At 64.6% G+C, this 57,671-nt stretch carries 47 protein-coding genes (2 of these 47 only partly in view); 11 read left to right on the forward strand and 36 right to left on the reverse strand.

Going from position 1 to position 57,671, the window contains the following annotated elements; translation table 11 throughout:
* The 8 genes from H6718_25625 to H6718_25660 all read right to left on the reverse strand — a co-directional run.
* Nucleotides 1-1,052, reverse strand: partial view of an acyl-CoA carboxylase subunit beta gene (locus tag H6718_25625; GenBank protein ID MCB9588817.1) — the 5' portion only. 502 nt of this gene lie to the left of the window's left edge; the window shows 1,052 of its 1,554 coding nt (coding positions 1-1,052); the start codon lies at nucleotides 1,050-1,052; the stop codon falls past the left edge of the window.
* Between the two features lie 58 nt (nucleotides 1,053-1,110).
* A complete protein-coding gene (locus H6718_25630; GenBank protein ID MCB9588818.1) occupies nucleotides 1,111-1,896 on the reverse strand; it encodes an enoyl-CoA hydratase/isomerase family protein in 786 nt (261 codons plus the stop codon).
* 12 nt (nucleotides 1,897-1,908) lie between these two features.
* The gene (locus H6718_25635) at nucleotides 1,909-2,793 is read right to left on the reverse strand and encodes a 3-keto-5-aminohexanoate cleavage protein (protein ID MCB9588819.1); all 885 of its coding nucleotides are present in this window, start codon (nucleotides 2,791-2,793) and stop codon (nucleotides 1,909-1,911) included.
* Nucleotides 2,786-3,283, reverse strand: coding sequence for a MarR family transcriptional regulator (locus tag H6718_25640; protein ID MCB9588820.1), 498 nt, complete (start codon nucleotides 3,281-3,283; stop codon nucleotides 2,786-2,788). The genes H6718_25635 and H6718_25640 overlap by 8 nt, the downstream gene beginning before the upstream one ends.
* 275 nt (nucleotides 3,284-3,558) lie before the next feature.
* Nucleotides 3,559-4,767: a tetratricopeptide repeat protein gene (locus tag H6718_25645; protein ID MCB9588821.1), complete on the reverse strand. Its 1,209-nt coding sequence runs from the start codon at nucleotides 4,765-4,767 to the stop codon at nucleotides 3,559-3,561.
* Complete coding sequence (locus H6718_25650; protein ID MCB9588822.1) at nucleotides 4,768-5,277, reverse strand: hypothetical protein; 510 nt, start codon at nucleotides 5,275-5,277, stop codon at nucleotides 4,768-4,770.
* Between the two features lie 16 nt (nucleotides 5,278-5,293).
* Nucleotides 5,294-6,877, reverse strand: a complete 1,584-nt coding sequence (locus tag H6718_25655) for a SpoVR family protein (protein ID MCB9588823.1) — start codon at nucleotides 6,875-6,877, stop codon at nucleotides 5,294-5,296.
* Nucleotides 6,877-7,980, reverse strand: coding sequence for a DUF444 family protein (locus H6718_25660; protein MCB9588824.1), 1,104 nt, complete (start codon nucleotides 7,978-7,980; stop codon nucleotides 6,877-6,879). The genes H6718_25655 and H6718_25660 overlap by 1 nt, the downstream gene beginning before the upstream one ends.
* 396 nt (nucleotides 7,981-8,376) lie before the next feature.
* On the opposite strand from H6718_25660, the gene H6718_25665 reads away from it, so the two are divergent.
* Nucleotides 8,377-8,697, forward strand: coding sequence for a four helix bundle protein (locus H6718_25665; GenBank protein ID MCB9588825.1), 321 nt, complete (start codon nucleotides 8,377-8,379; stop codon nucleotides 8,695-8,697).
* An 85-nt stretch (nucleotides 8,698-8,782) separates the two neighbouring features.
* Here H6718_25665 and H6718_25670 read toward each other — a convergent pair whose 3' ends face one another.
* The 13 genes from H6718_25670 to H6718_25730 form a co-directional block, all read right to left on the reverse strand.
* Nucleotides 8,783-9,358: a YkgJ family cysteine cluster protein gene (locus H6718_25670; GenBank protein MCB9588826.1), complete on the reverse strand. Its 576-nt coding sequence runs from the start codon at nucleotides 9,356-9,358 to the stop codon at nucleotides 8,783-8,785.
* Nucleotides 9,359-9,382: 24 nt separating this feature from the next.
* Nucleotides 9,383-10,381 (reverse strand): porphobilinogen synthase, encoded by a 999-nt coding sequence (gene hemB, locus H6718_25675; protein ID MCB9588827.1) that lies wholly within the window; start codon nucleotides 10,379-10,381, stop codon nucleotides 9,383-9,385.
* Between the two features lie 36 nt (nucleotides 10,382-10,417).
* Nucleotides 10,418-13,423, reverse strand: a complete 3,006-nt coding sequence (glnE, locus tag H6718_25680) for a bifunctional [glutamate--ammonia ligase]-adenylyl-L-tyrosine phosphorylase/[glutamate--ammonia-ligase] adenylyltransferase (GenBank protein MCB9588828.1) — start codon at nucleotides 13,421-13,423, stop codon at nucleotides 10,418-10,420.
* An 82-nt stretch (nucleotides 13,424-13,505) separates the two neighbouring features.
* Nucleotides 13,506-13,841 (reverse strand): hypothetical protein, encoded by a 336-nt coding sequence (locus H6718_25685; protein MCB9588829.1) that lies wholly within the window; start codon nucleotides 13,839-13,841, stop codon nucleotides 13,506-13,508.
* 228 nt (nucleotides 13,842-14,069) lie between these two features.
* Complete coding sequence (locus H6718_25690) at nucleotides 14,070-14,429, reverse strand: hypothetical protein (GenBank protein ID MCB9588830.1); 360 nt, start codon at nucleotides 14,427-14,429, stop codon at nucleotides 14,070-14,072.
* Nucleotides 14,426-14,896 (reverse strand): hypothetical protein, encoded by a 471-nt coding sequence (locus H6718_25695; GenBank protein MCB9588831.1) that lies wholly within the window; start codon nucleotides 14,894-14,896, stop codon nucleotides 14,426-14,428. Before H6718_25695 ends, H6718_25690 begins: the two co-directional genes overlap by 4 nt.
* Complete coding sequence (locus H6718_25700) at nucleotides 14,893-16,065, reverse strand: SpoIIE family protein phosphatase (GenBank protein ID MCB9588832.1); 1,173 nt, start codon at nucleotides 16,063-16,065, stop codon at nucleotides 14,893-14,895. The genes H6718_25695 and H6718_25700 overlap by 4 nt, the downstream gene beginning before the upstream one ends.
* 87 nt (nucleotides 16,066-16,152) lie before the next feature.
* Nucleotides 16,153-17,151, reverse strand: a complete 999-nt coding sequence (locus tag H6718_25705; protein ID MCB9588833.1) for a hypothetical protein — start codon at nucleotides 17,149-17,151, stop codon at nucleotides 16,153-16,155.
* 205 nt (nucleotides 17,152-17,356) lie between these two features.
* A complete protein-coding gene (locus H6718_25710) occupies nucleotides 17,357-17,986 on the reverse strand; it encodes a metallophosphoesterase family protein (GenBank protein ID MCB9588834.1) in 630 nt (209 codons plus the stop codon).
* Between the two features lie 74 nt (nucleotides 17,987-18,060).
* Nucleotides 18,061-20,523 (reverse strand): hypothetical protein, encoded by a 2,463-nt coding sequence (locus H6718_25715; GenBank protein ID MCB9588835.1) that lies wholly within the window; start codon nucleotides 20,521-20,523, stop codon nucleotides 18,061-18,063.
* A gap of 224 nt (nucleotides 20,524-20,747) precedes the next feature.
* Entirely contained in the window at nucleotides 20,748-21,896 is a 1,149-nt protein-coding gene (locus H6718_25720) for a hypothetical protein (GenBank protein MCB9588836.1), read from the reverse strand.
* A gap of 9 nt (nucleotides 21,897-21,905) precedes the next feature.
* Nucleotides 21,906-23,216: a DUF1552 domain-containing protein gene (locus H6718_25725; GenBank protein ID MCB9588837.1), complete on the reverse strand. Its 1,311-nt coding sequence runs from the start codon at nucleotides 23,214-23,216 to the stop codon at nucleotides 21,906-21,908.
* Nucleotides 23,213-25,285: a DUF1592 domain-containing protein gene (locus H6718_25730; GenBank protein MCB9588838.1), complete on the reverse strand. Its 2,073-nt coding sequence runs from the start codon at nucleotides 25,283-25,285 to the stop codon at nucleotides 23,213-23,215. The genes H6718_25725 and H6718_25730 overlap by 4 nt, the downstream gene beginning before the upstream one ends.
* Before the next feature lie 402 nt (nucleotides 25,286-25,687).
* On the opposite strand from H6718_25730, the gene gloB reads away from it, so the two are divergent.
* Nucleotides 25,688-26,554, forward strand: coding sequence for a hydroxyacylglutathione hydrolase (gene gloB / locus H6718_25735; GenBank protein ID MCB9588839.1), 867 nt, complete (start codon nucleotides 25,688-25,690; stop codon nucleotides 26,552-26,554).
* A gap of 104 nt (nucleotides 26,555-26,658) precedes the next feature.
* Nucleotides 26,659-27,195 (forward strand): transcriptional repressor, encoded by a 537-nt coding sequence (locus H6718_25740; protein ID MCB9588840.1) that lies wholly within the window; start codon nucleotides 26,659-26,661, stop codon nucleotides 27,193-27,195.
* Nucleotides 27,196-27,197: 2 nt separating this feature from the next.
* Here H6718_25740 and H6718_25745 read toward each other — a convergent pair whose 3' ends face one another.
* The 6 genes from H6718_25745 to H6718_25770 all read right to left on the reverse strand — a co-directional run bounded on the left by H6718_25745 (nucleotide 27,198) and on the right by H6718_25770 (nucleotide 31,808).
* A complete protein-coding gene (locus H6718_25745) occupies nucleotides 27,198-28,028 on the reverse strand; it encodes a tryptophan synthase subunit alpha (GenBank protein MCB9588841.1) in 831 nt (276 codons plus the stop codon).
* The gene (gene trpB, locus H6718_25750; protein MCB9588842.1) at nucleotides 28,025-29,284 is read right to left on the reverse strand and encodes a tryptophan synthase subunit beta; all 1,260 of its coding nucleotides are present in this window, start codon (nucleotides 29,282-29,284) and stop codon (nucleotides 28,025-28,027) included. Before trpB ends, H6718_25745 begins: the two co-directional genes overlap by 4 nt.
* 80 nt (nucleotides 29,285-29,364) lie before the next feature.
* Nucleotides 29,365-29,826: a hypothetical protein gene (locus tag H6718_25755; protein MCB9588843.1), complete on the reverse strand. Its 462-nt coding sequence runs from the start codon at nucleotides 29,824-29,826 to the stop codon at nucleotides 29,365-29,367.
* On the reverse strand, nucleotides 29,823-30,530 hold the full coding sequence (locus H6718_25760) for a phosphoribosylanthranilate isomerase (GenBank protein MCB9588844.1): 708 nt from the start codon (nucleotides 30,528-30,530) through the stop codon (nucleotides 29,823-29,825). Before H6718_25760 ends, H6718_25755 begins: the two co-directional genes overlap by 4 nt.
* 4 nt (nucleotides 30,531-30,534) lie before the next feature.
* Entirely contained in the window at nucleotides 30,535-30,912 is a 378-nt protein-coding gene (locus H6718_25765) for a response regulator (GenBank protein MCB9588845.1), read from the reverse strand.
* A gap of 8 nt (nucleotides 30,913-30,920) precedes the next feature.
* Nucleotides 30,921-31,808, reverse strand: a complete 888-nt coding sequence (locus tag H6718_25770; protein MCB9588846.1) for a GAF domain-containing protein — start codon at nucleotides 31,806-31,808, stop codon at nucleotides 30,921-30,923.
* Between the two features lie 326 nt (nucleotides 31,809-32,134).
* Between H6718_25770 and H6718_25775 the strand changes: the two genes are divergently transcribed.
* Together H6718_25775 and H6718_25780 are read left to right on the forward strand one after the other, a co-directional pair.
* Nucleotides 32,135-32,488 carry a hypothetical protein gene (locus H6718_25775; protein MCB9588847.1) on the forward strand — a complete coding sequence of 118 codons (354 nt, stop codon included), beginning with the start codon at nucleotides 32,135-32,137 and terminating at the stop codon, nucleotides 32,486-32,488.
* 150 nt (nucleotides 32,489-32,638) lie between these two features.
* A complete protein-coding gene (locus tag H6718_25780; GenBank protein ID MCB9588848.1) occupies nucleotides 32,639-35,116 on the forward strand; it encodes a hypothetical protein in 2,478 nt (825 codons plus the stop codon).
* Here the strand turns inward: H6718_25780 and H6718_25785 are convergent.
* The 4 genes from H6718_25785 to zwf all read right to left on the reverse strand — a co-directional run bounded on the left by H6718_25785 (nucleotide 35,048) and on the right by zwf (nucleotide 39,845).
* Nucleotides 35,048-35,887 (reverse strand): UbiA family prenyltransferase, encoded by an 840-nt coding sequence (locus H6718_25785; GenBank protein MCB9588849.1) that lies wholly within the window; start codon nucleotides 35,885-35,887, stop codon nucleotides 35,048-35,050. The genes H6718_25780 and H6718_25785 overlap by 69 nt on opposite strands.
* A 161-nt stretch (nucleotides 35,888-36,048) precedes the next feature.
* Nucleotides 36,049-36,753 (reverse strand): 6-phosphogluconolactonase, encoded by a 705-nt coding sequence (gene pgl / locus H6718_25790; protein MCB9588850.1) that lies wholly within the window; start codon nucleotides 36,751-36,753, stop codon nucleotides 36,049-36,051.
* A gap of 3 nt (nucleotides 36,754-36,756) precedes the next feature.
* A complete protein-coding gene (gene gnd, locus H6718_25795) occupies nucleotides 36,757-38,475 on the reverse strand; it encodes a decarboxylating 6-phosphogluconate dehydrogenase (GenBank protein MCB9588851.1) in 1,719 nt (572 codons plus the stop codon).
* Complete coding sequence (gene zwf / locus H6718_25800) at nucleotides 38,472-39,845, reverse strand: glucose-6-phosphate dehydrogenase (GenBank protein MCB9588852.1); 1,374 nt, start codon at nucleotides 39,843-39,845, stop codon at nucleotides 38,472-38,474. The genes gnd and zwf overlap by 4 nt, the downstream gene beginning before the upstream one ends.
* A 173-nt stretch (nucleotides 39,846-40,018) precedes the next feature.
* Between zwf and H6718_25805 the strand changes: the two genes are divergently transcribed.
* Nucleotides 40,019-41,182, forward strand: coding sequence for a geranylgeranyl reductase family protein (locus tag H6718_25805; protein ID MCB9588853.1), 1,164 nt, complete (start codon nucleotides 40,019-40,021; stop codon nucleotides 41,180-41,182).
* Nucleotides 41,183-41,587: 405 nt separating this feature from the next.
* On the opposite strand, the gene H6718_25810 is transcribed toward H6718_25805, so the two are convergent.
* On the reverse strand, nucleotides 41,588-43,597 hold the full coding sequence (locus H6718_25810) for a hypothetical protein (protein ID MCB9588854.1): 2,010 nt from the start codon (nucleotides 43,595-43,597) through the stop codon (nucleotides 41,588-41,590).
* Nucleotides 43,594-45,420: a hypothetical protein gene (locus tag H6718_25815; GenBank protein MCB9588855.1), complete on the reverse strand. Its 1,827-nt coding sequence runs from the start codon at nucleotides 45,418-45,420 to the stop codon at nucleotides 43,594-43,596. The genes H6718_25810 and H6718_25815 overlap by 4 nt, the downstream gene beginning before the upstream one ends.
* A 151-nt stretch (nucleotides 45,421-45,571) precedes the next feature.
* Between H6718_25815 and H6718_25820 the strand changes: the two genes are divergently transcribed.
* Both H6718_25820 and H6718_25825 read left to right on the forward strand, forming a co-directional pair.
* Nucleotides 45,572-48,028, forward strand: coding sequence for a hypothetical protein (locus tag H6718_25820; protein ID MCB9588856.1), 2,457 nt, complete (start codon nucleotides 45,572-45,574; stop codon nucleotides 48,026-48,028).
* 103 nt (nucleotides 48,029-48,131) lie between these two features.
* Nucleotides 48,132-49,943, forward strand: a complete 1,812-nt coding sequence (locus H6718_25825; GenBank protein ID MCB9588857.1) for a DUF2330 domain-containing protein — start codon at nucleotides 48,132-48,134, stop codon at nucleotides 49,941-49,943.
* On the opposite strand, the gene H6718_25830 is transcribed toward H6718_25825, so the two are convergent.
* From H6718_25830 to H6718_25840, 3 genes are all read right to left on the reverse strand, one after another.
* Complete coding sequence (locus H6718_25830) at nucleotides 49,896-52,439, reverse strand: hypothetical protein (GenBank protein ID MCB9588858.1); 2,544 nt, start codon at nucleotides 52,437-52,439, stop codon at nucleotides 49,896-49,898. The genes H6718_25825 and H6718_25830 overlap by 48 nt on opposite strands.
* Nucleotides 52,432-53,547: a hypothetical protein gene (locus tag H6718_25835; GenBank protein MCB9588859.1), complete on the reverse strand. Its 1,116-nt coding sequence runs from the start codon at nucleotides 53,545-53,547 to the stop codon at nucleotides 52,432-52,434. The genes H6718_25830 and H6718_25835 overlap by 8 nt, the downstream gene beginning before the upstream one ends.
* 69 nt (nucleotides 53,548-53,616) lie before the next feature.
* On the reverse strand, nucleotides 53,617-54,666 hold the full coding sequence (locus tag H6718_25840; GenBank protein ID MCB9588860.1) for a type 2 isopentenyl-diphosphate Delta-isomerase: 1,050 nt from the start codon (nucleotides 54,664-54,666) through the stop codon (nucleotides 53,617-53,619).
* A gap of 168 nt (nucleotides 54,667-54,834) precedes the next feature.
* On the opposite strand from H6718_25840, the gene H6718_25845 reads away from it, so the two are divergent.
* The 3 genes in view from H6718_25845 to mvaD are tightly spaced (at most 1 nt apart) and all read left to right on the forward strand, a layout consistent with a single transcriptional unit that may run on beyond the window.
* Nucleotides 54,835-56,127, forward strand: coding sequence for a polyprenyl synthetase family protein (locus H6718_25845; GenBank protein ID MCB9588861.1), 1,293 nt, complete (start codon nucleotides 54,835-54,837; stop codon nucleotides 56,125-56,127).
* Nucleotide 56,128: 1 nt separating this feature from the next.
* Entirely contained in the window at nucleotides 56,129-57,085 is a 957-nt protein-coding gene (gene mvk / locus H6718_25850; GenBank protein ID MCB9588862.1) for a mevalonate kinase, read from the forward strand.
* A protein-coding gene (gene mvaD / locus H6718_25855; GenBank protein MCB9588863.1) for a diphosphomevalonate decarboxylase crosses the window boundary here: on the forward strand, nucleotides 57,082-57,671 show its 5' portion. It continues 379 nt past the right edge of the window; 590 of the gene's 969 nt are visible here — the first part of the coding sequence; it begins with the start codon at nucleotides 57,082-57,084; the stop codon falls past the right edge of the window. The genes mvk and mvaD overlap by 4 nt, the downstream gene beginning before the upstream one ends.

The following is a 57,671-nucleotide window of genomic DNA, read 5'->3' on the forward strand; positions in this document are numbered from 1 at the left end:
ACTTGGATGAAGTGCGCGCCCTTGTCGCTCGCGTCATTCTCGAGCACGCCTCCGAGCTCCATGGGCTGGTTCGCGACGATGCCGATGGAGCGCCCGCCGATGCGCGCCAAGCACGTGATCAAGCTGCGACCGAAGCCTGGCTTGAGGTCGAGGCGCTCTCCGTGGTCGATGATGGCATCGATCACCTGATACATATCGTAAGGCTGCCGTGGACTATCCGGGATCACGTCGAGCAGCGTTTCCGCGCGGCGCTCGATGGGATCCGTCACGGGCAGGCTGGGCGGCGCCTCTTCACAGTGGGAGGGGAAGTAGCTCAGGTAGCGGCGCACGAGCTCGACGCACTGGGCGTCGTCGTCGACTTCCGCGTCGCCCACGCCGCTCAGCTGGGTGTGCACCTTCGAGCCGCCAAGAGACTGCTCGTCGATTTCTTCGCCCGTTACTGCCTTGACGAGAGGAGGCCCAGCAAGCGCCATGGAACCAATGCCTCGCACCATGGGCACGAAGTCCGCGAGGCCGGGGATGTACGCCGTACCCGCCGCGCCGGGGCCAACCATTGCGGCGACCTGAGGCACCACGCCGCTCATGATCACCTGCTCGCGAAACAGGTGCCCGGAACCCGCGAAGAGCGAGAGCGTGTCGGGGTGTGAGTGCGACGGATCGATGCGCGCGCCTGCTGAGTCGATGAACCACACCATGGGCCAGCGACCTTTGAGCGACATCGACCGGAGGCGCGTCACCTTCTCTTCGCCGGTTTGCCCGATGCTCCCGCCCTTGACCGTGAAGTCATAGGCCGCGGCGCACACCATGCGACCGTCCACCTTGCCGAAACCGGTGAGCACACCGTCCGCTGGGACGAGCCCCGCATCCCCTGCCGCCCCCATGGTGCGCCCGTGGAGGCCAACCTCGAACCACACGCCATCATCGAAGAACAGCGCCATGCGCTCGCGAGCCGTGAGCTTACCCCGGCTGTGCTGCTTCTCGATGCGCTCCGGGCCGCCCATTTCGCGCACCCTTGCGCGCCGAGCCTCGAGTTCGCGGACGCGCTCACGCATGCGTGAGGTTCCGGCGTCTTTCCCGCAGGATCCCTCCCCGTCACCCCCGTCGCTCAAGCTAGCGGCCCTTCCACTCGGGCGCGCGCTTCTGCAAGAACGCCATCAGCCCCTCCTGGGCGTCCTCCGTCGCCAGGGTCTCGAGCAGGCGTTCGCTCAAGAGTGGCAGCTTGTTCTCCAGCGTCAGGGATTCGCTATCCCGCATCGCCTCGAGCCCGAGCGCGATGGTCTTGGGGCTCTTGCTTGCGACCATCGCCGTGTAGTGGGCCACAGCGGCGTCTAGCTCGCCCGGGGCGACCGCCCGATTGATCAATCCCACCTCTGCTGCCTGGTCCGCGCTCAGTCGCTCTCCGGAGAGGAACATTTCCGTGAGGCGACGCCGAGAGACGACGCGTTCGAGCACCGCCATGATCATGTACGGGAAGAGACCGACGTTGATCTCCGGAGTCCCGAGCTTGGCGTCGGTGCTCGCCACGGCGAAGGTGCAGGCGGCGACGAGCCCCAGGCCGCCACCCATCGCGTGCCCATTGACCCGGGCGATGATCGGCTTGGTGGTGTTGAGCAGCGCGAGCAGCAAATCCTTGTAGTCGCCCTTGGGTGGCAAGGCGGCTGCGTCGTCTCCGCCTGTCATCTGGCTGAAGTCACCGCCGGCGCAGAACGCCTGACCGGCGCCGGTGATCACGACGCTGCGCACCTCGGAGTCCGCGTGGGCGTCCTCCAAGGCATACAGCAATTCGTTGACCATCGGCGCGCCGATGGCGTTGCGGCGCTCTGGACGGTTCAACGTGAGGGTGCAGACGCCGTCGCTGACGGCGACCAAGAGCAACTTATAGGGACGCGCTTCCATGACTCGAGTCTCTCAGCAGTTGTCGGGGACCTGGAGGATCTTACGGGCTTCTTCCACCGTCGCGACTTTGCGCCCAGTGCTCTGGCACAGCGTCGCCGCGACTTCGACGAGCTCACCGTTGCTCCTCGCCATCTCACCGTTCGGCAAGTACAGGTGGTCTTCGAGCCCCGTGCGGATGTTTCCGCCGAGAACCAGGGCAGTAGCAAGCATCTTCCAGTGACCGTGGCTGATACCGATGACTTCCCACTCGTGGCCGGAGGGCATGATCTTGGTCTGGAGTTGCAGCGATTCGACGGTTGGTGGGATGCCGCCAAGCACGCCCACGATGAACGAGAACTGAAACGGCGGCTTGAGCACGCCCATGTCGAGCAGCGGCCAGATCCCGTGGGTGTGACCGGTATCGAAGCACTCGAGCTCGGGCTTCACTCCGGCTTCGTTCATCGCGCTCAAGAGCTTGATGATCTTTTCGTAGTTGTTCGGGAAGATCATGTCGAAGACGAAGCGCTTCTGGCTCTTCGAGTACTTCGAGTAGTTCATGCTGCCCATGTTCAGCGCCCCGATCGCTGGCTTGCACTCGCGGAGGTAGGTGCACTGATCGGAGACATCATCGAGGATGGTGCCCGTAGAGAAGTTCAAGATCACGGGACAGCGCTTCTGGATCTCCGCCTTGATCTTGGCGAACGTCGCCGGCGAGAACGTCGGGGAGCCGTCGTCGTTGCGCGCGTGCAAGTGCACCACGCTGGCGCCGGCGTCGTACGCGCGCTTCGCTTCGTCTGCGATCTCTTCAGGGGTGTAGGGAATGCCAGGGCACTGCTTGCGATTGGCGAGGACGCCAGTGAGCGCCGCGGTGATCACGCAGACATCGGGATCGCGTTCGGTTTGAGTCGCTTCAGCCATCTTCTTCTCCTAGGCCGCCGTCCGTGGGTAAGGCGCCTTCTTCGACCAGCTCACGCACGCGCTGTGCGAGGCGGGTCAGTACCCGTTTGAGGTCGCGTGCATCTCGCGTGGAGAGCTCCCCAAGCACCGTGCGGAAGATCTGCACAGGCTCGATGGTGATCTCCGCCGCGAGGGCCTGACCCTTTTCCGTGAGAGAAATATGCACGACACGCCGATCCTGCTTGGAGCGGCGGCGATGCACCAAGCCTTCGCGCTCCATGCGGTCGACGATGCCAGTCACCGTGGAGTTCTTCGCGCGGATCTTCCAGGACAGCTCGCTCAAGGAGAGCTGCCCTTTCGGCTCGAGCATCTTGATCACCGCGAGCTGTGGCCCGGTGAGCCCGTACTGACCGGCCAGGCCCTTCGTGATCCGCCGAGACTCGGTGTAGAGGTAGAGGATGGCCTCGACCACGCCATCCATGTCGGGCTGGTCCTCGGTGGCTTGCGCCATCAAGCTCTCGAGCTCGGAGTTCACGACTTCGGACATCATCACCACCACGGCGGACCCTCACCCCCGAAACCCGGTCCCCCTCAATCGATTCGCGTCGCTGAGGCGGGATGGTTCGGGAGGAGATGTTTCGTGTGCGAAGTAATCTCGGGCAAGCGTGGGGCCCGGTCAAGGCTCGTGGTGAGACCAACCCGGCCTGGGCTCTCTGGAGCTTCCTTCCAGCCTATTTTCCGATGGAACCGGACTTCGCGAGGCGAAGAGCAAAAACGCTGAAACGGCTACTTTTGCTTCTTCAGCTCTTCGAGCTCCGCCAGGTTGGCCTTCGCGCGCGGATCGCTCGGGTCCAGCTTGAGCGCGGTCTTGAACGCCTTCTCCGCCTCGGCGACGTCGCCTTGCTTGGCGAGGGCGGTCCCCAGATTAATCCACGCGGAACCGAGCTTCGGGTCCAGCTTGAGCGCCTTGCGATAGGTGGCGATGGCTGACTTCAGGTCGCCGCTCAGCTGCTGCGCATAGCCCAGGTTCGACAGAAAGGTGGCGCGCTCATCCAGCTGGATCGCACGCTTCAGCTCTCCGATGGCTTCCTTCGGGCGCCCCGCCGCGAGATACGCAGTGCCCAGATCGCCGTGGGCGCGCGGATCACTCGGCGCGAGGTTCACCGCGCGCTGATAGGTGCTGATGGCTTGGTCCACCTTGCCCCTCAGCATGTAGGCGGTGCCGAGGTTGGTGAGTCGGTCCGGGTTGCTCCGGTCGAGCTCCACGGCGCGCTCGAAGGACTTCAGCGCTTCCTCCGTCTTGCCGAGGGCGAGACGAGCCACTCCGAGCGCGGAGTGCGCCTCGGGATCTTGAGGAGCGAGCTCAACGCCGCGGCCGAGGGCGGCCAGCGCGGAGTCCGCTTCCCCGAGGATCAACAGCATGCGCCCCTTCTCGACGTGGGGCGGGCCGTAGTTCGGGTCGAGCTTGATCACGGCGTCCGCCTCGCGAACCAGGGCCTTGATCTTCGGGTTCTTCGGCGCGGCCGCGTAGTCCGTTGCGACCCCGCTGTCCGCGAGGGCGACGCGCAAGAGACCCACCCGAGGCGCGGGGTCCTTCGGCGCGAGGCGCTTCGCTTTGGTGTAGTGCGTCTTCGCGAGCTTCATGTCGTCGGCGAGGTAGGCTTTGTCCCCCGCCTCGAGCTCGGCATCCGCCGGAGTTCCATCGCCACGCGCCAAGCTCCCGGGTGGCGGTCCCGACGGCGGCGGCGCAGCAGGCGGCGTCCCCGTGGAGGGCGCCGCAGGAGCGCCGCCTGCGCCGAGCGTTGGCGCTCCACTGCCCGGCCCCGTTGCTGGAGCGCTCGGTAGCGGTGCAGGGGGCGGCGGCGAGTAAGTCGCGCTGGTGGTCGTCGTGTCCGCCGGGCTCGGCTCCGGATTCTCAGCCGGCGCTGCGGGAGAACAGGCCCCAGCGCACGCGACCAAGCAGGCGCCGTAACCGATGCTCTTCAGACCTCTCACCTAGCTATCCCCTTTCGCCGCGGTTCCCCGCGTATCACTTTCGAGGTCGTTTCCGTGCGGGTTCTTCGGTGCTCCGTGCGGCTGCCGATGCACCACGGCATAAGCGTGGGCCATCACCGTCTTGGCCGCCTCCACCCAGCGCTCCTCGGTCTTCGGGGTGCGCAAGTTCACCACCTCACCGGGGGACGCCTTCAGCCCTGCAACGCGAGACGCCGCTTCGCGCACCGCAGCTGGGGCGTCTGCGTCCTGCGCAAGCGCCGTGAGGTGGTCCACGTAGCTCCTCCCCCACTCGCGCGGCTCCAGGATCAGCGCGCCGTTTAGGGCCATGCCAGCGGCGCGCTTCAGCCCCGCATAGGCGGCCGGCAGCTGAGCGCCCGCGAGCGCCGCTTCCGCGCGGCGAAGCTCGACCAGAGCAGCTTGAATCCACTCTTCGGGGCTGAGCTTGAAGAGCCAGTGGCTCGGATCCCTCTGGAAGGGCTTCTCCGCCCCGGCGTTGCTCGCTTCAGTCACGAAACTCGAGGCAGCCTCACGCCGTCGCTGCGGCGCTGCTCCCTTCCTCGGTCTGGCGACTGGTGTGCTCGTTCCCATCGAAGCGCAAGATCACGCCCTTGTTCTCGCTCTTGGTGAGCAGGCAGACCGGACGCTTCCAGAGGCGAACCAACGCCTTCAGGCATTCCTTGGCGTAGTCGTCGCGCAGATCGATGCCGCGATGCTCATGGCGCAGCAAGAGCTCACCACGGTTCTCGAAGTTTGCGTCGACCACCACGATCTCCGGGTTGCCGGCGTTGGTGAGCTGGAACAACAGCCGCTCCTTGATCTGCTTGAACTCGCGGCTGGCGATCTCCCAGCGATCGTTGCGGTTGGACCAGTCGAAGGTGAAGAGCTTCTGCTCGAGCGCAAACTCTGGGGTGAGGAACTCGTCGATGAAGGTAACGTCGTTGTAGAGCTTTCGGACTTCGAACACCTTCTCCCGTCCGAGCCCGAGGCGAAGGTCCCAGTTCTTCTTCTGGTCGAGGTCGTTGCACTCATCCCACTCGCGACCGAACTGGCCCTTGTTCCAGCGCTCCTCGATGTGGCGATACAACTCGACGCCCAGCTTGTATGGGTTGAAGCGGTTGCCTGCGGTGCTCATCACGCCGGCGTTGTTGTCCGCGTATTCGATGATCTCGCTCCAGTCACACACCTGCTCGGTCATCATGCGACTGTGCCAGTAGGAGGCCCAGCCTTCGTTCATGATCTTGGTCTGCATCTGGGGGACGAAGTAGTACGCTTCCTCACGGATCACCGCGAGCACGGTGCGCTCCCACTTTTCGAGGGGCGCGTGCTCCAGCAAGAAGCGCAGGACGTCGCGCCGAGGCTCTGGCGGGAACTGGCGCTGCTTCTTCTGCTCCTCGAGGAGCTTCTTGCGCTGGCCCTCGATGTAGTCCTCGGGGTTGATGAAGTCCTCCATGTACTCCTTCGCGCGGAGTCGCGGGACTTCGATGGCCTCCGGCTCTTCACTCGCCTGGTGTTCCCGCTCACGCACCACGAAGGGCGACCACGGGTCGATCAGGTTCTCGAGGCTGAGGCACTGGTCGATTAGCTCTTCCACGCGATCGATGCCGTGACGATCGATGGCTCGACGGATCGCCGAGCCGTGGTTCGCCATCTTGTCGATCCACTTGCGGTTGGGCTCATAGTCCGGGTCGCGTGCGATTGGGTCGACGACGCGACCCGAGCTATCGAGGTCCGTCGCACGGAAGGTGAAGTTGTTCTTGAAGAAGTCGACGTGCCCGTACACATGGCACATCACCAGCTTCTGGTCGGTGAAGCTGTTTCCCTCGAGCAAGTAGGCGAAGCTCGGGTTGTTGTTGATGACCATCTCGTAGATCTTCGAGAGGCCGTATTCGTAGCTCTTCGCCAGGCGCTCGTAGTCCATGCCGAAGCGCCAGTGCGGGTAGCGATTCGGAAAGCCACCGTACGCCGCGACCTCGTTCATCTGATCGTAGGTCAGCATCTCGAACACCACCGGGAAGAAGTCGAGACCGTAGCCCTCGGCGATCTTCTCGATGCGACGCTGTTCTTTGCGCAGGTAACGCGGGATGCCGGTCTTGATAGCAAACTGAGGCATCAGTTCCCCTTCCCCAAAAACTCTTTGATGCTGCCGACGATTGCGTCCTTGTCACGGATCTCGGAGGTGACGACCCGATCATCGCTCGCGAAGTGCTCACGCAAATCCTTGATGAACTGGCCGGAGCCGTAAGGGCTCTCCACCTGCCCGTAGGCGAACATGTTTACGCGCGGAAGCAACTTCTGCTTGAGCAGCTGGACGCAGTTCAGCGTGTCATCCATCGACCAGTTGTCACCGTCGCTGAAGTGGAAGGGGTAGATGTTCCACTCCTCGGAGGGATAGTGATCATCAATGATCTGACTGCACAGCTTGTAGGCGCTGCTGATCATCGTGCCGCCAGACTCTCGAGTGTGGAAGAAGGTATCCCGGTCGACTTCTCGGGCCACGGCGTCGTGGATGATGTAGCGGCTCTCGACGCCGCGGTACTGCTTCTGCAGCCAGGCATCGATCCAGAAGGACTCGATGCGCACGATCTCCTTCTGCTCGTCCCCCATCGAGCCGGAGACGTCCATCATGTAGAGGATCACACAGTTCGCGACCGGCTCCGTGTCGGTCTTCCAGGAGCGGAAGCGTTTGTCGTCCTTCTGAGGAACGATCAGCGGATTGCCTGGGTCGTAGACGCCGGTCGAAATCGAGCGCTTCAACGCCTCACGGTAAGTGCGCTTGAAGTGCTTCAAGCTCTCGGGGCCGACGCGGCGGATCCCCGTGTAGCGATCCTTCGCGCTGACGACGACGCTCTTGCCCTTGGGCTGGATCTGCGGAAGCTCGAGTTCTTCCCCGAGGATCTCCGCTAGCTCGTCCAGGGTGACGTCCACCTCGAGCACGTGCTCGCCCGCGTCGGAGCCGGCTTGGCCCTTGCCATCTCCCTCTTCGCCGCCCATCGAGTCCCCGGGCTTGCCGTCGCCTTGGCCGACGCCGCCTTGCTGCTTCTGCCCGAAGGTGAAGCGCGGGATGTCGATGTGCGGGATTGGGATGCTGACTAGATCCTTACCCTTGCGCCCGATCATCTCGCCGCTCGAGATGTAGTCCCGCAAGTTCTTGCGGATGCGCCCACGCACGATGTTGCGGAAGCGCGAGTGATCTTGATCGATCTTCAGCGACATGATCCCCCTGACTCTGGCTGCACGACGTTCAGTCTCGCACGGGGTTTGAGAGGGGACTACCGGAATCTCCTTCGCGGTAGAGCGGGGGTTTGTGCTGGGGTTTGGGCTCGTGTGGGCGTGGGGCTTCGTGCTTGCGTGGGGTTGAGTCCAGGCGCCTGAGTTCGTGTGGGTGCTTGAGTTCGTGTGGGTGCTTGAGTTGGTGTGGGCGCTTGGGTTTGGGGGGGAGGGTTTCTGGCTCTGGATGGTGTTGCTCGATCTCTCCCAGCTTGCCGGCGTGCTCGGCTGTGTCTAGGCCGGGGCCGGCTTCGCCGGTGCTCGCAGGGCTCGCAGCCTAGACACAGCCTGCGACTCGCCGGCGCGGGGGGTGGGTGATCGAACAACATCGGAGGTCATCCCATGCTCGAAATTTATCCGTTCATTCTTGAGACCATCACGCTCATTCGCCCCTTGTGTCAGCGGGTTAGTCGGGCGGATCCCGACCTGGGGCGGCAGCTCTCGCGCGCGCAGTCGTCGGTCGCGCTCAACGTTGCTGAAGGCGCCTACAGCCGCGGGCGCAACTCGGCGGCGCGCTTTCACACGGCGATGGGTTCCGCGCGGGAGGCGCTGGCTTGTCTCGAAGTCGCAGCGGCGCTGGGGCACATTGCGCCTGTGGATGAGGCGCTCGTGCAGCGCTTCAACCGCATCGTTGGCACCTTGCATCGGCTCGCTATCAAGTGAGCGGCTTGGGTGAGCCTGCGCATGCCGGCTCACCGCTGCTTCAGCCTGTTTGCCGTGCGGTAATATACGTAGCTTCGCGAGGACGCTACGCGGGGAACCTCACCCCCAAGAAGGTCAAGAACGCCCGCGGAGTCCCGACGGCTTGACCTTTGCGCTTGCGGCGCACCTGCTCGCGATTCCAGTCGGCGACGCGATCGTAGTAGGCCTGCTGATCCGCGTTGTGGCGCTCACGCATGCTGCGCATGGAGTCGACGTCGTTCTGCCCATCGAGGGCATACAGGCACTCGGTTGCGTCAATCAGCTTGAGGCGCTTCAAGCTGCCGTCCTTCTTGAACTCCGGGTCGAAGGGGAACACGCGGCAGCCGGTTGGGCGCTCACCGTAGACAGTGCAGCGATCGTCCTTGCCGAGGTAGCGACAGCGGCCCCCGCGATGCCCGAGCACCATCACCCGCTTGCCCTGGCGGAGGCGCACGAAGGCTTCGGGCTCGTCCTCCATCGCGATCTCGTGGCGCGTCACCCACTTCACGATGCGCAGCGGAGAGTCCCCCGTGTGGGTCACGAGTCGCGAGAGGTCGACATCGTTGAGTGGGAGCAACGGCTCCTTGCAGCAGTTGCCGCAGCCGGTGCAACGAAACTTGAGGAAGCGCTCTCCTACAGCCACGTCCCGCTCCTTGAAGTCCTTCGATCAGGCGCCGGCGCGCAGCAGCTTGGCGGCTTCGATTGCGCCATAGGTGAAGATGACGTCAGCGCCGGCGCGCTTGAGGCCGGTGAGGCTCTCCAGCAAGCAGCCATCGAAGTCGATCCAGCCTTGAGCCGCAGCGGCCTTGAGCATCGAGTACTCCCCGCTGACGTGATAGGCGGCGACGGGCAGCGCGGAGTGTTCGCGAACCAGGCGCACCATATCGAGGTACGGCAGCCCCGGCTTGACCATCAGCCAGTCAGCGCCTTCGGCTTCGTCGAGGGCGATCTCCCGCAGTGCTTCGCGCGAGTTGGCCGGATCCATCTGATAGGTCTTCTTGTCGCCGGCTTTGGGTGCGGAGTCCAGTGCCTCGCGGAAAGGCCCGTAGAAGGCCGACGCATACTTGACGGCGTAGCTCAGGATCCCGACGTCGGTGTAGCCCGCTTCGTCCAGGGCATCGCGGATCGCGCCGATGCGGCCGTCCATCATATCCGAGGGGGCGACGATGTCCGCGCCGGCCTTGGCCTGGGCGACCGCCATGCCAGCGAGCAACGGCAGGGTTTCGTCGTTGTCGATGCGGCCGTCGATCAGCACACCGTCGTGGCCGTCTGATGAGTACGGGTCGAGCGCGACGTCGGTGATCACCACCAGCTCCGGCAGCTCCTTCTTCAAGGCCCGCACGGCGCGCTGCAAGAGCCCCTCGGGGTTCAGCGACTCTTTACCGTGGGGATCCTTCAGGTCGTCGGTCAGCGCAGGAAACAGCGCGACGCCTGGCACGCCGAGCTCGAACGCTTCACGGCTCACCTCCACCAAGTGAGCAATGGAGAGCCGTGCGTGACCCGGCATCGAATTGATGGGCTTTTTCTCGTCCAGCTCATGCACGAACAGGGGCAACACCAGGTCGCTCGCGGTGAGCACGGTCTGGCGCTGCATCGCGCGCAAGCCGGCCAAACGGCGGTTGCGGCGCGGGCGGTCACTCAACAACGTCTGGTATCCGCTACTCATGGTGGGGAGTTATACCCCGTCACCCAACATCGGGAATCACTCTTCCACGCCCAGCACGTCGAGATAGGTGCGCCGAACCTGCTCGGTGACCCGCTCGTACTCGGCAAGCAGCTGTTCGCTGGCTTGGGGTTTGACCCCGGAGGCGCTGGAGCCCGCCGAGCGGAAGCCCATACGCCGGGCCAGCTGCTCGATTTCTGGAGTGCTCGGGTCCAAGGTCGTGGAGCTCGTGCCTCGCCTGACGTGGATGCGCTGCTCGAGGCGGCGCAGAAAGCGATACGCCTCCTTCAGCAGCTTGAACGCTTCGCGCTTCAGGTAGCCCCCGCGCTCCAGGGCCGAGAGCGCCTGCAAGGTGTCCGGAGTCCGCAAGCTGGTGTCGCGGCCGTACCTCATCTGCAGCCACTGCACAGCGAACTCAACGTCGAGCAGGCCGCCGCGCCCAAGCTTCAAGTCACGGCGCCCCCCGCGCTCATCCGCGAGCTCGAGCTGCATGCGCATGCGCAGACGATGCAGCTCATTGACCTCCGGCGGACCGCCTTCGTAGGCCGCAACTCTGGCCATCTCCAGCAGTCGCTCGCCAAGCCCCACATCCCCGGCGCAGAAGCGGGCACGCAAGAGCGCCTGGCGTTCCCACGCCGCCCCGCTCGTCACCACCGTCGAGCGTGGCGGGTCATCGGGATGCTGTTCCAGGTTCACCTGGTGGTAGCGGGCAAACGCCGACACGTTGGTCACCAGCAGACCCTGAGAGCCGCTCGGGCGGAGCCGCGTGTCGAGCTCGTAGCCGGCGCCGGAAGCGTGGGGCGCGGAGATCAGCCGGATCACCCGCTGCGCCGTGCGACTATAGAAGTGCGCCGCGTCGTGGCCCTCCGGCACCGCATCGGGGTCGTAGACGAAAAGCACATCCAGATCCGAACCGTAGCCGATGTCTCGACCGCCCAGTTTCCCCAGGGCAATGACCGAGAGCCCGCGAGGTTCACGGCTGCCAATTTCCGCAGCGCGCGCGCCTGAACTCAACGCGAGCTCGAAGCGCACCGCGTGTTGGAGGATTTCGTCGGCCAGCGCGCTGAGCAGACGCGTGGCCTGGCGGGTCCCAATCTCTCCCGCCAGATCCGCGACGGCGACCCGCACCATCACGCGCGCGCGAGCGCGTCGCAGGGCGCCGACTAGCTCCTCTCGGGTCTCCGCGGGATCGAAGCCTTCCTGGCGAGATTGCCAGTGTAGGAACTCGGCGATCTCCGCGCGCACCGCGAGCCGAGCTTGCTCCTCCGTGATGTCCTCGCCCGCGAACAGCACCAAATCAGCTAAATCTGGCCGCGCCACGAGGGCATCGCTCACGAACTGACTCGCGCCGAGCACCGTGACGAAGCGGCGCAAGGTCTGTGGTGACTCCGCGAGTTGACGAATGTACGCCGATGCATCGCGGAAACGCTGGAAGAAGGATCGCAGGCCTCGCGCCGCGAGCTCCGGATCCGCGCTCTCGGTGATCGCGTCGAGCACGTTATCGCCAAGCTCGGGGTGGCGCTCCCGCGTGTGCGGACCCAGCAGGCCTGCCGGGAGGCGCGCGAGCGCGGTAAGGTGCTGAGCGACATCGTCGTTGCCCAGGGTCTCCGCAACGGCTTTTTCGAGGGCGAGACCGCCTGCGTCGAGGTGGAGGAAGACCGCTTGATAGTTGGAGGGAGGTCTCGGGGCTTCGGGGGCGAGGCCGGCGAAGTGCTCCGCCACTGCCTCTCGCGCCAAGAACAGGGCTGCATTGAGCGACGTCGCGGAGTCGAAGCCGAGCACTTTCGCCAAGTGCTCCACACGGTCGCTCTGGGTGGGGATCAAGTGCGTCTGGAGCCCCGAGTGCCACTGCACCGCGTGCTCCAGGCGGCGCAGCAGCCAGTACGCTTCGCCGACGTCGCGCACCTCGCGGTCGCTCACGAGGCCACAGGCGCGCAGGCGCTCGAGACCGCGTGCGAAGCTCGAGACCCGCAGGCTCGGCTCCTGGCCGCCCCAGATCAGCTGCAGCGACTGCACGAAGAACTCCGCCTCGCGGATCCCTCCCTCTCCGAGCTTCAGATCGCGTTCCGGCGCCTCGGACAGTTCCGCGCGGGAACGCCGCACGAGCTCGATCATCGAGGTCGCGATGCTAGGATTCACCCGCCGCCGGTAGACGAAGGGCACAATGACTTCGCGCTCGAACTGAGCGCCCAGCTCGCGGTCGCCGGCGATGGGGCGCGCCCGCAGCATGGCAGCGCGCTCCCACATTCGCCCCCAGGTTTCGTAGTAGCGCTCCGCTGCCACCACGCTGTTGACCAGCGCACCCCGCGATCCTTCGGGGCGCAGCCGCAAGTCGACGCGCCAGACACTGCCGTCTTCGGTGAACTCTTCCAGGCTGGCGACGGCACGCCGGGCGACTCGCGTCCAGTGTTCGTGGACGGAGAGCTCGCTGCCCCCATCGTCGGAGTCGTAAACGAAAATGATGTCGATGTCCGAGCCGCAGTTCAGCTCATAGCCGCCCAGCTTGCCCATCCCCATGGTCAATAGGCCGCTCAAGCGCTGCTGCCCCTCAGCGTTCGGCTTGTGCAGCGGCTCGCCAAAGCGCCCCGCCACGTGCTGCGTCGCCTCCGCCTGCGCGACCTCGAAGAGCACTTCCGCGAGGAGACTGAGTTCGTGAGCGGTATCCTCGATGCGCGCGCCGCCAAGGTTCCGCGGCAGCACCTCCCTGAGCGCGATGCGCGCCCGCTCTGCCCAGCACGAGCGGCGGAGAGCCCGGCGCACCACCGCGAGGTCTTCGAGGTCGCCGCACTGCTCCACCACCAGCGCGGTCATCTCCGCGCCGCTGCGCGGTGTGGACCAGCCCTCCTGAGCGATGCGCTCCAGAGCCTCGACCTGCCAGGCGTGCACGGCGACGAGCGGCGGATAGGCGACGCCGAGCACCACCCCGAGGGCTCGACCGAGCACCGCATCTCCATGCTTGCCAACCAACAGCTCCGAGTGCAGGCGCTTGGTCGCCTCGGGGTCGAGGCGTTCAGCGTAAGCGACGAGTCCGCGCGAAGAGAGCATCAGGCCCCGAGGGTACCCGGCAGATCGCTCGAAGGTCGACCTGGTGCGTGTGAGGCCGGCTGTTGGCTGCTTTAGCCGCGATTCAAGGCACGTAGACCATCTCGATCTCGAAGCGATAGCCATCCGGCGCTTCGAAGACCTTGGCCTCCAGCACCAGGTCGCTCACTCCCCCCTCCTCAGTCTCGAGGTCGACCAACAAATCCCAATGGGTTTCCATCCACTGACAGACGGAGCGTCGCCAGGTCGCATCCGTCAGCTCAACGAGCGTCTCTCCGTAGTCGGCGACGTACTCGCGGATTTGCTTGGCCGTTTCGCTTGAGACGGGCGCTACGTTGGGAATAGGCTGAGCCAGGCGAAAATCTTTCCGCACGAAAGCGCCGACAATGGCCCGCAGCGTCGGACGCCAGTCGTCGGGCACAGGCTGTTGGTTGTCGGGGTCCTTCTTCACAGATTCGAGAGGCAGGTCGTCGCCGCTTGCGTGCGTCGCGAGCCCGCCGACAATCGCGAGGATCAGCATGACGCCGAACACGCGATTCGCTGCTCCACGCCCTGAGGGTAGCGTGCGGCGCCGCAAACGGAAGGGAAACGCCGGGTTCCGCGCGGTCGGCCGCCGAATTAGGCCAATTCTACTGACGCTACCGAAGGGCTAGGGAACCGTGACGTCGTTCAGCGTGCGTGCGATGGAGCGCATGCACTGGGCGTTGACCCGCTGCCACTGCTGCGCCACGTCGAATAGCAGAGTGCTCTTCGCCCCAACGCCATCGAGCTCTTTGACGAAGCGGATCAGCGGCGAAACCGTGGCTGAGTTCATGTACTCGAAGTCGCGGAAGTCGAGCACCACCGTCGCACCCTTGAGCTGGCCGACCAGCTCCGAGAGGAAGGGCCACAGGATCAGTGATGGATCCCGCGTGTCGCTGACGCCGCGCCAGCTCACCCGAACGCCCTCGCGCTCCTTCAGGACGCTGATCTTCAAGCCGGCGTGATCGTAGTCTGTGTAGTCGCTCATTGGAGCCCCCTCGTTGCCCGCACGGAAACGATATTATCAGCAAACTTGCAGCTCAGATCGAACTGCCCTTCGTAGCCGATCCGGTAGAGACCTAGCTTGCCCGACGTCGTCGGGTCATCGAGCAGCTCTTGGAGCCGCGCGAGGTACAGCGCCTGGCGGTCTGTCGCTGCCTGGATCTGGGTGATTCGGTTGGTCAGGTCATTCAATCGGTCCATCGCCGCGACTCCGTTGGTCACCTCGACCGTCACTTGTTCCTCGGTGACGTGAAGGTGCACGGCGATCTCGAGTTGCCCCGGAACTCCCGTCCCATACTTCAGGGCGTTCTCCACCAACTCCGACGCGCACATCACGGTCGCCGCGGCAACATCGCGCGGCAAACCACTGGCAGTTGTAGCGATCCGCGAGCGCACCTCGCGCACGTCCTCCCAAAGCCTGCCCGGGATCTGAAAATCGAGCTCTGCGTTCACTCGCCGCGCTCCGCCAAGCGTCGCGCAACCACCACAGTTTGATCGTCAGCCAACTCATCAGAACCAACGGCGTCGAGCAGCGCTTGGGTGATGGCCGCGCAGCTCTGGTTCGCAGCCGCGAGCTCCTTGAACAAACCGACCATGCGGTCCTGTCCAAACAGCTCACCGTTGACCCGCGCTTCCGTCAGGCCGTCAGAAAACAGCAACAGCACGTCTCCGACGTCCAAGTCGATGCTCGAGTCTTCCAACAGATCGCCGGGTTGGTCAACCACGCCTAGCCACACGCCCTTGCTCTCGAACGCTTCGACCGTGCCGGTCGCGGCGCGAAACACCACTACGTCCTGGTGTAGCCCGGCATACTGCACTCTCCCGCCGTTGAGTTTCAACGCAGAAATAGTCATGTACTGGTTCTGACCGATGCGCGCCAAGTTGGTCTGGACCGCCGCGGCCACCTGCGCCAGCAACCTGGAAGGGGAAGCGGTACCATCCGACTGGACGAGTGCCGTGCGTACCGCGGTCTGGACCATCATCATGATCAGCCCAGCGCTGACCCCATGTCCGGACACGTCGCCGATCAAGAGCCAAGGGCAGCTCTTGGTGTGCACCACATCGTAGTAGTCCCCGCCAACCGTACTCGCGGGGCGCATCGAGGCCGCGACCTCGTAGGAATCGAGGTTCGTCTCGCTGGGCAAGAGTACCGTCTGGATCTTGCGAGCGAGGTCCATCTCGCTCCACAGCTCGTTCAGGGCACGCGTGAGCTCGTCGTGCTTCGCCGCCACTTCACGCTCTGCCTTCCGCTGTTCGGTGACGTTGGTGAACTCCACGCAGCAGCGACGCTTGCCTTGGTAGTGAGCATGGATCGAGAACACACTGTCCGGGATCACCTCGTCCACGTAGGGCACGTCGCCAAGCAACATGCCCTGCGCCGTTTCTACGACCTTGGTGAAGATCCCAGCGAGGGGCATCTTTTCTGAGCCGGGAAAACCGTCATGGATGCGCTTTCCAAGCACATCCTCTCGCTTCACCGACATGAACTTCGCGGCGGACTCATTGCAGACCACGAGGCGCAAGCTAGCGGGGACGTTGGGCTCTTCGAGTTCCCACACGCAAACGCCAACCTTCATGGTCGCGATCGCGTCGTCAGGTGCAGTGTTGGGCTGGTCAGGCATGGTAGGTACAAACTCTTACGGGGATGCTATCGCAAGACCTGGAGACGCACGAGCGCCTCCAGGCCTAATAGGTCACGAACGTCGCGGTCAGTAAGGGATGGCGCCGGGAGCACCCACGCGATAGCGCATCAGGGTGGGGGTGTTCTTGGCGCTGAAGCCGGGGAAGGACCCGTTGGTGATGTAGATCTCCAGGAAATCGTCCCAGGTTCGACCAAAAGCCACCGACGTCGGGCCGTCCAGATCGCCGTCCGCCAGCAGTGTCTCCACCACTCCGTGCTTATCGATCTTCAAGACCGTGTCGAAGAAGCTCGCGCAGTAGAGGTTTCCAAAGAAGTCGAACGCCATGTCGTCACAACCGACCGCTGTGTCCGCGTAAACGCTCGGCTCACCGGAGGTGCCGTTGCGCAGGATCGGGAACTCGACGATCGTCGCCTTGTCCGTCGCCGCCACGTAGAACGACTTCTTGAACTTCTGGATCCCGTTCGCTCCCGGGAAGCCCGCGCCCGCGACATTGCGCTCGATCAACGGGCTCTGAGCCCACACCTCGGCGGCGTTGCCCTCAGCCGCGCTGCTGTAAGGGTTGATCTCCCAGATGGTGGCGAGGTTCGAGTCAGCGACATAGAGTTTGCCCCCCGACAGGACGTTGCCGTTGGGAAACGAATCATCCGGAAGACGAACGACCTGAACCGGTGTGCCTCCACCGGGTGGCACACGCCAAACGCCACGATTCACCGGACCGCAAGCGCCCACCGAGATGAACATGTTCCCGAATAGATCGAAGGTGATCGGCCCGGCGAGCGAGTAGAAACCACTACAGAACTCGAACTGAGTGCCGATCGGCAGCTGGGCATACGTCGACTGCGTACCGTCCGCCGCGATCTTCCTCACCTCGCCGGACAGGGCGAGCACCACGTAGGCATTTCCCCATGGATCTAGATAGACGTCCTCCGGGCTCTCACCTGCGCTTTGGTCAAAGCTCGCGATGACTTCGGGTTCCGGGGGGGGAGAGTGCTTCGGCTTCGCAGAGGCGGGCGCCGCAAGCAGTGTCCCCATGAGTGCGATCAGACTGAGTTTTCCGAGCTTCATCCATGACCTCCGTACTCCCCCGAGTGCTGAAAAGCCGAGAGTTTCGGCCCCTTGCGAAACAACGAACTCTGAAGCTAACATATCGTAGCTTCGTCGTCCGTGTAGGTATTCAGCACCGAAGCACGAAGTTTACGCGACCATTCAGTCAGCTTGATGGCTGTATGTTTCCACCTGGGAACATACAGCACCCGTTGATGGTAAAACGCTAGATCGTCAGCTGCTCGACGCTGATCCCTAGCGGCGTCGTCTCAATCACGGTGTAGGCGGAGTAACCACCGCCTGGCGCCTCGCCCACCGAGCCAACGTTGACGATACGCGTTTCGCCGACGGCCCAGTCGAAGGCGACGTGGCTCCCGCCACACAGAATGATGTCTGCTGGATCGTCGCCGATCAGCGCATTCATCTCGTCCTCGCTCAGCTCTGGGCTGAAGCTCTCGGTTGGGTCCATCGGAGAGCCGTGAACGATCAGCATCTCGTCGCCGTTCTCGAGAGGCAACCGCGCGGTAACAGGCAGCTTGCCCAGGCGCATCACGATCAGCTCACCGAGCTGCTCATGGAGATCGAAGAGCTGGCTCAGGCGCGCCTCCTCGGCGGTGTCCTTGGGTTTGATGCGCTCCGGCTCGAGCTCTGCAATGGCGCGGTCCACCAAGCCCTGGGTCACCAGCGCTTGGTGCTCGATCAGGAGCTTCCACGTTTCGAGCGGCTTCGGCCCAGGGAACAGCAGATCCCCGCAGCAGATCAGCTTGTCCCAGGAGAACTGAGCCTGAGACGCCTCGATCACGTCCTTGAGCTCGTCAGCGTGGCCGTGGATGTCGGAGACACACAGAAAGCGCATGTCGCGTCGTCTGGCACCGCGGGGCGCTGGGCGCCACTAGATTCCAGCACGCCGCCGCCACATTCCCCACGGCGCTACGGGGTGAGGCCAATTTGGTAGCCACCGGCTGACCCAAGGGCAGCGAATGCTTGATCGCCGTCGATGGCCAGATCGTAGACGGTCCAGGGAAGCGCCTGGCGGCTGGAAAACCTGAGCGCCTGTGGGTCGCTGGCGTCAATCACGTCCACGCGCCGCTGGTCGGCGGCTACCACGATGCGAGCGCCGGGCAGCAGCTGAAGGCTCCTCGTGTAGTAGGACTGGGTGTTGGCGCCGACCGTCAAGTCGTTACGCATCAGTTTCCCTTCGGCAATTCCGCCCAGCACGGTGAGCTGACTCGGCAGGTGGTCGTTGCCATCGACCCACCAGCCCCGGACATCAGTGACAGCCAAGCCTTGACCAACGGCGACACCGTCGGGTCGCTCTCCATCATTGAGTAGCAGCTTCGCCTCGACGGTGAGCGTTTCCGCATCGAGGTGCGCGAGGTGGACGGTGTAGTGCAACCAGGTGCACGTTCCCCCGCCACCATCATTAGGCTCGAAATGGCTTCGCGATCCGTGGCGCTTGGCGCACTCGGGCGGATCTGAGACCGCTTCGCTCTGACGGCTGTACGACAGGAACAGCAACTTGCCGCTCGCTTCGTCGATGCCGAGCAGCGAGCCAGGCGCCGAGATGGAAGTAGCGCTGAGTGTGCTGGGGTCGCTGACGTCCACCACATCCAGGAAGAAGCGCGCCCGCGTCTCACCAACTGGCTCGAAATGACTCGCGTAGAAGCGCCCAGCGTAGGCTACGAGCGCCGTCTGTCCGAAGCTACCAGGCATCTCAAGCGTTTGCGTGCGGATATTGTCCGGCGCAGACAGGTCGACAACCTCGAGCTGCATACGGGAAGGATCTGCGGTTCTGCTACCTCGCGTTGCTTGGACGACGCCCAACGTCGACCCCAACTGGGCCACGCGCGCGCCGCTCGCCACGACCGCGTCGAGCCCGTAGCCACCGCGGAAGTCAGTCTCCGATAGGCTCAACAGCTCTTGCGCCAATAGCTTCGGCGAGCGCTCGTCGCTCATATCCACCACGGCGATCCCTGGGTGGGAGGCGCCGCTCGCGTCGGCCTCGGCATACGCGAGGTAAGCGAGGCTTCCGTGAACGAACAGTTCGGGATAGCTGAACCCATAGCTACACGCAGCGTGGCTACCGCTCTCAATCCCAATGCTCCCCCCCGCGAAGGGATCGCTCACCTCACCTGGCGTGCTCGAGTCGAGCACGAACGACTTGGTCCTCGCGTTCCCACCAATGCGCAACACGCGTCCGTCGATCACCTGGGTGCGGTCAACCTGGCGCGCGAGAGGTACCCCACTCAGTGTCTGCGGAGCCGAGCGGTCGGAGAGGTCATAGCTGATGACGGCCTCCGGGCTCACCACGGTGGCCCCGGAACCACTCGGGACGACGGCGCGTGGCGCATCGGCACCGGCAGCAAATCCGGCGATGCTCAGCGCCTGACCATCCCACGCAAAGAGCTGGATTCCGCTCGGGTTCCGCTGACAACCCGCGGCCGTCTTCAGGTCGCTGCGCTCCAGGGGCACCAAGACGGTTCCGCCTCCGTCAAGGAAACTCAGGGGCTGCCCGCCGCGCTCCAGCGCGCTCGTCAGCACACCGCTCTCTCCCCCAAAATCCGCACGATCGAGCTCCACCGCCGCACTGACATCGGTCATGTCGTAGACGGCGACCTCCTGCATGTTTGCCGCGGGGTCGCTGCGTTGACCAAGCACCCACAGCTCGTTTCCGCGAGGCTCCAGGTAGAGCGGCGCGCTGTCGAGCTGCATCGGGGTACCTACAATCGGTGCACTGGGGTCGCTCAGGTCGACGGCGATCACACTGCCCTTTGCGGCGGCGGACGCTGCATAGAGTCGATCCCCAGCGAAGCGCACAGCGCCGGGACCTCCGAGCGCAGTCAGGGGAACGCTGGCTAGGGACGCAGCGCCATCGACAAGCGGCAGGGCAAATGTCTCCAGCAGCGGTGGGCTGATGGTGCCGAGCGCACCGGGCTGACCAATGACCCGTAACACTCCGGAGCGCTCATCGAGTTGCGATGAGTCCAGCAACTCGTAGTTGGCGGTGACGCTCGCGCCGAGGCTCAATTCGGTTCCTCCGGGATTCAAGCTCAACGCCTGTAGCGTCCCGCTGCGCTCACCGTTCGGCGTGCGAATCCAAGTGTACAGCGAGTCCCCTGCCTTCAAGACGCTGGGGATCAGCCAGCCATACGCATCCTGCACGACAGGCAGGGTCAGCTGTCCGAGCTCCGAGAGTGGCGCCGTCCCGCTGAGATCTAGCGCGCGGACCGTCACTCCGAGTCCATCGCCACATGAGGAGCACTCTCCAAGTGAGGTGACATACAAGCGATCGCCGAGCGCGAAGGCGTCGAGCGCTCGACCCGCAAAGCGTGTTTCCTCCTGGATCTGAGGTGTCGTTGGGTCACTGACGTCGATCGTCAACACGCGGCTCACAAGGAGCAAGCCAAGCGCCGATCCGAGGAAAAACCGCCACGAAAGCGCCTTGGCTCTGGGGCGGCACAGCGTGGCACACGCGCGGGCAAGCGCCTGTGGTCAGTGCAGCAGTTTTTCCACGCGCATTCCGCGACTCCGTTCGCGGGCGTGTGCAACGAAGAAAGCCGTCGCGAACGCCTAGGCAGCCGAATCGCCTGTCTGCCCCAATATTTCCTCACGGCAACTCAAAGCGCCGGCGAGCGCCAGAAGCCGACGCGTCCGGGGCTGAAGTCCGGAAAGTTTGGATCAGGGCTGGTAAAGGACCGACCGTAGCCAACCATCAACAGCGAGCCGTCGTTCTCCTTCAGCACCTCGACGTCGAGCACGTGCATGTCCATCCAAGTGTTGGGGATGGGGGTGAGCATAGGCTCCCCTTCGCTCTGGAATGCGTAGCCGTCGCTGGATGTGCTCACACCGACGGAGATCGCTGCGTTGTCGTCCAGCGTGCCGTCGAAGGCGGAGTACCACATCACGTAGCGACCATCGACGAACTGCACGTTGCAGTCGAGCAGGGACTCGTCCCACGTGCCCGCCTCTCCCGTGAAGATCGGATTGCCAGGGTGCGGCGTCCAGGTCTCGCCGTCCGTCGAGGTCAAGACCCCGATGCGCATACGGCCACCGTTCTGCGCAAAGCTCGCCCCGGCGTAGTAGAGCCGCCACACTCCGTCTGACCCCACGACCACACTGGGCGAGGTGATGAAGTCTTCATCCCACGCCCCGGGTGACGGACGATAAATGGGCGCCGAAGGACGCGACCAGGTGGTTCCGTCGGGATCCAGCGACCGAGCCTGACCGATTGCGGGATCCGTGAAGTAGTCCTGGGCGTAGCCCAGATACCAGATGTCAAAGCGCTGAAGCGCGTCGTTCCAGAGCACCGACGGCGTCTCTCGCGCAACGTCCCACACGTTGGTCTCCGGCACCATCACCGGTGCCGCGTCGCGGTGCCAGCCGTCGCTCTCGAGCACCGCACGCCCAACGACCGGAAAGCTGCTCGACTCGTCGCCTCCAGCGGCGTACCAGACAGCCAGTTTTCCGCTTGGTAATCTGGCAAGCGTCGGATCCGACTGATTCAGACAATCCCACTCGGGGCATGCGGGAAGCTCGATGGGTGGATTGTCAGGCAGCGCTTCGAATTGACGCACGTCCACGCTCGCCGCAGCGCCGGCGCTGCCGCCCACTGAGCCACCCGCGCTACCGCCCACGGATTTCCCCGCGCTGCCGCCAACGCCTCCAACAGAGCCCCCGGCGCTGCCCCCCTCACCCCCCGATCCTCCTTCCGAGGAGCAGGCGGTGAGCGCAATCAATGAACCCAGGAGCGCTGAGCGGATGAGCATCCGCGGATGCTAGCCCAAGTCGAGCGGCGCCGTCCCGTCGTCTCCGAATGAGCCTTGAGGCACCCCCATGCCTTGAGCGAGACGCAGGAACAGATTCGCGACCGGTTCCTTGTTTCCGTACTTGATGTGACGCCCCGTCGGCAAATCGCCACCGAGCCCGCCCGCCAAGACGATCGGCATGTTGAAGTGGGAGTGACTGTTGCCGTCTTCAATCTCCGAGGAGAAGAAGATGGCGCTGTTGTCGAGGATGCTCCTGCCGCCTTCGTCGATCGCGTCGAGGCGCTCGAGCAGATACGCGAGCTGAGTCACCTCCCAGATGTCGATGGCCGTAAGCTTGTCGAAGTTCTCTTGCAGGTCTTGGTGATGGGATATCTGGTGGTGCGCCCCGGAAACACCGATGAACTCGTAGGAGCGGCCGCTGCCGGCGTTGCCCAGCATGAATGACACCACGCGCGTGACGTCGCACTGAAACGCCATCACCGTGAGGTCGAGCATCAGCTTCACGTGCTCGGGGAACGTGTAGTTGTCTCCCGGACGCTCGATGGGGTCACAGGCGAGCTCGGTTGCGTCCTGAACCCGTTGCTCGAGGCTGCGGACACCGGTCAGGTACTCGTCAAGCTTGCGCTGATCCGTCTTGCCGAGCTTGTTTTTCAAGCTGTTGGCATCCTGGTTCACGTAGTCGAGGACACTGCTGCGGAACTTGCGACGACGCGCGATCGCTTCCGCGGTGGCGTTGGGATCGAAGCCGTCGAACAACGAATCGAACACCACTTTCGGATTGGTCGTCTTGGGCAGCGGTTGCGTCTCGCTGGCCCACGAGATGTTGCGGGCGTAGGCGCAACTGTACCCGGAATCGCAGTCGCCGATGCCGCCGCCACCATCGATACCGAGCTGGAGCGATGGGATGCGCGTTTGCTCAGCGAGCGCGTTTGCGAACACCTGATCGATGGAGATGCCGTTGCGAATACTCTCACCCGAGGTCTTTGCGATGTGCCGGCAAGTCAAAAAGCCCGCTGTTCCCGCGGCGTGGTCCCCTGCCCCTTCTGGCTTGAGCGGCGCGTTCCCCAGGCCGCTCAACACCAGCAGCTTCTGTTTCACCGCGGAAAGCGGCTCGAGGATGGGAGTCAGCTGGTAGTCCGCGCCGGTCGTGCTGGGCGTCCACCTCTGCATGTGGATCCCGCACGGCACATAGAACGCCATGAAGCGCTTCGCGGTGCCTGGTTCGCCCGCGTGGGCGCTTCGGCCAAACAAGCTCGGGAGAAACGGCAGCGCGACGGTTGCCGCAGCTCCGCCGAGGAAGTGACGTCTCGAAAGTCTCACAGCTGCTCCTCTCCGCGACGCATGCGGAACGCGTCGCTGGTCACGATGCCCACGATCAAGCTCTCCAGGCTGGCCTGCTCGCCGCCCGCGGCCTCGACGATGTTGACGAGGCGGGTTCGGTCGCTCTTCTTCGGGCCACGGCCCAGACCATATGTGAAGAGCTTTTCTGCAACGCAGCTCACGTAGCGCGGGTCCGCGGCGACGGCGGCGATCAAGTCGCTCGCCCCCGCCAGTTCAGTTCCGTCCGGCAACTGCCCGGTGGGATCGATGGGGCTGCCGTTCTCCATGCTGCGATAGGCCCCGATCCCGTTGTAGTTCTCGAAGGCGAGCCCAATCGGATCCATCGCGTCATGACACGTGGCGCAGTCGGGATTCGCGCGATGAGCCTCCAGCACCTCACGCAGCGTCTTGCCGGCGATGTCCTCGGAGGTGATGTCGGTCTCCACGTCCGCGGGCGGCGGCGGCGGTGCCGAGCACAGGAGCTGTTCCAGCACCCACTTGCCACGCTTCACCGGAGAGGTGCGCGTGGGATAGCTCGTCACCGTGAGCAGCCCAGCCTGGCGCAAGAGGCCGCCCCGCTGAGCCGCGCCACCAGCCTCGAAGTCGACACGCTGAAAGCCCGCCCCGCTGGTCTGGACTCCGTAGTGCTTCGCGAGGCGCTTGTCCAGGTAGCTGTAGTTTGCGGTCAAGAGCTCGGCGATCGGTCGATTTTCCTTCAGGAAATCTTCAAAGAAGAGCTGCATCTCTTGCCGCAGAGACTCCCTGAGAGCGTCGTCGTAGTCCCCAAAGTAGTTCGTGTCGGGTTCGTGCGCATCCAACGCACGAATGAAGAGCCACTGACCCGCGAAGTTCTCGACCAGCGCGCTGGAGCGCGGGTCGCCAAGCATGCGGCGAACCTGTTGCTCCAGGGTGCCAGGGTCGCTCAGCAAGCCGTCGTCTGCCGCGTTCAAGAGTTCGTCGTCCGGCGTGGAACTCCAGAGGAAGTAGCTCAGGCGGCTGGCCAGCTCGTACTGGCCGAGGGCATGGGGCTCCAGCGATGCGGGCTCCGGATCGAGCTCGACGCGAAAGATGAACTGGCTCGACAGCAGCAAGCCCTTGAGCGCCAGCGTCAGGCCGGTGTTTGGGTCTTGGCCTTCATCGATCGCGACCTGGTAGAGCCCCATCAGCTGCTCGACGTCTTCGCTGGTCAGCGGACGGCGCCACGCACGCTTGCCGAAGTCGGACAGCACCTGGCGGGCGCAGCTCTCGCCCTCCGCCTGGATGTCGCAGCTGACGATGGCATCGCGCTGAGCGTTGCTTGGTGCGCTGAGGCCAAACGGACCCTCGATCTGAAGCCAGTCGACGTAGAGGTTGCGATCGTCGCCAGACGCCTGATCGAAGTAGTCGTTCTCGAAGCGTACGCTGACAACCTTGCTGCCGCCGCTGAGCTCCGCCTCCCCCGAGATGACCTGGGGCGCATCGCTCGTGGCGTTGACATCAAAGGCGCCCAAATCCACGCTACCGACGCTCAAGTTGGCCTTCGCCGGGTCTGCCCCGGCCGCCTGTTGCCAGACCCGCGCGGAAACAATGTAGCGCCCATCACTTGGCAAGCTGAAGGTCGCGCCCAGCTCGCCCTCCGCCCACAAATTCCAGGCGTTCGCGGTCGCCGCGCCGACACTGCCAGTGAGCGTTTCCGCCTCAATCTGACTCAGCTCTGCGTCAGGCGCCGGCAGCGCCAGGGCCTCTGCCAACAGCAAGTCAGCCGCGCGTTCGTAGAGTTCGAGCTGGCTCGGGGAGACACTGAGCACGTCAGCGATGTTGTCGAACCCGTAGCCGTGGTCGTCCGCCGGAAAGTCGTCAGCGGGACGGAGCGAGGTGCCAAAGAGATCGCGGACGGTGTTGTTGTATTCCACACGATTCAAGCGATGGATCGTCACGCGACCCACATCCGAGTCTTGTGGTTGCTGTCCGCCTCCTCCCGGAAACCCAGTCTTTGACTTACCCCCCTCCGGGTCTGCCACCACACCAGTGCACGCAACCCCCGCGCCGAATAGCGTGGTGAGCATCAGCGTCCAGGTCGAACGTCTCATGTTACCTCCGATGCCGCGTGGGATGGGGAGAGCCACGCCGACCTCTAGAGCTTAGCGAGCGAATGCGGGTCGGGCGATCCCTAGATCAGATTTCTTCCGCGACCACTTCGTCTCACGTTGCCGTTTCCCCGGAGATTCAAGCATCACCAACAAAGCACACCAGGAGCGGCGCTAGCGACCAATACCGATCACCGAAGGCGTGTTTTTTCTACATGGGATCGGTGACTCCAATTCACCAACCAACCGACCAGTACAGTGGACACGGCATCGCGTGTCCGTTGGCACGCGCGCACGCTCCGTGACGAGCGCATGCTCGCCGCAGTGGGCGCGTTTTCCTGCGCAACTTGCACAACCTTGCACAAGCCGGGGGATCGGCTGGATCCCCCGTGATACGCTCGCGTCATGCAGCACGTCGTCAGCCAGCCGACCCCACCGTTCAAGAGCCACTCGGGCGCACTCGAGGTGCATCAGATCCCTGCCTGGCAGGACAACCTGATCTGGCTGATTACGTACGGAAACAAGCAGGCTGCGGTCGTCGACGGACCCGACGCGGACGCGGTGCTCGAGTACTGCAAGGTCCACGGGCTGACGTTGACCACCATCCTCAACACCCACACCCACGGGGATCACGTGGGGATCAACCGCGCCCTGGCGGAGCGAGGCATGCTCGATGGCGTTCAGGTGATCGGCCCAGCGCGCGCGGCGAACGACGTGCCAGGGCTAACTCGCGGTGTGGACGATGGCGACAGCGTGAGCCTGGGAGAAGTGACCGGGCAGGTCTGGCTCACCGAAGGCCACATCGACGGGCATGTGAGCTACATCTTCGAAGATCTGCTTTTCTGCGGGGATACGTTGTTCGCCGCGGGATGCGGCTACCTCTTCGATGGCCCCGCCTCCAAGATGTACGCTTCGCTCTCACGCCTGCGAGATCTCCCCCCGGAGACCCGCGTTTGCTGCGCCCACGAGTACACTCAGGACAACCTGCGCTTCGCGTGGAGCGTGGAGCCCGGCAACCCATCCCTCGCGGAGCGCATTCGCACCACCTGGCAAGAACGAAGCGCCGGGCGCTCCGTCGTGCCCAGCACCATCGCCCTCGAGCGCGCGACGAACCCGTTCATGCGCTACGACCAAACGGAAGTCACTACTGCGGTCCAGGCCGCGTGGCCCGATCGCAAGCTCGAGCAGCCGACGGACGTCTTCGCCGCTACACGGGCCTTGAAGGACCGCAAGGACTACCGCAGCCTGAGCGACGAGGATCTGCCCATCTAGCGCGCTTCCTGGAGGCGGCCCGAACAGAACGTGGGCTGTTTTTGGACGCTTGGCGTTGCGACGTCGCGGGCTTGACCCCATGGCCGGGCTAGAGGAAGACTGAAATGGTGAAAACGCGAGACGCCGGTTCCGTCGTTGCCGGGAGCCCTGCTCGGGATCCCGATCAGAGCCGCCTGCGCGAGCAACTCGACGCCTACATGAACGAGCGTGGCCTGCGCTCGACCGAGCAACGCCGACTGATCGTCGACACGTTCTTCAAGCTGGGGGAGCACGCGACCGTAGACGAGCTGCTCAGCGAAGTGCGCAAAGCCGATAGCCGCATCGGTTACGCCACGGTTTACCGCACCCTGAAGATGCTCTCGGAGAGCGGCGTGGTCGAAGAGCGGCGCTTTGATGACGGCATCACCCGTTACGAACTGGCTGACGACGACGCCCACCATGATCACCTGATCTGCACCGACTGCGGGTTCATCCAAGAGTTCGAAGAACCGCTGATCGAGGAGCTACAGGAGCGCGTCGCCGAACGCTTTGGCTTCAGCCTGGGCCATCACAAGCTCGAGCTGTACGGCAGCTGCAATACCCCGGACTGCCCGCACCGGAACGAGAAGCACAGCCAGTCGAGACTTCCGGTCAAGAGCTGACGTTACGCATCGATTGCTTGACGCAGCTGGCTCGCGAAATCGAACACGCGCTTGCGCCGCTCTTCACTGCTGCCGGGCTCGGCAATGAGCTTCACGATCGCGGTGCCCACCACCACTCCTGCCACGCCTTGTTCGGCAACCTCGCGCGCCTTGGCGGGCGAGTCGATACCGAATCCGACCACGACGGGCATCCCTGCCCGTGCGCTCAGCGCATTTGCCGCCTGCCCTGCGGCACGCAGCGGGTTCTCGCTAGCGACCTGCGCTTTGGCATCCACCGCGCCGGTCACGCCAGTGACCGAGACGTAGTAGATAAAGCCGCGGGCATCGGCCAACACGGCTTGTTCCCGCACGGATCCACTCGTGGGGGTGAGGAGCGGCACGACCCCCAAATCACGCTCGCGCAGGCCCTGGCGCAGTAGTGGCGCCTCTTCCGGGGGCAAGTCGACGACCAACACCGCGTCTACGCCGGCATCAACCAAAGCCCCCGGTAGCGCCTGCTCACCAAAGGCGACGATCGGGTTGTAGTAGGTGAAGAGCACGATCGGCGCGTCGAAATCCGCCCGCAGGCGCCGGGCGACATCGAGCGCTGCCTTCAGAGAGCCGCCGTTCTGAATCGCGCGATAACTCGCCGCAGCGATCACCGGACCATCCGCCGTCGGGTCGCTGAACGGTACTCCGAGCTCCAGCACGTCTACCCCAGCCTCCAGCAGCGCCTTCGCACACTGGTAGCTGTCCTCGACGCTAGGGTCGCCCGTCGTCAAGAAGCCGACCAGCGCCGTGCGTTGTGTTTCCGCGAGGTTCTTAAACCGAGCCTCGATGCGCGCCAGGGTCACGCCGCACCTCCGGAACCCGCCGGGTGACGCCCGAGGCCGTGAGCCGTGTAGGTCGCGAGGTCCTTATCGCCTCGTCCCGAGAGCGTGACCAGCAAGTCGACGGGGCGGCCCCGCTGTTCGAACTCGATTCGCGCAATGTCACCCAGGCGAGCAAAGGCATGCGCGGTCTCGAGAGCGATGATCAGCCCCTCGGTGAGCGCCAACTCCGCGGCCGCCGCGAGCGCTTCTTCGTCGCTGGCCGCCAAGTAGTGGGCCCGACCCGTGGCCTGCAGCGACGCGTGCTCTGGGCCAACACCAGGGTAGTCGAGCCCCGCGCTGATGCTATGCGCCTCGAGGATTTGCCCATTGTCGTCAGACAGTACCTTGGTGCGCGAACCGTGCAGTACACCGACGCGTCCAGCGGTCAGCGTAGCCGCATGTTTTCCGCTAGGAATCCCCTCACCGGAAGCTTCGACGCCGTACAGCGCGACGTCTGCATCCCCCTGGAAGCCGCGGAACGTGCCGATCGCGTTGGAACCACCACCCACACACGCGATCACGGCGTCCGGCAACCTCCCGCCACGTTCGAGTACTTGAGCGCGCGCCTCGTCACCGATCACGCGCTGCAGCTCTGCTACCAACACTGGATAGGGATGCGGGCCCGCTGCGGAACCCACGCAGTAGTGGGTCGTACGCACGTTGGTCACCCAATCCCGCAGTGCCTCATTCATCGCGTCCTTGAGGGTCCGGGAGCCAGACTGAACCGCGATCACCTTGGTCCCCAGCATGTGCATGCGGGCAACGTTCGGCGCCTGGCGCTCGACGTCCACCGCGCCCATGTAGACCTCACAAGGCAACCCCAACATGGCGCAGGCAGTAGCCGTCGCGACGCCGTGCTGACCCGCACCGGTTTCGGCGATGATGCGCGTCTTGTTGAGCTTCTTCGCGAGCAGAACCTGCCCGAGGGCATTGTTGATCTTGTGGGCGCCCGTGTGACACAGGTCCTCGCGCTTGAGCCACAAGCGACGGACCATCTTTCCGTCGGGATCCAGCGCACGAGCCAAGCGCTCAGCCGATGTGAGCGGCGTCGGCCTTCCCACGTAGTGCTCCAGCAGGCCGCGCCACTCCGCCTGGAACTCGCTCGAGAGGACAATCTCTTGGTAAGCCTGCTCGAGCTCGCTCAGCGCCGGGACCAGCGTCTCCGCCACAAAGCGGCCGCCAAACTCGCCGAAGTAGCCCGGGCGCTCGCCCGCGACAGTGGAAGGTGCGTCAGCCATTTTGCGGGGAAGCTTGCCGCAAAGGGCCGCGGTGTCCACCGGCAAATGGGCGCGGGCGAGAGCGAGGGCGGTGGATCTGCCTAGCGGGCGCTCGGAGTGTGCAAGGGCGACGGCTTCAAGCTGCAGCTCTGGACCAGGGAGCCGCCGCTGGAGGGTGCGTCGTCCGGGACGGTGGCGTTACGGATCAACTCGAGAGTCGGCTTCTTGCCCAAGCGAAAGCGTTGCAAGATGGCGTCGCTGCCGCCGGGTTCTACAACGACCTCGAAGCGCTCCTCGCCGTGAACCACGAAGCGCCGATGCACCACCAGCGATTGACGATCCGGGCCGAGGCTCACCAGGGTTCGTTCGCCGCCGCTCGGTCCGCTCCACACTTCAATTTGGGTGGTGGCGGGCTGCGTGGTGGGGTTGCAAGCGCTGACGTTCAGGCGCTGCACCAGGCGCATTCCCTCACCGTCGAACGGTCGCACCTCACCGCCTTCGATGCTCGCGCCACCACATCCCACGAGAATAAACGCCAACAGAGCAGAGGGTTGCCGCTTCATTCTGATTTCTCCACGGCAATACTCGCCGCGCGGGCCGCGGCGACGAACGCCTCACACTTCTTCAGGTCCTTGATCCCAGGTGTGCCGCTCTCGATGCCGCTCGCCACGTCCACCCCCCAGGGGTGCACTTGTGCGATGGCGCGGGGAAGCTTTTCGGCGTCCAGGCCGCCGGCGAGCAGCAAGTCGCGACTCGTAGCCAGCGCCTCGACCAAGCTCCAGTCGAAGGAGTGCCCCGTACCGCCGAGGCTGTTACCCACCTTGGCGTCTACCAAGAGCGGTGCCCCGGGGAAACCCGAGGCGCGCTCGGCGTCTTCGGGTCCAGCGATCTGCGCGGCTAGGAAGATCTTGGCGGAAGCACTGCCGCTTGAGTTGCGCAGCGCTTGCCAAGTGGCCGTCGGGTCCGCCGCGTGTAGCTGAATACGGTCGAAGCTTGGGTCGTCTAGCAGGGACTCGACCCTCCCCCCGAAACCCTCCGTTGAGAACTCGGGCGGCAGCTGTTCGGCAGACACCACGGCGACGCACTCGACGTGCTTGCCCTGCGCGCGGTTTTCCGTGCGGATGGCAGAGATCAGCGATCGCGCTAGCTCGAGGGACACGTAGCGCTTCGAGCTGGGGATGAGGTTGATACCCAGCGCATCGGGGCCGCAAGCGACCAGAGCTGGAACTTGAGCGACGTCGGTGATGCCGCAGAGCTTGACGTACACGGGACTACTCGATCTTGAGCAGTTCTTTCACCGTGGCGATCACCTGCGGAGCCTGGATTGGCTTCGTGATGTAGGCGTTCGCTCCGAGCTGGAGCGCGCGCTGGCGATCTTCTTGAGAGCCCTCGGTGGTGATGATCACGATCGGAGTGTCTTTGTGTACCGGATCGCTGCGCACCCGCTTCACCAGCTTCAAGCCATCCATGATGGGCATGTTGATGTCGGTGACGATGATGTCGTAGCGCGCCGAAGCGAGCTTGCGCAGCCCGTCGACGCCGTCGTCCGCCTCCGTCACGCGCAGGTTCTTGACCCGCGCGAGGGCGAAAACCAAGAGCTGCCGCATCATCGGCGAGTCTTCAACAATCAAGCAGGAGTATTCAGCCATGGAAAGCTTCAAACACTGAGGTCGACGAAGGCCTCGAGGCCGGGTCGCTTGGGCCCTTGTTGGGCATGGAGGCTCGCACTAACCAACGCTGCTGCGGCGTGCTGACCGAGCAGCTTGAACAACTCGAAGTCGATATTAGCGAAGCTAGTCTTTTGCGAGAGGGTTGCGTAGATGATGATGGCTCCGACCGTATCATCATCGATTCGAAGTGGGATCACCGCTGGGGGTTCTTGGATGCTGCCTTGGCTGGGGTCGCCAACTTCATCCACATAAGCAGAGCCTGTGCGAATCACTCCGCTGATGGGCTCCCGGTCGACACCGATCGGAGCCAGCTCATCACCGGAGACGCCTTCTGAAGCAATTGGAACGAGCTCGGTCCCCTCGCTGTTCATCAGGAAGACGGCGTAGCGCTCCGCACCAACCAGTTGGGCGAGCACCTCCTTGATGCGCCGAGTAACGCGACGGGGAGAGAGCGACGAATGCAGCTGGTTGCTCGCGACGAACAGGTTCGCCAAGTTGCTGAACTCTTCCTCGAACTGCGCGAAGCGCTCCGACAATCCATTGCTGGTGCGCTCGGCTTCGCGGTAGCGCGAGAGCAGATCGGTCTTCTCCCGCTCGAGCTCTTCGATCTTGCGCAGCAGTTCGCGGATCGCATCGTCCGCTTCAACCTTCGCGCGCAGTGAGGCGTTCTCCGTCTCGAGCTTGTGAACGCGCTCGGCGAGCCCCTCGTAGTCGCGGATGAATTGTTCCGTCAGCCGCGCGCTGCGAGAGAAGTTCTGTAGAAACTCGTCACGCTGTTTGCGCAAGTCCGGGGGAGGCGAATCGCTCTGAGCGGACGTGCGCGCCGGGACGCTGTCTTCACCTTCGCCTGATTTCGTCCGATCGTCTTCGGTCATGATGAGTTGGAGGCATGGGCCCCAAGAGTCGAGCGACCAGGACAGTGGTTGCCTGCCCAGAGGATAACGGCCTGACGGTATCACCCAGCCTTCAGACCACCAAGCGTGCAAGGACCTGCATACGCAGTTTTTGCTGTTCGTTTGCAGGTGGTTGGCGTTGAAACGCGAACTCTCGACGAGGGCAGTCCAGGGTCTACAGCGGATGGCAAGGAACCCCAATCTCCCTGTCAGCTGACCCCGTGTGCCACGAACGACCGGGTTGATCCCGCGGCGTCGAGGTTTTGGGGGCTTATGCTCCGCCCGCAACTCCCGTACGATCATCAGCAATGGCTGTAGACTTCGAGCAAGCCTGCCAGGGCGACCCAGCGCTGGCGGAGGTGCATCGCTTGATCACCGCACGGGAATTGCAGCAGGCAAAGCTGGCGGCGGGTCAGCTCCCGGAGAGCCCGGGACGTGACGTTGCGGTACTGAGACTCGAACTGGAGATCGGAGACGATCCACCGGAGCGCGTGATGCAGCGGCTTGTCCAGCTGATGCGCAAGCATCCCCAGGCGCTAGGTGCGCGCGAGCTCTACACACGCTGCTCCGACGAAGCGTATGGGGCGCGGAGCTCGTCGCCTTCCCACTCCCACCCGTATCTTCCCCGGGTGGTGGTTGGGCCTCCCAAGGACAAAACCTGAACCCCGCATAGCGCTCGGCCCTAACGCGCGGCCGAACCTCAGCGCGCGGTCGGGCCTGCGTCGACGACCCAGAAGCGCAGGGTTGCGTTCCAGTGGTGGTGTAGCGAATCCTGCCCCCGCACTGCCCTCGTCGTGGTAGCGGCATAGCCGGTGAGCACCCCCGAGTCGTCCCCATCGACCCTGCGCCAAGCGCCATTTTTGGTCGGGCTGTTCCTGGTCACCGCCTCGACGCTGGCCCTGGAGGTGCTCGACACCCGTCTGCTTTCGGTGCTGACCTGGTATTCGCTGGCGTTCCTGGTGATCGCCATGGGCCTTTTCGGCCTGACGGCCGGCGCCTTGCGGGTTTATTTCCGCGCGGAAGACTACTCCGAAGCACGGCTTGCCTCGTCACTCGCGCGGGACACGCGTTGGCTCGCCGTGGCCATCCCCGTCAGCTACGTGCTGCTCTTGGTGGTGCCCCTGCGCACCGATCCCGTGGCAACCACGGTGCTCTTGTTCCTGGTTTTCGCGGCGGCCATTGCTCTCCCCTTCTACCCCGCAGGGATCGTCGTCGCCGCGGCGGTCACCAAGACGCGTTTCCCTGTGGGAAGGGTCTACGCGGTCGACTTGATCGGCGCGGCGCTCGGCGCCCCCGCAGTGCCGTTGCTGCTGAGCGTGTGTGACGCGGGCAGCGCCCTGCTCTTCGTCGCGGCGCTGTGCGGGCTCGCTTCCGCCGCGTTCGCGTACGCTGGCGATGCCAAGCCCGCGGTGCGCCAAGGACTTGTCCTTGGTGTGGTGCTGTTGGTGATCGGGCTCGGCAACTCACGAACTCACTCGGGCCTTGCCCCGCTGTGGGTCAAGGGGCGCCCCGAGGTACGGGCGCTGGTCGAGCAAGAGCTGTGGAACAGCCACTCGCGGGTCGTGGTCGGTCCAGCAGGCAAAGTCCCAGCTTCCTTCTGGGGCAAAGGCACGCTGTGTCCTCAGCCCGTCGTCACTCAGCGCAGCATCGAGATCGACGGTCACGCGATGACTCCGCTGTATGACGCCGGTGGCAAGCTCGAGACCTTGAGCTGGCTCGACTGCGACGTGACGAACGTGATCCATCGCGTTCGCCCCCACGGCTCCATCGCGATCATCGGCGTTGGCGGCTCGCGAGATCTACAGGCTGCGCTGCTCAGCGGGCACAAGCCGGTGGTGGGGATCGAGCTGAATTCCCGGCTGCTCGAGATCCTGCAAGGACCTCTCGGAGAGCCAACGCTCGTCCCTCAGAATCCCAACGTCCAACTGGTGCACGGAGAGGCGCGCAGCGTGCTCGCTCGCACAAGCAAGCACTTCGACGTGATCCAGATGTCCCTGATCGACACCTGGGCGGCGACGGGCGCTGGCGCCCATGCCTTGGGCGAAAATGGCCTCTACACTGTGGAAGCCTGGGACCTGTTCCTGGACCACCTGGAGCCGAACGGGATCTTCACCGTTTCGCGCTGGGCCACCGTGGAGACCGCGCGGGTGATGGCGCTCGCGGTTGCCGCGCTCGAGCGGCGCGGCGTGACGCGGCCTGCAGACCACATCGCGTTGGTGAGCTCTGGCCTTGTTAGCACGCTGCTCGTCGGCAGAGATCCGCTGAGCAAGGCCGACAGCGAGGCGCTCGAACAAGTAGCAAAGCAAAAGGGCTTCGCGGTGGTGGTCTCCCCGACCCACCCGACGTCGGCGGTGCGACTCAAGGAGATCCTCTCGGTGAAGGACCGCGCGGAGCTCGACCGCGTGACGTTGCTACCAGAACTGGATTTCCGTCCGGCAACGGATGACCGCCCGTTCTTCTTCAACGTGATTCGCCCGCGAGCCTTGTGGCGTCCGCCCCCGGCGCTCACCCAGGGCACCATCGAGGGCAATCTGGTGGCGACGCGCACCTTGCTGCTGGCGTTGCTCGCGTCGCTCTTGCTGGTTAGCGGCGCCATCCTGATCCCGTTGTGGCGCATGCGAGGTCAGCTCAAGTCCGAAGCAGCGCCGCTGCCTGGCCGGCGGGGACGACTGGCTGCTGCGTTGGTCTATTTCTTCTGTATCGGCGTTGGCTTCATGCTCGCCGAGATCGCGCTCTTGCAGCGCCTCAGCGTGGTGCTGGGGCACCCGATCTACAGCCTGATCGTGGTGCTCGCGAGCTTGGTGGCCTCAGCAGGGGTGGGGTCGCTGTTGAGCGACCGGCTCCCCTTCGACCGACGCCCCTACTGCTTCGTCTATCCAGCGCTGATCGCGGGGCTGTTGATCGCGGTCGCCTTGCTCTGGTCGCGTTTTGCGCCGGGCGTGGCATCAGCCGTGCTAGGGGCGCGCATCGGGTTCGCCATCGGCATCACGGCCCCCCTTGGGCTTTCGATGGGCATGGCGTTTCCTTGCGGAATGCGCCTAGTCAGCCGCGAGTTCAGCCGGGAGACGCCCTGGCTCTGGGGCCTGAATGGCGTCGGCAGCGTGCTCGCATCGAGCCTCGCGATCATCATCGCGCTGATGTTTGGGCTCACGAACCTCACCTTGGTCGCTGCCCTGGTCTACCTATGCTTGCTACCTGCCATCGCGCTGCTCACGCGGCCGCTAGCCGACGCCGGAGAGCAGCCAGCCGTGAGTGGAGCCGCGAAAGTAGACGCCAGCGAGCAGGCCTAGCCAGCTCAGCCCCTGGGTCAAGCGGATGCGGTTCCAGTACTGACTCATCGCCGCGGCGTCGAACGCCCGGGGGATGGGGACGAAGACCGGCACCACCAGGAGCAGGCCAACGTAGCGATCCAGGACGAGCAACGCATACGTCATGGCTACCAGCATGAACACCCGCGCAAGCAGCCGTGTGCGCTCGGCACCGAACGCAACGGCGGTCGTGCGCACGTTCGCTCTCACGTCCTCGTCTCGATCGCGCAGCACTTGAATGGTCTCGAAGCACGCGCTGAACAAGCCAAGCTGGATGACCAACAGCCAGCCCAATTTGTTCCCGAGCGGAAACGCAACCAGCGGCATCGCCACCCCCCACAGCACCATGCTGAGGATGTCCACCACTGGTCGCGCCTTCAGCCGCGCTGAGTACGCCCAACAGATCCCCGCGCCGAGCCCGAGGGGCACCAAGAGCCCGATATCGTACCACGCGGCAACGCCCGCCAAGATCAGCGCGATACCAATCTGCGCCCCCAGCGCCGCGCCGAGATGCTCGCTCAGGTACTTCGCTGGACCGCGACCCTCCGCCAAGTCTTGCTCGACGTCGCAGTAGTCGTTCGTCAGGTAGGCGAGCACGTTCAGCCCCGCGCCAAACGCCGTGCGGATCACCAAGTCGAGCGGCCTGGTACCGAGCGCGATCATGATGGCGACGGCCGCCACGAGATTCGCCATCTCGAGGCGACGCAGCCGATACACGACGACGTCGAGGACGATGCGAAAGGCGGCGAGCATGGCGTGCGAGGGGCGGTGTCGTCGGTTCGCGACGAGCGCGATGGCTCATGCATCGCAGATTTCCCGGTGAATTTCGCCGAAAAAGAGCGGCGCCGTCAGCTGAAGGGCCGCGAGCGCTCGGCCGGAGACAGCGCAGCGGTCAGCTGGAGACAGCGCAGCGGTCAGCTGGAAACCGCACAGCGGTCAGCGACGAAGAGCGCGTTGGACCGCGTGATACGCCCCGCAGGGGCGTCCAAGTTGCCCTCGAGCAGGCGGGCAAGGACCTCGCGCTTGCTCTCCCCACACACCAGCCAGAGCACGCGACGAGCACGATTGAGCGTTGGGAACGTCAAGCTGACTCGCGGGTGACCCTTGTACTCACCGACCCGCGCGACATCCGCGTCGCTGATCTCGAGCGCCGGATCACCAGGCACGAGAGACGCGGTGTGACCATCCTCCCCTAGCCCGAGATGAACCAAGTCGAGCACCGCTGGCTCTCCAAGCGTGCGGCGCAGCGCGCCCGCGTATTCGGAGACGGGGTCAGCGGACTCGACAGGGATCAGATGGCACTGAGCCGGTGGAATGGCGACTCGGTCGAGTAGCGCTGCCTGCAGGCCCTTCGCGTTGCGCGCGTCGTCGGCGAGCGGCGCGATGCGCTCGTCGACCTGAAAGAGCTCGACGTCGCCCCACGCAAGCTGCGCGCTAGCGAGCGCCTCGAACATCGGCCGCGGCGTGCTGCCACCGCTCAGCGCCAGGCTGAAGCGCCCACGTTCCTGGCGCGACCGGTCCAGCTCCTCAGCGATGACCTGCGCGGCTGCGCTCGCAGCGAGCGCAGCGTCTGGGAGCACCAAGAGCTCCGCACCGCCCGGGAGCGCTCGCCGCTCCATCTCCTAGTCCTGCTTCTCCGCGTGACCGCCGAACGCGTGGCGCATCGCCGACAACACCCGGTTGCCGAAGTCAGCCTGACCTCGAGAAGAGAAGCGTTGGTAGAGCGCGGCGCTTAGCACCGGAACCGGGACACCCTCGTCAATCGCGGCCTGAATCGTCCAACGGCCCTCACCGGAGTCGGAGACCCGTCCGGCGAAGTGAGCGAGCTTCGGATCGCGGTGGAGCTCCGAAGCAGTTAGATCGAGCAGCCAAGATCCGATGACGCTCCCGCGGCGCCACAGCTCGCTTATTTCCGCAAGGTTAAGCTCGTACTCGTAGTTTTGGGGATCACGCATCGGCGTGGTCTCCGCATCGCTCGCGTGCTCGAGCTTGCCCACCGCCGCGTGTTCCAACACGTTCAGCCCCTCGGAGTAAGCAGCCATGATGCCGTACTCGATCCCGTTGTGGACCATCTTCACGAAGTGCCCAGCGCCAGGACCGCCACAGTGCAGGAAGCCACGCTCGGCGTCCGTCACTTCGCCATCTCGCCCGCTGGTGCGCGGTGCCGCATCCGATCCGGGTGCCAACGCTTCGAAGAAGGGCCTGAGCGAGTCGACCACGTGGCCCTCACCACCGATCATCTGGCAGTACCCTCGCTCGAGCCCCCAGACGCCGCCGCTGGTCCCCACGTCGACGTAGTGGATCCCCCGCTTGCTGAGGCGCTTGGCGCGGAAGATGTCATCCACGTAGTACGAGTTGCCGCCGTCGATCACCGCATCACCTTCAGCGAGCAGCGGCACCAGCTCAGCCAGCGTGGCTTCGACCACCGACGCCGGCACCATCAACCAGATCGCCCGTGGTTGCTCGAGCTGCGCCACCAGCTGGCTCAAGGATTCACTGGGCGTGGCCCCCACCGCGGCCAGGCGCTCCACCGTTTCTTCGTCATGATCGTAGACAACCGCGTTGCAGCCCCCACGGAGCAGACGGCGGACCATGCTGCCTCCCATGCGCCCGAGGCCGATCATGCCGAGCGTCGGCGCGCCGCGCCCGGGCTTTCGGCTCGGTGGGCCGCTCTCAGGCGCCGTGGCAGGTGCGCCTTCCCAGAGCTTGAAGCCACCTAGGAACGCGTTCTTGTTGTCCCCGATGCGCACCCACTCTGGCAGCTCCGGTGCGTCCTTGGCGTTGCCGCCACCGAGCACGATGTAGTCAGGCAACATCGCCGCGTGGAGCGCCTCGACGATGGTCCGTACGCGCTCTCCCCATTTGTCGGTGCCGTGCTTCTTCAGGGCGGCCGCGCCGACGTAGTCCTCGTAGCTCTTGCCTTTGCGGAAAGACAAATGCGCGAGCTCCATCGCGATCACTTGGCCGTCAATCACCATCGCCGAACCGAGACCCGTGCCGAGCCCCAAGAACAGCATGCGACCGCCGTCGTAGCTCCCGAGGGCCTGCATCGCCGCGTCATTGATCAGCTTGACCGGGCAGCCGAACGCGGTCTCGAAATCGTACCCGACCCAACCCTCACCCAGGTTCACCGGTTCCGCGGTGATACACCCATCGCGCACGACTCCAGGGTAGCCAATGCTCACCCGCTCGTACTCCCAGCCCTGGGTGATCTGACGGATCTGCTGAACGAACTCCTCCGGAGTCAGCTCGTCATTCGAGGAGAACTTCCGCGGCTTGATCTCACCGGGGATCAACGCCTTCACATGAGAGCCGCCGATGTCGATGCTGAGTGTGGTCATGTTCGTTCCTCTGGCGACTCCCAACCGCCGATGTCCGCGACCAGTTGTTCCGCCTCTGCGGGGCCCCAGGTCCCTGGAGCGTAGGGGCGCACTTTGGGGGGAGCAGCCAAGACGCTGTCTACCACCTTCCAGGCCGCTTCTACCGCATCTTGACGCGCAAAAAGCGTCGGGTCGCCCTCGAGCGCGTCGTTCAGCAGGCGTTCGTAAGCGCTCATGCCGGCGCCGGGCGGACGGTCAACCAAGGAGAGTGCAGTCGCTTCCGACTCCATCGCGTCCCCGGGGCGCTTGATCCGCGCACCTAAAGAGATGTTCAGCTCTGGACTGAGGCGCAGGCGCAAAAAGTTACCTTTCCCCGGGGCAAGTTTGGAAAGCGGAGGACGCTTGAAGTCGACCACCACCTCGGTCGCGGTGGTCGCCAGGCACTTGCCAGCGCGGATCAGGAACGGCACGCCGTCCCAGCGCCAAGAATCAATCGCGAGGCGCAGGGCGGCGTAGGTCTCGACCTTGGAGTCCGACGCGACCCCCTTTTCCTCACGGTAACCATCGAACTGCCCGAGCACTACATCATCGGAGCTGAGCGGTCGGACCTGACGGAACACCTTCACCAGCTCGTCCCGCAAGGCCTCGTTGTACGTGGTGGCCGGGGGCTCCATCGCCAAGAAGCCGACGACTTGCATCAGGTGGTTCTGGACGACGTCACGGATGGCGCCGGCTTCTTCGTAGAAGCTGCCTCGGCCTTGCACACCAAAGCGCTCAGCCATCGTGATCTGGACGCTCTCGATGTAGTGACGATTCCAGAGCGGCTCGAGGAAGGTGTTCGCGAAGCGCAGCACCACCAGGTTCTGCACCGCCTCCTTGCCGAGGTAGTGATCGATACGAAATATCGCAGACTCCGGAAACGCGCTCGCGATGGTCTCGTTCAACTTCCTCGCGGATGCTTCGTCGCGACCAAAAGGCTTCTCGATGATCACCCTCGCGCCCTTCGCGCAACCCGCTTCCGCGAGGCGCGAGATGACCCCAGGGAACAGGCTCGGCGGGATCGCGAGGTAGTGAACTGGCAACTCGGAGCCGTCGAGGGCCTCGCGCAGTTTGCTGAACGTCTTGGGATCGTGATAGTCGCCCTCGACATAGCGCAACAGGCCGAGCAGCTTCGTGAGCGCGGCTTCGTCCTTGAGCGTGCCATGCTCCGCGACGCTGCTCTTCGCTCGCTCACGAAGTGCTTCCACGCTGCGTCCCGACCGGGCAACGCCGACAATGGGAACGTCGAGCCCCCGACGACTCACCAACGCGTGCAGCGCCGGAAAGATCTTCTTGTAAGCCAGATCTCCGGTCGCCCCGAAAAACACCAGCGCGTCTGCGTGATCGACCACTCAGGCTTCTCCTTTCAATGAACCCCAAACGAGCTCGCTCTCGGTCTCACTTTGGCGTCCCCTGATCTAATCCCCGGCACGCCAGAAACGCACCCCTCCAATCGTCGGCAGCTCGGCTTTCCCCGTTGCCTTCGCTGGATCACCGCTCCACGCTGTCGCCCAGGAACGCGCGAATGACAAGATGCTACGACGTGCTGGTGATTGGCGCTGGGCCAGCGGGCGCAGCTGCAGCCACTCATGCAGCCAGAGCGGGCCTGAGCGTGGCGTTGGTTGACCGCAGCCACTTCCCGCGCAGCAAAACCTGCGGAGACGCGCTTTCCAACCTGGCGCTGCAGGAGCTCTCGGATTTGGGGGTGAGGGAGCCCTTGGAGTCTCAGGGGACGGCGGTCTCCGGCGCCGTGGCGGTCTTTCCCAACGGGTATGCGGTGAGTCGTGACTACGGGGCGCTTCCGGGTCGCATCTTGCCTCGCCTGTTGCTCGACGCCGCAATCGTCGAGCGCGCGGTGAACGCGGGCGTCGAGCTGCTCGAAGGGCAGCACGTCGAGCAAGTCGAGCAGAGTTCCGCTGAGCTACGGTTGAAGACCCGCGCCAGCGCTCCCGGCCAGAGCGGTCTCACGCTGCGAGGGCGCGCGTTGATCGCCGCGGACGGCCCAGGCAGCGTCGCGCGCCGCGCGCTCGGGTTGGGCCACCCGGCGGAACGCCACCTCGGCGTGGCCGCCACCGCCTACTTCAGCGGCGTGCGTCTGGCGGATGCCCATGTCAGCGAACACTATTTCAGCAAGTCATTACCGCACGGATATTTTTGGGCGTTCCCGGCCACCGCGGGACAGAGCAACGTCGGAGTGTATCAGCGCGCGGACAACTTCAAGCAGAGCGGGCGCAAGCTGAAGTCCCTCTTGCAAGAGTTCATCGACCAGCACCCGGAACGCTTCGAAGATGCAGAGCGCCAGGGCAGCGTTCACAGCTGGCAGCTGCCACTATCCCACTGGAAATTACCTCCTGCGGGGCCTGGGATCTTGTGTTGTGGAGACGCGGCGGGCAGCGTCGATTCTCTCACCGGCGAGGGGATCTACCAGGCTTTGTTCTCGGGCCGCCTCGCTGCAGAGAGCTGCGCACGGGCGCTCGAGGAAGCCGGCCAGGTGACGACCGGCCACGCGCATCGCTACCAACGCGCGCTCGCGCAGCGCATCAGCTTCCCCCAGGCGGGCCGCAGCTTGATTCAACAGGGGCTCGCCCACGTCGTGGAGCATGAGCTCGAGCGCTTTGGCTGGATGCAGCGCCTGCTCGAGCTTGGGTATGGCGGCGGAAAGCTCGAAGTCACGAAGCGAGTGAACTAGCCGATGGCGCGCACGGCACGCGCTGGCGCGCCGCTGGACATGCCAGGCGTCTGGGCTACTGGAGGCGGACTACGTCTGAGCGCGGGGCTACACCGGCCGAGGTCGAGGCCTCCGTAGGAGCCCTCGACGCTTTGTTGACCGATCTCCCGGCTCCCCCGCTGCTCGTCGTGTCCAGGTTCTACCGCACGCGGTTCAAGGCACGCGACCCATGGCACAGATGGAGCGCGCGCACAGCGGAAGCGCTGTTCGCTCCGCTACTCGAGCTGATCCGGGAGAATCGACCTTCGTTCCGCACGGAAGTTGAGGCGGTGCGGGCGCTTCGCGTCTCATTCCGCGCCGAAGCCGCGCTTCACCGCATGGGACGGCACTTTCCCAACGCCTACTGGAATAGCCTTCAGAACCGGCTCAATACACGTTGAAGATCTCGAACTTCGCGGGAGGCGCCTTCACGCGGATGAAGCCAACGCGATCTCCCGCTACCTCCTCACGCTCCACCTGGCACTCCGGACGACAGCCGAGGCTCTCCATGTAGTGGAAGCGCAGGGTCACGTCACCCTCGGCGTCGGGCATTGCATTTTCCACCTGGATAAAATTGAGCCGCTGGGCGCTGACTCGACCCGTGCCGCGCAAGAAGTAGCTGGGCTCGGCGCGCACCCGGTAGATGCGGTAACCTTGCACGATTTCTACAGGTTCAATCAGCTTGGCTTGGCCTTCGATCGGGGAGCGGAAACCGGACTCAATTACGAAGCCAACGGCGTAGCGCTCGAAGAAAGCGGCTAGCTCCTCAGGCTTGAGCTTTCCGTCGTCGAGCTGGCGATACGGGTGAGCGTCCACGTGGGGCACGTTTCGCTCACGGATCCCGCCTAGCACCGGGATCTCCGTGCTCGCAGCGATGTACTCACCCAGCACCCACTCGTTGATCGCGACGCGCCCCCGACCCTTGTGATGCTTGATCAACCAGTCGCGCACCGCCTGCTGCTGAGGCGCAGCCGGTGCGTGTCCGAGCCACACTGGCTTCGGTTCGTTCAACGAGACCAGAGGCGAGCCGCGTACATCGCGATCCGAACGGATCACCTGCTCTGGCAGCAGGTGCACGACGTAGTACGCCATCGTGCGGTAGACGCGAGGAACGATCAGCACCAGGCCGAGCCCGAGCAGCAGCTTCAGCTTTGGGGTCCAGCGCGCGCGTTCGCCGGCGCTGAGTAGCTCGCTGAAGACGAGCACCGCAGGGATGGCCGCCATGAAGATCACGGGACCGATCTGACGGTAGGGCTGAGTCTGCCTCGCCAGCCACAAGTAACCGGCGAAATACGTAAAGGCGAAGCCAGCCAACATGAAGCTCAACCACGGCAGCCAGCGACGATCAGCAGCCTTCCGGTTCCTCCACAGCCACACACCTGAAGCAACGAAACACAGCGTACGCAGCAATGTGCGCACCGGACCGCCGGTGTTTCTGCCGTCCTTCATCAGGTCGAAGGAGTCGTAGAGCAAGTACGAGGCAGTCGTGTTGAAGAAGGTGTCGACATCACCCACGTAGTGCCTGAAGCGCAACGTCGGGAAGATCCAGATCAACGCGGTCGACCCCGCCAAGGCGACCGCCAAGAGCAGCAATCCGTGCCCCTTCGGACCGAGCGTTTTCGCCGAACGAAGGTAGAGCGCGGCACAGGGCACCGCGACGGCGAACACCGCAAAGGGATGCAAGATGGCCAGGGTCGCTGCCACCAGCGCGAACCACATGAAATACTTCAGCCGTCGTTCCTCGAGGAACCGAAAGAGACAGCCGACCAGCACGACGCTGAGGGCGCACGCACCACTCCAGCTGATCATGCCGATGAACCACGACCAGTGCATGAACGAGTCGAAGAACCAGCACCAAGACCAAATCCAAGCCACGCCCAAGGCTTGACTTCGGGAGAGGCGGAATAGCCGCGCACCGACGTAGCCCAGCACCGGGATCGACAGATGGACCACCCAGAGGAGCAGGTTGAAGGCGATCGCCGGATGCACGCCGAGCTTGTTCAAGGCGATCACCCAGAGCTCAGTGCCCTTGCTGGTCAAGTCCTCGACGACACCCGCGGGCTGCCCCGCGAGCTGAAGTGGATCGTAGCCCCAGAGCTGGGAGGCTTCCTTGAACGCGTCGCGAGCGCGCACGACCTGGTACACATGAAGCGCGTAGTCCATGGTCATGACAGGCTGCTTCGCCAAGATCACCTGAGGCGGAGCGAAGTACATCACTCCCGCCAGGTGAAACAGCACCAAGCTCACGAGCGCTCGCCAGTACCACGGTCCAACACTGCGTTGCTCCGCTACCTCGTCGCGATCGGCGCCGCCGGTGGCCGCGCTGGTTTCTAGCGGAGCGCCCTCCCCCCCATCCGATCCAGGGAGCTCAGGGACGTCGTCTTCAGCTGCGCTCATCGAGCACCCCCAGGACCATGCCGGACTTCGCTCGGCACATTTGCCGCAGGGATATACTGCGACTTTCCAATCCTCGGGAGCCGGTAAGGCACATAACCCTTTGGGGTCGCCAGATAGACCGCATACCGAGGATCATCGAGGCTTCCATCGAAGCGGAAGCGCACACGCCTCGGTCCCGTTTCCCCGACCTCGAGTACCGTAGCCTCGAGGGGACCAACCCGCACCTGACTCTGAGCGGCGAGCGGTCGATCCGGACGTCGGTAGACGAGCGCGCTCGGGTTGGTCAGGAGATCGCCCTTGGCGCTCATGAGTTCGATGGTGCGCTCATCCACTCGCTTGACCGCCTGAGGTTGATAAGACGCCGACAGCACCCACCATCCGCGCGGAACAGGCTGACCGTGGAGTTTGGCCACCATGGGCGGATAGTGAAAGCTAAAGGTGTCCGTCGCGCCAAGGATCAGCACGTCTCGCGCGCCGAATTTCGCGTCCAGCGCCGCGTTGCGTAGGCTCCGGTTCAGATCCGCGCCGAGGCGAGTCTCCAGAGCGCTACCCAGTGGGGAGAGGATGGCGTGGGTAAACACCAGCCCCGCCGCAACCAGGGCACTCGGGAAGCGCCAGAATCCCCCATCGGCCTGCCGCACCCCCTGGAAAGCGCAAAGTGACGCCGAGGCGATCAGCGCGGATAGCCCAACACCGGTGATGATCATCAGGCGGGTGGAATAGCCCGAAGCAGAGAGCGGCAAGAGCGCCGCCAGGCTCCCCAACACCAACCAACCCAGATCACGCCCGTTGCCGGCGTGAGCGGAGACTGCGGCGACGTCACCAGCAGGCGTGGGAACTGCGGAGCGACGCGCCACGCGCCAGAACCAAACCAGCACAGGTAGCGCGAAGACAGAGAACAGCACCACCCACGGATTGCCAGGAGGAGCGAACAAGCCAAGCACTCCGTCAACCAACATCGATGGCAGCTGCTGCAGCACGCGCACCACGTACAGCCCAGGGTCGTGAAGGGGATCGATGTACAGCAAGCTACCCGACACACCATAGCCCAGCAGGCGCGCGGCGAGCTGATGCAGCGCCACGATGCCCAAAGGCACCGCTAGTGCCCCGAGCCGCCGAAACAGCGCACGCTTCCTCGCGGCAACAGACCACAGCTCATAACACACAACGAGCGCGACGACGCACAGCCCATACTCCGCTGACGCCAGGCTGAGCACCAGCAGCGTGGGGTAAACGAACGCGCCAGCTCTCGAGCCCCCCTCACGCCAAGCGAGCAGCGCCCACAAGCTACCCGCGCCGAAGGCGCAAGAGAGAATCGCACACTGGTTCGCGATCCAGATCAACGGCATGCTGTGCGCGAGGCTGAGCGCGTAAATCCAGGTGGCAAACATCGCCGCGCGTGGCGACAACAAGCGACGGTAGAACCCCGCCACCACGAGCATCATCACGGACCAGAGCACGACCGAGACCCAGTGAGGGCCCAAGGGGTGCGCGCCAAAGACCCGATACTGCAGCGCGAGTAGCAGGCTCGGCAGCGGCCGCATGGGCGCCGCCAGCAACTCGGGATCCGTCCACCACGGGAGGCTGCCTCGCGCCATCAGCTCCGGCGCCGCGCCTTGAGCTACGAACGCGTAGAGCTTGTAGCCCGGAGCTCCGGTCCAGAGCGGCTCTCCTCCCAGCGTGCGGCTCATTTCCAGCTGGACGTAGTCGTCCAGGATGAAACCCGTGGACAACACCCGCGCGCGGAGCAGCACTCCAGCCAGGATCGCACCGACCACTCCGAGCCACCAAAGGCCGGTCCGCTTGCGATCCGCTGTGCGCACGTTCCGCTGGTTACCTCAGCCCGAGCGTGGTTGACCAGAACGGTCGAAAAAGCCAACGCCAAGCAGCCTTTGGTCCCCCCCCAGACTTGCGGTTTCGCGTGGCGCTCGGGCATGCTGCGCGCGGCTCCCGCCCAGCAGAACCCCTCTGTCCATGTCATCCAATTCCAGCCCGTCGCTCAAGACCCGCGTCGAACCCTACGCGCTCCTGGGCATCGCCCTCATCTCCGCGTCGCTCCTGGCCTACCAGGTCTTGCTCACTCGGGTCTGCGCCCTGCGGCTGCACTTCCATTTCGGATTCCTCGTGATCTCCAACTGCTTGCTGGGGATCGGCGCGAGCGGCTCGATTCTGTCGCTCACGGAGCAACGCTGGGCGGCCAACCCGCGGAGCTGGATCTACAAGCTGAACCTCGCGTACCTCGTCTCCCTGGTGTTTACGTGGGCGTTCCTCCTGACCTACTCCGTCCCGGACACCCTGAACTTCACCGGGATCGGCGAGGCCCTACGGTTCGTCACCTTCAACTTGGTGGCCGCTGCGCCCTTCTTCGTCGGAGGCGCGTCGGTGGGCCTGCTGCTCAGCTCCAACGCAGCGCGGGTGAACCGTGTCTATGCGGCGGACCTGCTCGGGGCCGGGGTGGGCTGCGTGGTGGTGCCTTCCCTGCTCTGGAACTTTGGGGCGGGCGGCACTTTCCTTGTGGTAATTGTACTGGGTTTGCTTTCGCTGGCGGTAGTGGCTCCCAGCGCCCAGCGCAAGAAGGCGATTGTGGTCACTGGCGTGCTCAGCGTGGCGTGCATTGCGCTGATGCCGAAGCTGGACGGGTGGCTCCCGGTGCCTGGCAAGGCCTACTTGGATCTAACAGACACGGTTCGCGCGAACTTTGCCCGGGCGAATCAGTACTCGCGCTGGAGCGCCAACAGCCGCATCGACGTGTTGCCCCTGCCCGTCCAGTGGCGCTTCATGTTCTGTCGCGGCGCGGGTGCGTTGTACATGCCGTTGCCCCAGCAGAAGTTCATCCTGCAAGACGGCGACGCAGGCACCATCATCAGTGATTTCAGTGGCGACCCTCGGGGCCTCGACGTGCTCAAGCGCACGCTCTATTCGGCGACGTTCAAGCTGAAAGAGGGCAGCGAGCCCCGCGTGTTCATCATCGGCATGGGCGGCGGAAACGACGTCTGGGCGGCGAAGATCCACGGCGCAAAGAAGATCAAGGCCGTCGAACTCAACGCCGGAGTGATTGAGGTCCACCGGAAGGTCGTCCCCGAGTACTCCAAGGGGATCCTCGAAGACCCCAACATCACGATCCTGCAAGACGAAGGGCGCACCGCGCTGATGCGTGAACCCGAGAAGTACGACGTCGTGCAGATGACTGGCATCGACACGTGGACGTCGCTAACCTCAGGCGCTTATGTCCTCGCGGAAAACTACCTGTACACCGTCGAAGCCTTTGGCCAGATGTATGACCACCTGAACGAGGGTGGCATCCTGCAAATCACCCGCATGGCCGCCGAAATGGAGACCTTGCGCTTGGTGAACAACCTGAGCGCCGCTCTAGGGAAGCGGGGCAAGCACGACATCAGCCACTCGGTGATGGCGCTCGCGACCCCCGATCAGCTCACCGCAGTGCTGCTGAAAAAGGGCGAGTTCAGCGAGAAGGAAGTGCAGGCGCTGGACGACTTCGCGAAAGCTCATGCGATGAAGCGCGTGTACTTGCCGGGGCGACACTACGACAACCCCGTGGAGCAGTTCCTCGCGAGCGACAAGAAGCAAGCGTTCGTTGACGCGTTTCCCCGCGACATCACCCCCACCACGGACGACAAGCCCTACTTCTTCAACTTCACCCGTTGGGGCAAGCCCTTTGGCTCCGCGGAGTTCATTCGCGAGCCGACCAAGGTCTCTCAGGGGAACCCCATCTTTATTCTTAGCCAGTTCGTCTTCTCGACGTTGCTAGCTGGCGCCTTCATCGTCGCCCCACTGTTGATCTTCCGGCGTCGACGCAAGGCCGGAAGCGGCGATGAGAACCCCGGTGCCTTCTCGAAGCTTGGCCCGCTCGCGTTCTTCATCAGCATCGGCATCGGCTTCATCGCGATCGAGGTGAGCTTGATGCAGAAGCTGACGTTGCTGCTTGGGCCACCGCTCTACTCGATCGTGGTCACCCTGTTCTCTATCCTGATCTTCACCGGACTCGGGAGCATGCTGAGCGAAGGCTGGATCCAGCGGGGTGCCCCCCGCCCGTGGCTCGTGCCGCTCGCGATCGCGCTCTACATCGGGCTTTGGCTGCTCTTCGGTTCCAAGCTCGTGGACAGCTTCATCGCGTCGGGTACGGCAGTCCGCATGACCGTCGCGGGCATCGCCGTCGCGCCAATCGCGTTCGCACTCGGGATCCCGTTTTCGTACGGAATAAGCAAGATCCGCAAGACGCATCCCGCCCTGGTGCCCTGGGCCTGGGCCGTGAATGGCTCCGCGACGGTCGTTGGGTCCATCGGAACGGTGATCCTGAGCATGAACCTCGGTTTCAACGCCGTGCTGATTTCTGCGGCGGTGATCTATGGGCTGGGCTTCTGGGCGCTCACGGGCTGGGAGCGCCGCCTCCAGGTACGGCCGGCGACCTGAGCCGTCATTGCTGTGCCAGGCTGTGCCTGCCCCTCTCCCCCCCAAAATTCACTTCGGAATTGCCAGTTCCTGAGCGCGGCATGAGCCTTGCTTAGCGCCGGGCATGCGCAAACCCGCACACCTGGCCTCGATTGCTCTCACGGGGCTGCTCTCCTTCACCATCCAACCTCGACCTGCTGCGGCCTGTGGCGGAACATTCTGCGACAGCGGCCCGACGGCGATGCCCGTCGATCAAAGCGGCGAAAACATCTTGTTCGTGATGTCGCCCGGGTACGTGGAAGCGCACGTCCAGATCCAATACGAGGGTGACGCCGAGCGGTTCGCTTGGATCGTGCCCATGCAGGGGATCCCGGAGGTCAGTGTCGGTTCGCAGCAACTGTTCACCAATCTGCTGAACGCGACCGTGCCCAACGTCGGCTACACCACGAGCTTCGACGACTGCGGTGGAAGCGGCGCCGTCGGAGGTGGGAACGGCGGCTCCGGCGGTAGCTCCTCATTCGGAGGGACAGGCGGAACCGGCGGTGGCGGCGGCGGACCGAGCGTCGTCTTCACGAAGACGGTCGGTGCGTTTGAGGTCACCGCGCTCCAGGGTGGCACCGCTCAGGAGGTGGTCGATTGGCTGTCGATGAACGGCTATCAGAACATCCCCGCGGCACCGAACTTGTTGCAGGACTACGTGGCACGCGGCTTCGTCTTCGTGGCCATCAAGCTCACCGCAGACGCCGAGGTCAACGAAATCCATCCGCTGACTTTCCGCTACGCCGGGGACGAGCCGTGCGTGCCGATCAAGCTGACCGCCGTCGCGGCAACGGAGAACATGGGCGTGCGAACGTTCTTCCTGGGCGATGACCGCTTCATGCCCACGAACTACAAGCACATCGTTCCGAACCCGGTGCGACTCGACTGGCGGAGCTTTGGTTCGAACTATGAGTCGTGGATTACCCGCTCCGTAGACAGCCCAGTGTCCAACGGCCACGGGTTCGTAACCGAGTACGCCGGCAGCTCCGGCGTCGTGTTCACCGGCGATCTGTATCAGCCCTCATGGAACTCCGGAGCGTTCACGAGCATCGCGGCGGAGAACGTGGTCGACACGCTACAACAGCAGAACCTGATGTACTGCTACCCAGGCTACTGCGAGTACTACCACCCCCTGCTGCGCTCGATCCTGGCGGCTCATTTGCCGCCGCCTCAAGGCGTGCTGGAGGACGACTTCTACAGCTGCGTCAGCTGCTTCAGCGATCAGCTCGATCCCAACGCCTGGGACCCGGCGGCGTTCGCCACCGATCTCGACGAACGCCTGATCAAGCCAGGGAAGCACGCGAAAGACGTGCTCTCGCTGTACCCAGTTCTGACGCGCATGTACACGACGCTTTCCCCCGCGGAAATGACCGAAGATCCGATCTTCGTCGCAGCGCCTGGGCTACCGAGCGTCGGACCGATGGGGACGGCGACTCAGCGCGTGACCTGCGACAGCCGATCGGGCATGACTTTGCCTGACGGACGCCAGGTGGGGCTCCCCAGCGGCGGCGGCTGGCCGACCTTCGACTCCAACATGCCGTGGGCGGAGCGCATCGAGGAGTACACGGACAAGGGAGAGCTGATCGTGTTGGTCGACAACAAGGACCAAATCGACGCCCAGCTCAAGTCCTACAACGCAGGCGAGAACTGGCCACCTGCCGGCTCGGGTGGCAGCGCCGGCTTTGGAAACGGCGGCGGCAACGTCGGCGGGTCTGGCACCGGCCCCTGGGGGAACACCTGGGGCGGCACCGCCAATCTCGAAGGCGGCTCGAACTCTACGAGTGGCTGCGCGTGTACGGTTCCCGGCGGAAGCTCTTCGAGCTCGGCCCCGCTGTCCGTGGCCCTTGGGCTAGGTCTGCTCGGCGGTGTCCTCGGGCGCCGGCGCAAGCGCAGCTGAAGACTCCGAACCGATCAGTTCAGAGGGGCGCTCCGGGTTGAGCGCCCCGCTGTTTTTCTGGGAGCGTACGAAGTCTCCTCGCCCAAAGGCCCAGAACGCCGCCATGTAGCTTAGCGCTGCCAGCACGAACAACGTGGAGAAACCCAAAACCAGAGCGAACAACGGCGCTACCGCCGACGCCAAGACCGTGAAGAATGCGTTCACCCCGAATGCCCAGGGCACGAGCTGTACCGACCGCGCCCCGAGCAGCTTGATGCCTCGAGGAAACGGCATCCCGAGGAGGAACCCTAGCGGAACAATCGCGCCGAGGGAAACCGCTACTCGAACGCCAAAGCTCTGACCGACCAGGCTCGGCAGCAGACGCCAGCTCAGGGCGCCAACGGCGACGACCACGAGCGGCACCGCGAAGCGTAGCCAGCGCGCGGAGGTCAGTCGCTGGGAGACCAACGCTCCCACCCCACTCGCGGCGAGCAGACCACTCAGCACGATCGAGAGGCCGTACGTGGGGTGCCCCAGAAGGAAGCTCAGGCGCTGAATCAGCGCGACCTCTACGAGCAAGTAACCGACGCCCAGGCAGGCGAAGTAGACCCCCGCTCTCCGGCGCGACAGCTGCTCGGGCAGCTGGAGCAGGCGCAGGGGACGCCGAATCCCGATGAACGCCAGGAGCAGCGTGACGAGCAACGTCCCCAGCAGCACGCCGTGGCCGATGGGAACGTTCGTCCCGTACAGGCTCTCGCTCTTCATCTGCGGCAACGCGAAGAGGCTCGTCCACTTGAAGTAGTCAAAGAAGAACGGAGCCTCGTCCGTCGCAGGAGCGAGCCGATAGGGGTACGTTCGGAAGAAGTCCGCGCGGCGCTTCAGATCAGGAACGACGGCTTGCGCGAATGGACCGGCTGGCGCACCCGGATCAAAGGCCAGCGCAAACTTCTCTCGTTTGGCAAAGTCAACCAGGCGATCCCGCTGCTCCTTCGAGATAGCCTGCTTGCACACCATCAGAGTCGCCCACTGCTTGGTGCGCAGCACCGCGATATGACGCCATGGGTCTTTCACGCCCTGGCGCTCCAGGGCCTCGTTCGCAGTCACCGTCAGTCGCAGTGTCTCCCTTGGTGGAGACAAGATCAGCCGTGAAACCGAGAGGCAGCCGGTTTCCGTGAGGTGGGAGAGGTAGTCGTCGAAAGCCTGAGCCGTGTAGACGTAGGCCTCGGCCAGGCTGTACGCCCCGCTCGCGAGCGCCGTGAACGTGTCCACCCCTGCGAGCTGAATCACATCGTACCGCTCGTGGCTCGCGCGAATGAACGTGCGCCCCTCGGACTGCACCAGGTCGACGTCGGGGCGTTCCGCGAGGTGACCCGTGAAATCGAGGTAGCGGGATTTCAGTAGACGCAGGATCGCGGGGTTTATCTCTGCGCCGGTGACGTGACTCGCCCCGTGAGCGAGCGCCAGCATGACGTCCACGCCGCCACCGACACCGATCACCAACACCTTCGGTCCGCCGGGGGCCCGCTCGCTCGTTGGGCCGAACTTGGCCCCCCGCAACACCCACACCGCCGCCGTCGACGAGTGAGGTAAGAACTCGAGCTCCGCAGGGTCTTGCTTGATCTGGTGGATGGTCGTCGGCGCAGATCCATCCTGCGTTACCGCGCGGACACGATAGAGTCGCGTGTGCGTGTTGACCTCACCGGCGACGAGGGGCGGGCCATCAAAGGGGTAGGACACGTCGATGCGACCGTGGGGTGTCCATTCCCTGTGCTCGACGCTGCGGATCCCAACGTCCGGGCGGTGGTAGAGCGAGATCTCCTTGGTCGCCGCCGGGGTGATCCAGGAATCTTCGTCACGGCCCAGGAGCAAGCACACGCCCACCAAGGCTCCACTCAGCAGGGCAGTGCGTCGCACCGCGGGACTCCCCAGGGCAAACAACAACGCCGCCACGCTCACCGCGCAACCGGCAAACAGCAAGAGGCCGAGCGCCCCGAGACTCGGGATCAAGACCACAGCCAAACCGCCAAAGGCGCCGCCGCCGATCAGGTCCGCGGCGTACACCCGACCTGCGCTCTGCGACCACGCTCCGAGGGCCGTTCCGAGCACGACGCCAACCGCGAGGAACGGCACCGTACACAGCGCGATTACCATGCCCAGCGCGAGGAAAGTGCTGCTGCTACGGAACAACTCCAGTGGGTTGACCCGTATCAACAACGCCAACAAGACGGACGCAACGCTCGCCGCTGCGCCCCAGCGCCCACGACGAGCGAGCGCCAACCGGAGCTCACCCACCCCGAAGCTGACGCGGCGCACACTGAGCCAAGCACCCGCAGTGCCGAAGCCGAGCAGCGCGAGTCCAACCACCAGATAGGCAAAATGGTGCCAAAGCGTGATGCTGAGCACGCGCGTTAGCGCGATCTGCGCGGAAATCGCGGCGCCACTCACCAGCGCGACCCCCAAGAGGTCGACCGCCCGCGGAGGCCCAGACGCCTCCACCGGCGTGGTGATGTCAGTCATCGGTGTCTCCGCTCGGAACCGGAGGCGCCGAAGCGGAGGCGGGAGCGCTCGGGGCCGCCGGCGCGCCATCCACGACTCCGGCGTCTTGGCTGCTCCCCTCTTCGCCTGCATCGAAGTCGCCGGCTCCGCCGTCACCCAGGATCACGGCGGTGGAGTTCAAGACACTCGCCGAGATGAAGGAGGCGCGCTCGGTCGGATTCCCGAGCGTGCTGACAGTGAGCCGCCCGGTCACGCTCAGTTTGCCCTGAACGGGGATCCCCGTGAGCCGATCGATCGTCAACTGACCCTCACCGTCGCCACGGAACTGCTCCAGAAGTGCAGTCTTGCCGGGCGCGAAAGGATGCGGAAACTCTTGCACCGGAGCGTGCTGCCTCACGGAAATGCGGATCACGACTTGGCGTTCCGAGATGCTCTTCACCGACATCTCGGCCATCTGGATTGCCTTGACATCACCAAGCTCCACCGTCTCGCTGAAGCGCCACTTCCCGCCTACCCCGACGGGCTCCGGAGGCAGGCGGAAGGGGAACCGGCGCTGAACCTCCCAGGAGCGGTCGAGGACCTCTTTCTCCTCCGGGGCGGGTTCGACACCACCAACCAGCTCCGTCTTCATCTCGAAGATTTCGCCGTCTTCCGCAACCAGCATCCGCGTGCGCGTGCCGTTGTAAGCCGCCAACCCCTGGTTCATCGCGGCGGCTGTTTCCGGAGGGATACCCTTCGCATCCACTTCGAGGGAGTCCACCGTCGCGCGCTCCTCGACCAGCCTGAAGGTCTTCTCGTTGCGCTCGCGAATCACCGGATCGGCGCTGCCCTGAGTCACTTGGAAGGTCATCAACGCGACCACCGTGGGCGCACGCACGGGCTTCGTACCTTGGAGGCCAAACGAACTCTCGTTCTTGACCCGCCAGCGATACGCGAGGCCCTTCCAACGCCCAACCTGGAGCTTCACGCGGGGCTCCTTGCCGGCGTCGAGTAGCTCGATGCGCCCCTCGTCGCTCGCCGCAGCATCAGGCTTTTCCGCTGCGCTCGAACCGCAGCCACCACAGCCTCCCTCGCAACCGGGTGCGAGCCCGAGGGTGAGCAAGAACATCAGGAGCAGGCGTCGGTTCATCGCAGAGTCAGGTCCAAGGGTGCGCGGAACCTACCACGCCACTTGGGGCTTTCGCGAACCCTCACGTCGTCAGGAACCTTGCTCCAGCCATGCTCGAAGATCGCCGAGCAGCACCCGCGGCGCCCGGCGCAAGGCCTCGACGTCCTTCGCGCCCACCAGCAAGAACGCCGTGCGCAGCTCACGCTCCACCAAGTCCAAGAAGCGAAGCGCGCCCTCCGCCCCTCCAGACTCGAGCGCCTGCAGCACGGGTCGCGCGATGCCTCCGGCGGTCGCGCCGAGCGCGATGGCTTTCGCGATGTCGAGACCGCTCTTCACACCACCGGTCGCGAAGACCGTGTCAAAGCCGGCCCGAGCGGACCAAGCGACGCTCACGGCGGTGGGGATCCCCCACTCCCAGAACGTCTCTCCAAGCGCGCGCTTGGCACTCTGAGCGCGCTGGGTTTCAACGGCAACCCAGGACGTGCCGCCGGCACCCGACACGTCGACGTGGCGAACGCCCACGCCATTCAGACGCCGTGCGACCGAGTCTGACAGACCGCAGCCGGTCTCCTTGGCGATGATCGGAACACCCGCCTCGGCGACCAGCCGCTCGAGCGTCGCGAGCCCATCGCGGAAGTCGCGGTCGCCTTCCTCTTGAACCACCTCCATCGCGGGGTTCAGATGGACGCAGATTGCATCGGCACCGACCCGGCGCGCGAGCTCTCCTACTTGCTCCGCGCCCAGCTCCCGGGCTTGGACCACGCCGATGTTTCCGAGCAGCAACGCGCTCGGCGCAACGTCTCGAACCTCGTAAGTCGCCTGGTGAGCTGGGTCGCGCAGCATGGCGCGCTGACTGCCAAGTCCGAACGCGTAGCCGCGCTGTTCTGCGATCGCCGCCAGCTGCCGGTTGATCTCTCGGGCGCGGGACGTTCCCCCGGTCATCCCCGCGATCAGGATGGGCGCGGAGAGCCGCTTGCCCAGGATTTCGGTGCTCAGGTCGATCTCGTCCAGATCGAGATCGGGGAGGGCATCGTGGACGAGTCGAACGCACTCGAACAACGTGGTCGTTTGCTTGAACGCGACGTCCCCGCTCACTGCCAAATCGATGTGGTCCGCCTTGCGTTGGGCAATGTCTGTCATTGAGCTGTCTTTTCCGTTCATTCCTGCGGCCACGGCGCGGCTTCGAGCCCTCCGAAGCGGATGCGATCTTATGCCGTATCGCCCAAGTGACCCTCGGGTAGCAAGGCTCCTACGGGGTGGGCACGCGTTGACAGAGCGCCTCCCCGCTCCTACGCTCCGCTCACAAAAATGGCTGGGAAGACAAGCACTTCGGGCAGACGGGCCGGCTCTCAGAAGGGACGCCGCGACGCCTCGCGCTCGAAGGGCACGAGCGTCCCACGCAAGCGCGCGACGTCCCCCAAGAAGGCGAGTCGCGGGCGCGGAGAAACCAGCGTGGCCTCACCCGCCGCCAAGGCCAAGCCGACCCGGCCAAGCAAGCGAGCAGCCCAGCCTGGGCGAGCGCCTCACGCAGGTCAAGCTAGCCAGTCGAAACCCAAGGCACTGCCGATCAACCCGTTCGTCGCGCTTCTGGGCAGCCTGAAGCGCGACGTGGAGCGGCGCCTCGACGAGCTCTTCGATGCGGAGCTCACCCGCGCTCGGGGGCTCGGGAACGACACCAGTGAGATGGTGCTGGCGTGCCGAGACTTGTGCCTGCGAGGCGGCAAGCGCCTCCGGCCGGGGCTGGTGCTCGCTGGTTTCCGCGCGGCAAGTTCAAGCAGCGATACCCAGCAGGCGCTCGAGGTGGGCGTCGCGCTCGAGCTAGTCCAAGCCTACTTCCTGATTCACGACGACTGGATGGATCGAGACCCCGTGCGACGGGGAGGTCCGAGCGTGCACGCGCAGCTCGGCAGGCGTTTCCGCTCGGAACATCTTGGTGCGGCGTCGGCGATCTTGGCTGGCGACTTCGCCGTCGCGCTCGCCCAGCGCTTGGTCGCGTCGTTGAAGGTCCCGCCCCGGGCGCAAACGGAGTTCTTGAACACCTTCGCGAACATGCAGGTGGACGCGATCCTCGGACAACAACTCGACCTCCTGAGCCGAAGCGCCGACCCCGAGGTCACGTACACACTCAAGACCGCGAGCTACACGGTTCAAGGGCCGTTGCTACTTGGCGCGCTGCTCGGTGGTGCGCGCGCCGACACCTTGGAGGCGCTGCGCGAGTTCTCCACTCCCGCAGGCGTGGCGTTCCAGCTGCGCGACGACTTGCTCGGCGTTTTTGGTACGCCGGAGGAGACGGGCAAGCCGGCAGGCAACGATCTAACGGCAGGCAAGCGAACCCCACTGGTGCTCGCTGGTTTCCGCCGCGCCAAGGGCAAAGGGCATCGCTTGTTGAAGCGCGTGCACGGCAACCCTCAGGCGACCCCAGCCGATGTGGCGCGGGCCATCGAGGTGCTCGAGAAGTGTGGAGCCCGTGGCGTAGTCGAGAACCGAATCGCCGAGCTGGAAGCCGAAGCGCGAGCGGTATTGCAGGCTGGAGGCATGCGTCGGGCAGGCCAAGAACTCTTGTCCGGGGCTGTGACGGCGCTGGCGGCGCGGCGCAACTAACATGAGCAGCGCGCGCGCGTTCGGGAAGCTCATCCTGATCGGGGAGCACGCGGTGGTCTACGGCTGCCCAGCCATTGCCGCGGGGATCGACAAAGGTGCGCGCGCGTGGGCGTCGACTATCAACGAGCCGTCGCGTAAGGACGCCGAGTCTCACCTGAGTTTGGGGGTGAGTGAAGTCACGGCAGACGACTCGAGCGAGACGTCCAAGGCATTTCGCGCGCTGCTTGAGCCAATCTACGCGGCTCGGCGTGAGCGCACCCCGCTCAAGGTCGAGGTTGCCTTGGACCTACCCGCCGGCGTCGGCCTAGGAGCCTCGGCGGCGATCGCGGTGGCCATCGCCCGCGCCGCCTGCGAGGCGCTCGGACTCATCCCCGACGATCGCTTGCTGTTGCGCGCCGCGAACGCCTGGGAGAGCGTCTTCCATGGCAATCCATCAGGGGTCGATGTGGCCGCAGCGATGGCCCAGGTGCCGATCTGGTTCGTGAGGGGTTCGGCGCCAAGGCCCATCCCCTGTGCGCTTCCGCTTTGCCTTGCGGTAGCGCTCGCTGGTCCCCCGGCGGCTACCCACCGCATGGTCGAACAAGTCGCAGAGCTTCGGGAGCGCCGCCCCATCAGCTTCGACCAGGCGCTCGACCGTGTGAACGCCCTGGCAGAGCGCGCGAAACACGCGATTGCGGCGGGTGACCTGCGCGAACTCGGTCGCTGCTTCGACGAAAACCAGCGCGAGCTGGAAGGTTTCGGCGTGAGCACGGCGGAGCTCGAGAAGGCCTGCTATCTCGCACGAGGCGCAGGGGCGCTCGGCGCGAAGCTTACCGGCGCTGGCGGCGGAGGCGCCGTCATCGCGCTGTGCGATGGCCCCGCGAAGCCAGTACTCGACGCCTGGTCTCGCGAGGGCATTCAAGCCTTTGAAGCCCAGGTCCGGTCCTCCCCCTCCCCCCCAACTCCGGAAGCATCATGAGCCGAGCCGTCGCTGTCGCCCACGCCAACATCGCGCTGATCAAGTACTGGGGTAAGGCGGACGTCACCCGCAACCTACCGGCGGTGCCGAGCCTGTCGCTTACACTGGATGGCCTCTCCACGCGCACCGAACTCGAATTCGACCCGGGACTCATCGAGGACAAAGCCTTCCTCGACGACGTGCAGCTGAGCGGCAAGCCCTTCGAGCGCGTGAAGCGCGTCCTCGATCGACTGCGCGAACGCGCTTCCACGAACACCAAGGCTCGTGTAATCAGCCACAATCATTTCCCCACGGCAGCAGGCCTGGCGTCCAGCGCCTCGGGTTTTGCGGCCCTCGTCGCCGCGACTTCGGCGGCTCTCGGCCTGGGCATGAGCCTTGCGGAGCAAAGTTCCGTGGCGCGCTGGGCGAGCGCCTCCGCCGCTCGCTCGATCTTCCCCGGCTGGGTGCAGCTGCGGCTGGCCGAAGAGAGCGCCGAAGAACTTGCCCCACGGAACCATCTGGAGATCGAGATGTTGGTCGCCGTGACCCGACGCGGGCCGAAGCCAATCGGCTCGACAGCAGCGATGCAGCACACCCTCGAGACCAG

The organism is Polyangiaceae bacterium (assembly GCA_020633205.1).
GTDB lineage: Bacteria > Myxococcota_A > Polyangia > Polyangiales > Polyangiaceae > JAHBVY01.

Coding starts and splice junctions, on each gene's coding strand:
- H6718_25820 (MCB9588856.1), top strand. CDS start 45,572: ATGTCATCCAATTCCAGCCCGTCGCTCAAGACCCGCGTCGAACCCTAC.
- H6718_25700 (MCB9588832.1), bottom strand. CDS start 16,065: ATGCCTGACCAGCCCAACACTGCACCTGACGACGCGATCGCGACCATG.
- H6718_25835 (MCB9588859.1), bottom strand. CDS start 53,547: ATGAACCGACGCCTGCTCCTGATGTTCTTGCTCACCCTCGGGCTCGCA.
- H6718_25805 (MCB9588853.1), top strand. CDS start 40,019: ATGACAAGATGCTACGACGTGCTGGTGATTGGCGCTGGGCCAGCGGGC.
- H6718_25775 (MCB9588847.1), top strand. CDS start 32,135: ATGGCTGTAGACTTCGAGCAAGCCTGCCAGGGCGACCCAGCGCTGGCG.
- H6718_25705 (MCB9588833.1), bottom strand. CDS start 17,151: ATGAAGCTCGGAAAACTCAGTCTGATCGCACTCATGGGGACACTGCTT.
- H6718_25655 (MCB9588823.1), bottom strand. CDS start 6,877: ATGCCTCAGTTTGCTATCAAGACCGGCATCCCGCGTTACCTGCGCAAA.
- H6718_25825 (MCB9588857.1), top strand. CDS start 48,132: ATGCGCAAACCCGCACACCTGGCCTCGATTGCTCTCACGGGGCTGCTC.
- pgl (MCB9588850.1), bottom strand. CDS start 36,753: ATGGAGCGGCGAGCGCTCCCGGGCGGTGCGGAGCTCTTGGTGCTCCCA.
- mvk (MCB9588862.1), top strand. CDS start 56,129: ATGAGCAGCGCGCGCGCGTTCGGGAAGCTCATCCTGATCGGGGAGCAC.
- H6718_25710 (MCB9588834.1), bottom strand. CDS start 17,986: ATGCGCTTTCTGTGTGTCTCCGACATCCACGGCCACGCTGACGAGCTC.
- H6718_25755 (MCB9588843.1), bottom strand. CDS start 29,826: ATGAAGCGGCAACCCTCTGCTCTGTTGGCGTTTATTCTCGTGGGATGT.
- H6718_25660 (MCB9588824.1), bottom strand. CDS start 7,980: ATGTCGCTGAAGATCGATCAAGATCACTCGCGCTTCCGCAACATCGTG.
- H6718_25830 (MCB9588858.1), bottom strand. CDS start 52,439: ATGACTGACATCACCACGCCGGTGGAGGCGTCTGGGCCTCCGCGGGCG.
- H6718_25840 (MCB9588860.1), bottom strand. CDS start 54,666: ATGACAGACATTGCCCAACGCAAGGCGGACCACATCGATTTGGCAGTG.
- H6718_25765 (MCB9588845.1), bottom strand. CDS start 30,912: ATGGCTGAATACTCCTGCTTGATTGTTGAAGACTCGCCGATGATGCGG.
- H6718_25630 (MCB9588818.1), bottom strand. CDS start 1,896: ATGGAAGCGCGTCCCTATAAGTTGCTCTTGGTCGCCGTCAGCGACGGC.
- H6718_25665 (MCB9588825.1), top strand. CDS start 8,377: ATGCTCGAAATTTATCCGTTCATTCTTGAGACCATCACGCTCATTCGC.
- H6718_25720 (MCB9588836.1), bottom strand. CDS start 21,896: ATGCTCATCCGCTCAGCGCTCCTGGGTTCATTGATTGCGCTCACCGCC.
- H6718_25845 (MCB9588861.1), top strand. CDS start 54,835: ATGGCTGGGAAGACAAGCACTTCGGGCAGACGGGCCGGCTCTCAGAAG.
- hemB (MCB9588827.1), bottom strand. CDS start 10,381: ATGAGTAGCGGATACCAGACGTTGTTGAGTGACCGCCCGCGCCGCAAC.
- H6718_25770 (MCB9588846.1), bottom strand. CDS start 31,808: ATGACCGAAGACGATCGGACGAAATCAGGCGAAGGTGAAGACAGCGTC.
- H6718_25730 (MCB9588838.1), bottom strand. CDS start 25,285: ATGAGACGTTCGACCTGGACGCTGATGCTCACCACGCTATTCGGCGCG.
- gnd (MCB9588851.1), bottom strand. CDS start 38,475: ATGACCACACTCAGCATCGACATCGGCGGCTCTCATGTGAAGGCGTTG.
- H6718_25785 (MCB9588849.1), bottom strand. CDS start 35,887: ATGCTCGCCGCCTTTCGCATCGTCCTCGACGTCGTCGTGTATCGGCTG.
- H6718_25810 (MCB9588854.1), bottom strand. CDS start 43,597: ATGAGCGCAGCTGAAGACGACGTCCCTGAGCTCCCTGGATCGGATGGG.
- H6718_25690 (MCB9588830.1), bottom strand. CDS start 14,429: ATGAGCGACTACACAGACTACGATCACGCCGGCTTGAAGATCAGCGTC.
- gloB (MCB9588839.1), top strand. CDS start 25,688: ATGCAGCACGTCGTCAGCCAGCCGACCCCACCGTTCAAGAGCCACTCG.
- glnE (MCB9588828.1), bottom strand. CDS start 13,423: ATGCTCTCTTCGCGCGGACTCGTCGCTTACGCTGAACGCCTCGACCCC.
- trpB (MCB9588842.1), bottom strand. CDS start 29,284: ATGGCTGACGCACCTTCCACTGTCGCGGGCGAGCGCCCGGGCTACTTC.
- H6718_25740 (MCB9588840.1), top strand. CDS start 26,659: ATGGTGAAAACGCGAGACGCCGGTTCCGTCGTTGCCGGGAGCCCTGCT.
- H6718_25640 (MCB9588820.1), bottom strand. CDS start 3,283: ATGGCGCAAGCCACCGAGGACCAGCCCGACATGGATGGCGTGGTCGAG.
- H6718_25635 (MCB9588819.1), bottom strand. CDS start 2,793: ATGGCTGAAGCGACTCAAACCGAACGCGATCCCGATGTCTGCGTGATC.